This is a genomic window from Pseudoneobacillus rhizosphaerae (assembly GCF_917563885.1).
GTDB classification, from domain to species: domain Bacteria; phylum Bacillota; class Bacilli; order Bacillales; family Cytobacillaceae; genus Pseudoneobacillus; species Pseudoneobacillus rhizosphaerae.
The window spans coordinates 57,672-115,342 of the sequence record NZ_CAKJTG010000002.1 but is presented as its reverse complement, the minus strand read 5'-3'; the positions used below and the strand labels follow the sequence as shown (position 1 = coordinate 115,342).

Below are 57,671 nucleotides of genomic sequence, written 5' to 3'. Positions count from 1 at the left end.
CTTATTCTTCTCCGGTGTACGTCCGGCTATCAACGCTGGTCTTTCTGTATCCCGTGTAGGTGGATCTGCACAGATTAAAGCAATGAAGAAGGTATCTGGTACATTACGTCTTGACCTTGCTTCTTACCGTGAGCTTGAAGCATTCGCTCAGTTCGGTTCTGACCTTGATAAAGCAACACAAGCAAAACTTAACCGTGGAGCTCGTACAGTTGAAGTATTAAAGCAGGATCTAAACAAGCCACTTAAGGTAGAAAAGCAAGTTGCGATTCTATATGCATTAACACGTGGATTCCTTGATGATATTCCATTACAAGATATCCGTCGTTTTGAAGCTGAGTTCTTAACATGGTTAGACCACAACCAAAAAGCGTTGTTAGACCATATTGTAAGTACAAAAGATCTTCCGAAAGACGAAGATATGGCAGCTGCTATTAACGGCTTTAAAAAGACGTTTGCAGTTAGTGAGTAATTTACATTTACAAGTCTAACAAATTCGAGCGCTGTTAAAGGCGCTCGGTACTGACATTTTTGGATAAGGGTGGTGAGAACCTATGGCATCATTACGCGATATAAAATCACGGATTGTTTCAACGAAAAAGACAAGCCAAATTACAAAAGCGATGGAAATGGTATCCGCTTCTAAATGGAACCGTGGAGTTATGAATGCAAAATCATTCGTCCCTTACATGGAAAAAATTCAAGAAGTAACTGCTTCAATTGCGCTTGGTAGTAAGGATGTAAACCATCCGATGCTTGTTAGTCGTCCTGTGAAGAAAACTGGATATATCGTAATTACTTCTGATCGTGGTTTAGCTGGAGCATACAACAGTAACGTGTTGCGCCAAGTTTACCAAACGATTCAGCAACGTCATAAATCAAATGATGAATATGCTATCATTGCGATTGGTCGTGTAGCACGTGACTTCTTCCTTAAACGAGGAGCGTCCGTTGTCCTTGATATTGTCGGTGTAGCGGATCAACCAAGCTTTACGGACATTAAGGATATTGCTAGCAAGGCTGTTAATATGTTTGCAGACGGAACATTTGATGAATTATATATGTACTACAGTCATTACGTCAGTGCGATTCAACAGGATGTGACCGAGAAGAAGCTTCTTCCTTTAACGGATATTGCAGCTTCCTCTTCGAAATTAACATCTTATGAATTTGAACCATCTGCGGAAGAGATCTTAGAAGTTCTCTTGCCACAGTATGCGGAAAGCTTAATTTATGGTGCTTTACTAGATAGTAAAGCGTCTGAACATGCTGCCCGTATGACGGCAATGAAAAATGCAACAGACAACGCGAAAGAGTTAATTAATAACCTTAGCCTTGTTTACAACCGTGCACGTCAAGCAGCGATTACGCAAGAAATTACGGAAATCGTTGGTGGAGCATCGGCTTTAGAGTAGGACGAAATTGGGTTTTTCGCATGGCGGAAGCTTGGTGCGTTTGCTCTGAAATGCTCGTACATGGTGCGTTGGCGCGAAGCGTTTTTATAAAAAAAATCTTCAGGCAGAGGGACCAAAGCGGTTCCTTCTCGCCTTTTTCGTAAGTAGTACGTTAGGAGGGAAAACGATGAACAAAGGACGCGTTCTTCAAGTTATGGGTCCGGTTATTGACGTAAAGTTCGAAAGCGGTCAATTACCAGATATCTATAACGCATTAGTAATTAATCATAAAGCGCGTAACGAATCAGAAGTTGACATCAACTTAACTCTTGAAGTAGCCCTTCATTTAGGTGATGATACAGTTCGTACTGTTGCGATGTCTTCTACTGATGGTGTTACTCGTGGAATTGAAGCACTTGACACAGGTAAACCAATTTCTGTTCCTGTAGGAAATGTGACACTTGGTCGTGTATTCAACGTATTAGGTGAAACGATTGACTTAGCAGAAGAAATTCCTGCTACAGAACGTCGCGATTCTATCCACAGAGATGCTCCAACATTTGATCAACTTTCTACTGAGGTTGAAATTCTTGAAACGGGTATTAAAGTAGTAGACTTACTTGCTCCATACATCAAAGGTGGAAAAATTGGTCTATTCGGTGGTGCCGGTGTAGGTAAAACGGTTTTAATCCAGGAATTAATCAATAACATCGCACAACAACATAGCGGTATTTCTGTATTCGCTGGTGTTGGTGAGCGTACTCGTGAAGGAAATGACCTTTACCATGAGATGACGGATTCTGGCGTTATCAAGCAAACAGCGATGGTATTCGGACAAATGAACGAGCCACCAGGAGCACGTATGCGTGTTGCTCTAACTGGTCTTACTATGGCTGAATATTTCCGTGATGAGCAAGGACAAGACGTTCTTTTCTTCATGGATAACATCTTCCGTTTCACGCAAGCAGGTTCGGAGGTTTCTGCCCTATTAGGTCGTATGCCTTCAGCGGTAGGTTACCAACCAACTCTTGCTACTGAAATGGGTAAATTACAAGAGCGTATCACTTCTACTAACGTAGGTTCTGTTACATCTATCCAAGCGATTTACGTTCCTGCCGATGACTATACGGATCCGGCTCCGGCAACAACATTCGCTCACTTAGATGCAACAACAAACCTTGAGCGTAAGCTTTCTGAGATGGGTATCTACCCTGCGGTGGATCCACTTGCTTCGACTTCTCGTGCATTGTCACCTGATATCGTTGGTGAAGAGCACTATAAAGTGTCTCGTCAAGTTCAGCAAACGTTACAACGTTATAGAGAATTACAAGATATCATCGCAATCCTTGGTATGGATGAACTTGGTGATGAAGATAAACTTGTTGTACACCGTGCGCGTCGTGTTCAGTTCTACCTATCTCAAAACTTCCACGTTGCTGAGCAGTTTACTGGTCAAAAAGGTTCTTACGTACCAGTTAAAGAAACGGTTAAAGGCTTCAAGGAAATTCTTGATGGTAAATACGATCACCTTCCAGAAGATGCATTCCGTCTAGTTGGACGCATTGAAGAAGTGATTGAAAAAGCTAAATCGATGGGTGTAGAGGTTTAATTACGGACCAGGAGGGTAAAAAATGAAGACGATTAATGTCAGTGTTGTTACTCCTGATGGCCCGGTGTATGAATCCGATGTGGAAATGGTCAGCACAAAGGCTCTAAGCGGCGAGCTTGGAATCTTACCTGGACACATTCCCATGGTTGCACCGTTACAAGTTGGTGTCGTTCGTTTAAAAAATGGCAGTCAGCAAGATTTGGTTGCGGTTAGTGGCGGTTTCTTAGAAGTTCGCCCTGATAAAGTGACCATTTTAGCGCAGTCTGCTGAAAAATCTAGCGATATTGATGCTGAGCGTGCTTTACGTGCCAAAGAACGTGCCGAGCAACGCTTGCGTGAAGCTCAGGCAGCAAACGTTGACTTTAAACGTGCTGAACTTGCTCTTCAACGTGCAATCAATCGCCTTTCCATTGTGGAGAAGAGACATTTTTAATATGATTAGTGAAACACCCTTAGCTGTAGTGGCTGGGGGTGTTTTTTTGAATGAAAAGACTGTGAAATTGGAAATAGATCTTACTAAAAAGAGGTAATTTTCATTAAAATATGGTGAGCTTTGCGCAATTTTTGTTAAAAAGTCTATTGGTCGGTGATATATAGGGAATCCCGGTGATAAGGTTCAAAAAGTCAGTGATATATCTGGGAAATCGGTGATAAGTTTCGAAAGGACGGTGATATATCGTGAAACTCGGTGATAAGTTCTGAAAAGTCGGTGATATATCGTGAAACTCGGTGATAAGTTCTGAAAAGTCGGTGATATATCGGAAAACTCGGTGATAAGTTCTGAAAAGTCGGTGATATATCGGAACACTCGGTGATAAGTCTCCAAAGTCGGTGAAATCTTCTGAAAGATTTTATTGTATGTATGAGGAAATATTATATTCTTACTAGAAAAAAGATTGAACGTTAGTAAAAGATAAGTAATTGAAACTAAATTAGCGAATTTTTCTTAAAAAGATGTCATATTTTTTTCGCGGAATGAAAAAATCCTCCGAAAATCGGGTGTACGATAACAAAAGAACCCAGTTTGTGCCCGTGAACCTCAAAAGACTTAAAATGGTCATCATAAGTCACGCCTCCTCTACCTGAGATCACCCCGCTGATATTCTATGGTTCGTAAAGATTTTGTCACAAATTACCCAGTTTTTTTAAAAAATATGTTAAAGTTGATAAACCTCACTGACAGTTTGGGTGATTTGTTTTTAAATGGAAAGTGCACGGTGTAAATGGGATGGGATATAGAATTGGTGGAAATGAGCGAGTGGGGCTCGTTGGTTTTTTTCATAAATATTACCTTTGTTTTTCAACGAAGGTAAATTCCAATATATGTTCAAGCCTTGTCGACACGTAAATGTAACAATGATATAATTGTATTCGGTTACAATTATAATAGTAGAAATTTTACAACATTGGAGGGGATGACATGGAGCTTTTGAATCTCTATCAGAATAACTATCTGATTGTGTTTGTGTTCCTATGTCTCGGGGTTATTCTACCTGTGGTGGCGCTTTTTTTAGGTAAGCTTTTACGCCCCTATAAGCCGAGTGAGGCAAAGTACACCACATATGAAAGCGGTATTGAACCATTCCATGATTCTCGGGTACAGTTTAATGTCCGCTATTATATTTTTGCCCTAATGTTTGTTATTTTCGATGTAGAAACAGTGTTTTTATATCCGTGGGCAGTGGCGTACGATAATCTTGGTATTTTTGCACTTATTGAAATGACAATTTTTGTATTCATGCTCATCATTGGTCTTGTTTATGCATGGAAGAAGAAGGTGTTAAAATGGATTTAAAATTAGATAACATTTCGCCAGGTGAATTGGAAGAACTCAAGCGTAGTGTTTTTATGACGACATTAGAGCAGGTCAAAGCGTGGGCTAGTAGTAATTCGATTTGGCCGATGACTTTTGGTCTTGCTTGTTGTGCGATTGAGATGATGGGTACTGGTGGAGCGCATTATGACTTGGACCGTTTCGGAACCATTTTCAGAAACTCGCCGCGACAATCCGATTGTATGATTGTATCTGGTACAGTTACGAAAAAAATGGCGCCAGTTCTCCGTCGTTTGTATGATCAAATGCCGGAACCAAAATGGGTTATTGCCATGGGTTCATGTGCGACTGCAGGTGGACCATACGTGAAATCTTATTCAGTTGTTAAAGGCGTGGACCAAATTGTACCGGTAGATGTATATATACCAGGCTGTCCTCCGAATCCAGCTGCTTTAATTTATGGAATCAATAAGTTAAGGGAAAAGATTCGTTACGAGGCTAAAACTGGGAAGAAGGTGATCTAATCCATGAGTGGAGAAAAAGATTTAGATCAGTTGAAAAAGGAAGCTGCCGCGAAAGCAAAGGCTGCAGCATTAGCCAAATTGCAAGCAAAACAACAAGGTCAAGTTGCGACCGAAGCACCAAAGGCTCCTGTTGAGCCACCAAAAACAGAAGTAACCACACCTGAACCAACTGCTGCTCCTGCAGACGAAAAGGCGAAAGCTGCCGCTGCGGCGAAAGCAAAAGCTGCTGCTGCCGCAAAAGCAAAGGCCGCTGCACTGGCGAAACAACAGAATGCGGGAGCTAGTGAAACAGTGAATGCAAACGTTTCTTCTGAAGAAGTACCAACAGCAAGCGAACCAGCAGGTGCTGATGAAAAGGCGAAGGCTGCTGCCGCTGCGAAAGCTAAAGCCGCTGCTGCTGCAAAAGCAAAGGCCGCTGCACTCGCAAAGCAACAGGGTACTGAAGGAAGCGAACCAGCAGGAGACGATGAAAAAGCAAAAGCGATTGCCGCTGCGAAAGCAAAAGCTGCTGCTGCTGCCAAAGCTAAGTTAGCCGCACAAGGTGGAAATGCTGCTCCAGCAGGAGACGATGAAAAAGCAAAAGCGATTGCCGCTGCGAAAGCAAAAGCTGCCGCTGCTGCCAAAGCTAAGTTAGCTGCACAGGGAGGCGACGCTGCTCCAGCTGGAGACGACGAAAAAGCGAAAGCCATCGCTGCTGCTAAGGCAAAAGCTGCTGCCGCTGTTGCTGCTAAGGCAAAAGCTGCTGGAGCTGATGCAGGCGCAACAGCCGTTGAAGCAACACCAGCAAAACCTTCACCAAACCAGCAGTATTTAGATAAATATGTCAAAGTGATTGAAGAGCATTTAGGATCAGAAGTATTAGAAGAATCCTATATTAACAAACTATCAAAAGATGTCCCAACGCTTGTTGTAAAGAAGGATACATACTTTAAAATTGCAGAGTTTTTAAAGTATAATGAGCAATTAGGATTTGATTATTTATCAGAAATCCATGGGTCCGATTTTGAAACCCATATGGAAGTTTATGTTCATTTATTCTCATTTAAAAACCGCCAGTCTGTTGCCTTAAAGGTAAAAATTGATCGTGATCAACCGGTTATTCACTCGATAATGCCATTGTGGGCTGGTGCGGATTGGGCTGAATGTGAAGCCTATGATCTATTAGGCATCCAGTTTGAAGGGCATCCGAACCTACACCGAATTATGTTAGGGGAAGAGTGGGTAGGTTACCCTCTACGCAAAGACTATGAGCAGTATGATGTGGAGGTGTAGAGAACGTGATACGTACTGAAGAAATGTTACTAAACATGGGACCTCAGCATCCAAGTACACACGGTGTTTTTCGAATCATTTTAAAAATTGACGGAGAAACCATTATCGAGGCAAAACCAGTTATTGGCTACTTGCATCGAGGTACAGAAAAGCTCGCTGAAGACCTACAATACACACAAATTATCCCATACACAGACCGTTTGGATTACATTTCGGCGATGACGAATAATTATGTCCTCTGCCATGCAGTCGAAACGATGATGGGCTTGGAAATTCCAGATCGTGCCGAGTATTTACGTGTTATCGCGATGGAGCTTGGCCGAATTGTTAGTCACCTTGTCAGTTGGGGAACGTACTTGCTTGACTTAGGAGCGACAACGCCGTTTTTATACGCCTTCCGTGAACGCGAAGCAATTATCAACTTGATCAATGAGCTATGTGGTGCACGTTTAACGTTTAACTACATGCGTGTCGGTGGCGTCAAGTGGGATGCTCCAGAAGGCTGGATTGAAAAGGTAAGAGACTTTATTCCTTATATGAGAGAACAGTTAGCAGGTTATCATGATCTTGTATCAGGGAATGAAATTTTCCTTAGCCGTGTTAAAGGTGTCGGGAAATATACGAAGGAAGAAGCCATTCAATATTCATTGAGCGGACCAACCCTTCGTTGTACAGGAGTTAAATGGGATCTACGCAAGGATGAGCCGTATTCCATCTACAATCGTTTTGACTTTGATGTCGTAACTAGGGAAACAGGCGATTGCTTAAGCCGTTACGAAGTCCGTCTGGAAGAAATCGAACAATCGCTCCGTATTGTCGAGCAAGCAGTGGAGCAATTCCCGGCTGAAGGTGAAATTTTAGCGAAGGTGCCAAAAATAATTAAAGCGCCTAAAGGTGAAGCATTCGTAAGAATTGAATCTCCACGTGGAGAAATCGGATGTTATATTGCAAGTGATGGCAAAAAGGAACCGTATCGCTTAAAGTTCAGAAGACCATCATTCTATAACCTTCAAATTCTTCCTAAACTTTTAAAGGGCGAAAATATTGCAAACTTGATAGCCATTTTAGGGGCAATTGATATTGTCCTTGGGGAGGTTGACGGCTAATGATGGAAGAATTGCTACATAGTAGTCCAGGACTCGTAAACTTTGGAATTTTCTTTTTATTAGGAACGGTTTTATTACTAGTTGTTTTAGGATTCGTAACATACGCGATTCTAGCAGAACGTAAAGTATTAGGCTTCATGCAAAACCGTATGGGTCCAAACCAATTAGGTGGGAAATGGGGTTTATTACAAACAGCCGCTGACGTACTGAAGCTTTTATTAAAAGAGGATACCATTCCGAAATTAGCGGATAAGCCCTTATTTATAATTGCTCCAGTTATTGCCTTTGCACCATCGTTTATGGTATTAGCAACCATACCATTTACCGATAAATTGCAATTTGCGGATATCGGCGTTGGTTTATTGTATTATATTGCCATTTCAGGTTTAACAACAATTGGTGCTGTCACGGCTGGTTGGGCTTCAAACAATAAGTATGCCCTTTTAGGGGGTATGCGTGCTGCGGCGCAAATGATTTCTTATGAGATCCCGCTTGTTATGTCAGTATTAGGAATTATTTTACTGTCAGGAAGCTTGAACTTAAATGATATCGTTGCAGCACAAGCTGACACGGCTTGGTTTATCTTTTTGCAACCAGTTGCTTTTTTCGTATTTTTAATTGCGGCAACGGCTGAATTAACCCGTGTGCCATTTGACTTAGTGGAAGCTGAATCAGAACTGATTGCCGGATTCCATGTCGAATATTCTGGTTTCCGCTGGGCGTTTTTCATGCTTTCGGAGTATGTATATTTGTTTGCAATGTCCGCATTAGTGACCATCTTATTCTTTGGTGGCTGGTTACCGTTACCATTCTTAGGTTTCATTCCAGGAGCCATTTGGTTTGCCTTGAAATTTAGTATGGTTGTGTTTATATTCATTTGGTTCCGTGCAACCTTCCCGCGTTTACGTGCCGATCATTTAATGGAGTTCGGTTGGAAGGTGCTAGTGCCAATCGCCTTAGCGAACATTTTCTTAACAGCGTTAGGGAAAGAATTATTTGAATATTTCTTTTAAAAAATAAAGCGTGGGACAGCTGGCCATATGCCTGCTGACCGCAAATTGTCCAGCTCCAGCGGCTAGCCCCTCGAGGTCATAAGCCACTCCTCACCGGAAGGTAAAGAACACCTTCCACTGATGCTCGTCTTATGCTTGTCGGGGCTGAACGAGCCACTTCCGCTTTTCGATATCAAATCTTCTTTTTTCAAAAAAAGGGGTGAAATTACATGTTAGGTTTATTTAAAGGTTTGAAGTATACCCTGAATCAGTTGACGAAGGAAAAGGTAACGTATGATTATCCGAATAAACCGCTTCCGTTGCCGGATCGCTTCCGTGGGATTCAGAAGTTTTATCCGGAGAAGTGTATTGTTTGTAATCAATGTGCGAATATTTGTCCGACGGATTGTATTCAGTTGACAGGGAAGAAGCATCCAGATCCGACGAAGAAGGGGAAAATCATCGATACGTATGATATCAACTTCGAAATCTGCATTCTTTGTGACCTTTGTACGGAGGTTTGTCCGACGGAGGCGATTATTATGACGAATAACTTTGAGCTTGCTGAGTATAGTCGTGATATGTTGTTTAAGAATTTAGAGTGGTTAGATGAAAATGATGAAAACATTAGGCAGGTGAATAAGGCATGATGTCTGGAGAGTTTATAGCATTCATGGGCATCGCTTTAGTAGCGGTGATCGGCGGCGTGCTTTTATTAAATCTTTCCAATGTCATGCATATGATGGTTGCGCTTGTGTTCACATTTGTCAGTATTGCAGGAATTTATGTCCTGCTTTCAGCTGAATTTGTGGCTGCAGTCCAGATTTTGATTTATGCTGGGGCGATTACCATTATCATGCTATTTGGAATTATGTTAACGCGTCACGAGGATACAAGTGAAGCACCAGGAAGCAGTTGGAGAAAGTTTGCCGTATTTTTAGGCGTACTGGGCTTCGCAGCGGTGCTCTACTTTGGAATTTACAATCTAGATTTACCACAAATGGAAAACACACTTCATGAGAAAAATACGATGCAAATTGGGGAAGCTTTATATTCCAAGTTTGTAATTCCGTTTGAATTAACGTCGGTGCTATTATTAGTTGCTCTGATTGGCTCGATTATGTTAGCCAAGAAGGATGATGAGAAGGAGGGGGATAAGGAATGAGTGGAGTTCCAGCTTCAGCCTTTCTATCCTTGGCGTTAATTTTATTTTGTATCGGACTTTACGGTGCTTTGACAAAACGCAACACCGTAATTGTGTTGGTTTCGATTGAATTGATGCTAAATGCGGTTAATATTAACTTGGTTACATTTAGTAAGTATGGCATGATGCCAAATATTACGGGCCAGGTCTTTGCTTTATTTGCGATGTCGGTAGCAGCCGCCGAGGCAGCTGTTGGGTTAGCGATATTATTCGCACTTTATCGCAATAAGAAGTCAGTTAATATTGACGAGATGGATGCTATGAAAAATTAAGAGAAACTCTAGTAGACGCGTTTAGATTTTGCGCGTTCAATAAAGGGGAATGTGATAGTGATGGAAAATGCATGGATCATACCGCTTTTCCCGCTTTTATCGTTCTTGTTCCTTCTTCTATTTGGAAAACGGTTTAAAGAATCAAGCGCTTATGTAGGTATGCTACTGACGTTTGCTTCTTTAGTCTATTCCTTGTTGGTATTGTTTGAGCGATTCTCGTCACCTACCTACAAGCAAGAGGGCGTTTGGCTCACAATAGGAGATGTTCAATTAACAGCGGGCTTTGAAGTGAATCAATTAAATGCATTAATGCTGGTAATTGTGTCGCTCGTAAGTTTTCTCGTACATACATATTCCAAAGGGTATATGCACGGCGAAGAGCGCTTTCCAGTTTTTTACGCTTACCTAGGATTATTTACGTTTGCGATGCTTGGCCTCGTTCTTTCGCCAAACTTACTGCAAACATACTTCTTCTGGGAGCTTGTTGGTGTCGGTTCCTTCTTATTAATAGGCTTCTATTTTTATAAGGATGAAGCGAAGGCCGCAGCGAAAAAAGCGTTTATTATGACACGTATCGGAGATGTCGGCTTGTTAATCGGAATGATTTTATTATTCTGGCAGGTTGGTAGCTTTGAATATGATGCCATTTTTGCTGCAGTAGCAGCAGGTGAAGTTGCCCAAGGCATGATTACCTTAACAGCAATTTTAATTTTTATCGGGGCGGTTGGTAAATCCGGTCAGTTCCCGTTACACACTTGGTTACCGGACGCGATGGAAGGTCCGACACCAGTTTCTGCTTTAATCCATGCAGCAACAATGGTTGCAGCAGGGGTTTACTTAGTTGCGGCGTTATTCCCGCTATTTACAGCGAGTGATGTGGCGTTAACGACGATTGCGGTCATCGGTGCGATTACAGCCATTTTTGCAGCAAGTATCGGTTTAGTACAAACGGACATCAAGCGGGTCTTGGCGTATTCAACCGTCAGTCAGCTTGGTTACATGATGTTAGCACTAGGTTCTGCTGGTTATGTTGCCGGTGTGTTCCACTTAATGACACATGCATTCTTTAAAGCATTGCTATTCTTAGCTGCTGGTAGTGTGATTCATGCGGTTCATACGCAAAACATTGAAGAAATGGGCGGATTATGGAAAAAGCTTCGCGTCACTGGGCCGTTATTTTTAATCGGAACATTAGCGATTAGTGGAGTACCATTATTCTCAGGTTTCTTTTCCAAAGATGAAATTTTAATTGCCGCTTGGGAAGGTGGCCATCCAATACTGTTCTTGTTAGCAGTCATTGCGGCTTTCTTTACAGCATTTTATATGTTCCGATTATTCTTCATGGTGTTTACGGGCAAGTCTCGTAGTGAAATGAAGAATGTCCACGAATCACCAAGTTTAATGACCTTACCAATGATCGTCCTAGCTGTATTGGCGGTTGTGTCTGGTTATGTGAACACACCTTGGTTCGGTACTTTCCTTGGAGACTGGTTAGTGGAAGGAAATGAAGCGTTAGGCCATGGTCATGTTGAAGGTCCAGCGTGGATTATGATTGTAGCGACAGTTGTTTCGTTAGCAGGGATTTATCTTTCTTGGTTAATCTACGGAAAGAAATCACTTTCTCGAAATTGGCTTGGAGCTCAAACACTTTATAAAGTCTTGTATAACAAATATTATATTGACGAGTTTTATTCGATGACGATTGTAAAAGTAACGAAAGGCTTCAGTCATTTCCTTCGTTATATTGATACGTATTTAGTAGAAGGAATTGTGCTAGGTGTAACGGCGTTTGTTCAGACTCTTGGTCGTCTTGGCGCGAAGCTTCAAACAGGTCAGGTGCAAACGTATAGTGCGGTTGCCTTTATTGGACTAGCGATTCTTATGGTCATCTTTGCATTGACAGGAGGGTACTTATAAAATGGATCTTTCATACGTTCTAACCTTATTAGTATTCTTCCCTGTTTTAGGTATGGTCGTGTTAGCGTTTATTCCTAACACACAGGAAAAAACAATTAAGCTAGTGGGCTTTTTAGCAACATTACCAACGTTATTATTGTCACTGGCTGTTTACTTCCATTATCTAGCTGGAAAAAGCTTAGAGGATTTCTCGGTAATGAAGCATTGGATTCAATTTGGCGGCTTCGGAGAAATGGATAAAAACTTCTTTGCGGTACATTACGAATTAGGTCTAGATGGCTTTTCAATGATTATGGTGTTATTAACCTCGATCATTGCAACGCTTGCTGCAGTGGCGTCTATTCATATTAAAAAAGAATGGAAAGGCTACTTTATGCTGTTCTTACTTTTAGAAGTAGGGATGCTTGGAGTATTTGCTGCTGAAAACTTAATTCTATTCTTTATATTCTTTGAGATTACGTTAATCCCAATGTTCTTCTTAATCGGAAAATGGGGTTATTTTGAAAAAGAAAGAGCAGCTTATAGCTTCTTAATCTATAACGGATTAGGTTCTGCGGTTCTATTAATTGTGATTATGGTGTTATTCGCTCGCACTGGAACATCAAATATTGATGTACTGGCGCAAATCGTGAATAATCCAGATCAACAAATGATGGCGCCAATCTCAGATACAATGAAATTTGGCTTACTTTTTGCCTTACTTGTAGCCTTTGGCGTTAAGCTACCTATTTTCCCATTGCATACATGGATGCTACGCGTTCACGTTCAAGCACCACCATCGATTGTAATGCTGCACTCTGGTATTCTTTTAAAAATTGGTGCCTTCGGTTTAATCCGATTTGGGATGGGAATTTTTCCAGAACAATTTAAAACATTAGGACTGTTGCTAGCTATTTTAGGAGTTATCAACCTTTTATATGGTGCATTTTTAGCATTTGTTCAGAAGGATTTCAAAATGGTGTTAGCGTACTCGTCGATTTCTCACATGGGAATCGTGTTAATCGGACTTGGTGCGATGAACGAGGCAGGAATTCAAGGAGCGATTTTCCAAGTCGTTTCTCACGGTTTAATTTCCGCTTTATTGTTCTTCCTTGTTAGTGTGTTCTATGAGCGCACAGATACAACATTATTAGAGAACCTTGGTGGAATCGCAAAAGGAATGCCGATTGCGGCTGGATTTTTACTAGCTGGCGCAATGGCTTCACTTGGTTTGCCAGGTATGTCTGGATTTGTCAGTGAATTTATGGCGTTCTTAGGATTATTTGAAGAGATGCCATGGGTTGCCGCGGTTGGAGCGATTGGGATTATTATGACAGCCGTCTATTTATTACGTGCCGTATTAGGGATTACATTCGGAAAATCACACCGCGAGTTTACTGGGATTACAGATTTGAGAAAAGTAGAATGGGTACCAGTTATCACGTTAATGGCATTGATTGTATTAATTGGTGTCTATCCAAGTGTGTTAAGCGAACCGCTTAAAACGACATTAGATGCAATTATGCTAGGGTTAGGAGGGTGATGAAGGATGGAGCTTGAGCAATTACTAGACTTTAAATGGAGCATCATGACACCTGAGTTCATCATCCTAGGTGTAGCGACATTATTATCAATATTAGATTTATTTATGCCAAAGTCGATGGATCGTAAAATTCTAGGTTGGATTGGGGTTGCAGGGATTGCAGCAGCGACAGTTTCGCTTGCAGGTTTCATTGACGAGCCTGTAACATCCATCCTGTTTGATACCTTCCGACTGGATTCTTTTGCGAAAGCATTTAAATTTATTCTCTTAATCGGCTCGCTATTTGTTTTATTATTGGCGATTAGCTTTGAGAAAAAAGATGGCTTGGCAGAATTTGCAGGAGAATTTTATTACTTATTTTTAACAGCGTTGCTTGGAGCAATGTTTATGGCTTCTTCAGGTGACTTAATCACGTTATTTATTGGTTTAGAATTATTAACAATTTCTTCTTGGGTTTTAGTAGGAGTTACGAAGCGCAACAAGAAGTCGAACGAATCTGCGATGAAATATGTGATCAACGGTGGAATTTCAACCGCAATCACGCTATTCGGATTAAGTTATATTTACGGTTTAACAGGAACAACGAATATTAAAGATATGTCAGGTACGTTAATGACCATGGGAGGTTCGCAGAATCAGCTTTATTTACTAGCGATTGCGTTTTTCATGACATTAGTGGGACTTTCCTTCAAGCTTGCAACAGCGCCTTTCCATATGTGGGCACCGGATGTATATGAAGGAGCACCAACACCTGTAACAGCTTTCCTAAGCATTGTTTCTAAAACAGCTGGATTTGTGATTATTGTCCGGATTTTTGTATCCATATTCGGCTCTGTGCCAGCAACTGGAGCACAAGATGCGTTACCGATGTTGTTACATTTACAAGATTATATCGGCTTCTTAGCAGGAGCAACGATGATAATCGGAAATGTCATCGCGTTGCGCCAGCGCAATATTAAAAGAATGTTTGCTTACTCAAGTATTGCCCATGCAGGTTATATTTTAGTAGCATTCACAAGCATGAGCTATTTCACTTTTGATGCTATTTGGTTTTACTTATTAGCGTATTTGTTCATGAACGTTGGAGCATTCGCGATTATCCAATTAGTTGGCGCAAAAGCGGGCTCAGACGATATCAGTGCGTATGCAGGTCTTTACCGTCGCGCTCCGATTTTAGCCGTGACATTTGCGGTGTTAATTCTTTCATTAGCAGGGATTCCTGGAACAGCAGGCTTCATCGGAAAATTAAACATTTTCATGGGTGCCTTTGCAACAGAACCAGCTCATTACGTGTTAGCATCGATCTTGATTGCAACTTCAGTAGTTTCTTATTTCTATTATTTTGGCATCATGACACAAATGTTCTTCCGTCCAGCTGCTGATGATAGCAAATTTAACATCCCAGTGGCGTTATTGGTTGTTTTAATCGGAAGTGTCGTTGGAACGATTGCATTAGGTATCTTACCTAACATCGCATTTGACTTCTTACACGATAATTTTATGCAGTTTAAGGACTTTTTACAGTAATCGTTTTTGGCTTTAATGGGAGAAATGGAAGGTCTATTCAAAGGGGATATATATAAATATGCTGGGTACGGTTCTGGCATATTAAATAGTTTTTGGTTTTGGGAAGGAAGGAGATAGGGGCTCCTTCCTTTTTTTATGTGATAAAATAATGATTATATAAGAGAGAGTGGAGGCTGGGTTAACAATATTATGATACCTTCAATAGTAGGATCAAATTCATTAATGAGCATTTTCATAAATTTAATTTGTATTGCACTTTCGTGGTGGGCACTCCAAGCCATCCGTCTAGACAAGCTACTAAAACCAAACAAAATCAATCAGTCAAGAGTACTATACATACTACTATCCATCGCACTCGGATCATTAGTAAGCAACTTCTTACTAGACTACCTACTCTGGTCACGCCAGCTACCCCTTATCCTGGAGATAGTAGTGTTGGTTTAGTGCTTTAAAGGGATGGGGGACAGTCCCCGAGTGTTGTACCGCGTTAAAGCAGTGGGGGACAGTCCCCGAGTGTTGTACCGCGTTAAAGCAGTGAGGGACAGTCCCCGAGTGCTGTGCAGCGTTAAAGCAGTGAGGGACAGTCCCCGAGTGTTGTACCGCGTTAAAGCAGTGAGGGACTGTCCCCGAGTGCTGTGCAGCTTTAAAGCGTTGGGGATTTTTAGAATTCGGTTAGTCTTAGTTGGATGGCTTCTTGGATGGATTGGTTTGTGATGTTATTTTCGTTTGCAAGATCTGATATGGTTCGTGCTACTCTTAATATTTTTATTTGAGCTCGGGTGCTTAGATGATGATTCATGGCGAATTTTTGTAAATCTCTTTCTTGTTTTTTGCTAATGGGGGAAGTTTCAAGAAGCCTTTCGCTCGAAATGTAGGAGTTGAGTGCATGGTGTCCATAGCGCTGGAATTGTCTTTCACGCGCCTTTATGACGCGTTTTTTAATGCTATTAGAACTTTCTTGGGTTTTCGTCCTTTCTTTTTCTAAATCAACAGATTTCATTTGTAGAAAAATATCTAATCGGTCCAAGATGGGGCCAGAAATTTTCCGCCGATAAGCAAGGATTTGTTTCGGTGTACACAAACAAAACTGATTTAATGAATTTCTATAGCCACATGGGCAGGGATTTAATGCTGCTATTAATATAAATCTAGCTGGATAAGAAACAGTGGAGAGTGCTCGACTAATCGTTACTTTCCCACTTTCTAACGGCTGCCTTAACATATCTAACGCTTTTTTTGTGAACTCTGCCATTTCATCTAGAAATAAAACACCATTATGTGCTAAGGATATTTCTCCAGGTTTTGGATTTGATCCTCCCCCAATTAGTGACACCGCAGAGGATGAATGATGTGGCTGCCTAAATGGTGGTGTAGTTAAAGCAGGTTCTGCCGATACAGCTGCTAATTGATAAAGGCTTAATACCTCAAGCCTTTGTTCTGGGGTAAGTGGAGGGAGAATGGTAGAGAAATTTTCAGCTAATAAACTTTTTCCACAACCAGGTGGTCCAAACATTAAGACATTATGACCACCTGCAGCTGCAATTTCTAACGCTCGCTTTGTATTAACGTGACCTATAATAGAAGAAAAATCTAATTGTTGTCTGTTTTCGGTAAGAAATCCTTCATTATTATTGGATAAAGGTAATATTGGTCTCTGGTCTATTTTTTCTCCAGAAAGAATTTGAATGGTTTCTTCAAAGTTTGATACAAAAATAATTTCGACACCATTTAGTTCAAAGCCAGCCAAGCTTGGATGGGAAGGGCAAATGATCTTTTTTATGCCAAGTTGTTTAGCCGCCAAGAGAGCAGGTAGAATTCCTTCAATTGGTTGGATTGTGCCGTCAAGCGATAAAGCACCTAAATAGGCAGTATCAATTGGAGGGTTTATGGGGTACAGCCCTAATTCAATTACAATACCAATCGCCATGGCTAAATCAAAAAACGGGCCATTCTTTTTTTGCTCAGATGGAGAAAGGTTTACGAAGATTTTCTTTTCATGTAAGTTTGAATTTTTAAGTGAAAATAATGTTGCCATCACTCTTTGTTTCGATTCCTTAACAGACAGGTCTGGCAAACCAACAATTGTAAATGATCCTAAACCATTGATTGCCTTCACTTCTACATGAACAATATACCCAGTCATTCCACGCAAGCCGATACTTTTCATGACTACCGACATGGGATTTCCTCCTTTTTAGGATTTGGAGCAAACAAAAACGCAAGGTAATTTTCTAACTGTGGCTCTTGAAATTGAGAAAGTATTTTTACTGAGGTTACTAAAGGATTGGATAGGGAGGAAAAGTAGGAAGTATAACTACTCCATGGATAATCTTCTAGCTTTGTAACGATGTTAGCTTCAAGAGGATTTAGATGAATATACCTATTTGCATTAAGGAAATAGCTGCGATCTTCTATCATTTTTGCGTCATAGCGCCCTTGAAAAACATGCCCATTCACCTCATAACGATTATTAAAATACATGGCATACTTAGTATTAATATATCTCATGATGTCTGTGAGTGGATTTTTGTGAGTTTCAATGAGGAGATGAACGTGATTACACATAAGACAGTAGGCATGGAGTGAAAAAGGGTATAATTCTTTCGATTCTGCGATGAGTGTTAAGTATTTTTGATGGTCCTTTCGATCATCGAAAATAGTTGCTTGTTTATTACCTCTACATGTGACATGGTACATTGCACCAGGAAACCAAGCTCGATGTTTTCTTGGCATAAAAAAACCTCCTTAAATTCTATTCACTCCAAATATTCGACCACCAAAACAAAATCCCTTCAAAAAAAACAAAAAATAGGACTTCATACATGTTTCCTAAACCAACTCATTTAAGTAATATGTATAAGGGAATAAATTAATTGTCCATCCGCTTTACCACATCACCGTGAGTGGGGACAGTCCCTCGGTGCTTTAAAGCTGTACCGTGAGTGGGGACAGTCCCCCAGCCCTTTAAAGCGGTAAAGTTTTTGTCATAAAGTGACGAGAATTCCCATGTATGCTCTCTCTATCCTTGGAAAGAATGGTAGTAAGGGGAGAGTGATTAGAGATGAAGAGAACGGTTGTTTTGTTAGTGATTTTAGGTGTTGTTGGTTTTGTTTTTTTGCAATTTGGGAATAGAACGATTATTGCGAGTATGGGCGATAAGGAAAATAGTAGTAATGAGCTTATGACAATCGCTTCGGTTCTGGATAAGGAACAGGTTTCTATTCAAGAATGGGCTGTTCATTCTCGTGAACATCTTGCTTCTTTTACAAATAACGAAGACGTGCAACGATACCAAGCAAAGCTAATGAAAGATTTCCCTAATTGGGACTGGACTATTCATCAGGACAATGGTAAATGGGAGGCCATTGCCACACAAACTTCCAACGAAATAAATGAAACCATTCAAATTATGGCTACCCTCACAAATGAACAATTTCATTCGTATCTCGTATATGAGGTAAAAGGAACAAAATGGAACGAGCAGACGAGTGTCTTTTTTCAGAATAAATGGAATACGAGATTATCCGCCATATTTCGCGGAAATCCAACAAGTTTCTCTTGTATGAAGGCAGATATCAGTGATAAGATTGATACGTCTTTGAGCGAAACAGAAGTAAATCACTGGCTAAAAGCCTTCGAAGCTAAAGAGATAGAATCACTTCATGAATCTGCGTTTGTTTCCATTTCGGCCTCTTCGCCATTATTTGCTGAGACTATTCAAACAAAAGATTACAAAATGAATTTACAGTTAGCTATGAGATCAAACGGATTGGGCGCTAAGACTACCCTTGTAGTTGGCACACCAATCATCACGATTGAATATTAATATAGAGAAATTGGACGCGGAGGGGAATACACTTGGAAAAAATCATTGTCCGCGGCGGACAGCGTTTAAACGGTACAGTCAAGGTTGAAGGAGCAAAGAACGCCGTTTTACCTGTTCTGGCTGCAACATTATTAGCAAGTGAAGGGAAAAGCATAATTAAAAACGTGCCGACTCTCTCCGATGTATATACGATCAATGAAGTATTAAGATACCTAAACGCCAATGTGGAGTTTAATAATAATCAAGTTGTTGTAGATGCATCCAAAGAGTTAAAAGTAGAAGCACCATTTGAATATGTACGTAAAATGAGAGCTTCTGTACTAGTTATGGGTTCTTTATTAGCGCGAAATGGTCGTGCTCGTGTTGCTTTACCAGGAGGTTGTGCGATTGGATCTCGTCCGATTGATCAACATTTAAAAGGTTTTGAGGCAATGGGCGCTACAGTCAAGGTTGGTAACGGATTTATTGAGGCAGAAGCCACAAATGGTCGATTACACGGGGCGAAAATTTATTTAGATTTTCCAAGTGTAGGAGCCACAGAAAATATTATGATGGCGGCTAGCCTCGCAAAAGGAACGACCATCCTTGAAAACGTTGCGAAAGAACCGGAAATTGTTGACTTAGCCAATTTCCTAAATAGCATGGGTGCAAATGTCCGTGGTGCTGGTACTGGAACCATTCGTATTGAAGGCGTTGATCGTTTATATGGAGTCGAGCATGACATTATTCCTGACCGTATAGAAGCAGGAACCTTTATGGTCGCTGCTGCGATTACACAAGGAAATGTATTAGTTCAAGGAGCTGTCCCAGAGCATCTTTCTTCTTTAATTGCAAAAATGGAAGAAATGGGCGTTATGATTATCGACGAGGAAGATGGTATACGTGTGATCGGACCTGAAAAACTAAAGGCCGTTGACATTAAGACGATGCCTCATCCAGGTTTCCCAACAGATATGCAATCTCAAATGATGGCACTTTTATTACGTGCTCAAGGTACAAGTATGATTACAGAAACTGTATTTGAAAATCGCTTCATGCACGTGGAAGAATTCCGTCGTATGAATGCCGATATTAAAATTGAAGGTCGTTCTGTCATTTTATCTGGACCTGCTGACCTACAAGGAGCAGAAGTGTCTGCAACCGATTTACGTGCTGCAGCATCATTAGTTCTTACAGGATTAGTTGCAGATGGCGTGACACGCGTGACCGAGTTGAAACATCTAGACCGTGGATATGTAAACTTCCATGAAAAATTAGCTAGCATTGGAGCCGATATCGAACGCGTCAAAGATTACGATGCAATCAATATCGATGCTGATCAAAAAATCATTTCCGACTTAAACGCTTAATAGTAATTAGAAGAATGCTCTGCCAACTAACGTGGGCAGGGCTTTTTTGTGGGTTGATTTTCTCTTAGGTGACTTTAACGCAGTAAAGGGGTGGGGGACTGTCCCTCACTCCTTTACTGCGTTAAAGTCACGAAATTTGGCTACTTTTTTGAAAACTTATCATAAATGCTTGTTTACCTCCATAAAAATGAAAAGAGAGCTAGCCTAGTGGCTATTTGTTATTACTTCAAATGGAGGATCGATATCATGAAAAACTTCAAACCTTTCTTCGTCCTAGCAGCAGTCCTATTTACGATCACTTTATTGATTCCAGCGCTACTTGTTTTACCGTTTTCTGATGGTAAGGCAAGTGGGGAATTAGGAGAAAATCTGCATTCTTCTGGTCCTGAATCGGTTCCAGTAGATAGTAGCCAGCTTGAATCTTCCGTTGAAGTAGCTGTCTATCGTATGTCCAAAAAACAAATTGATGAAATACCACTTGAGCGTTATGTGGTGGGAGTGGTAGCTTCGGAAATGCCAGCTGATTTCGAATTAGAGGCATTAAAAGCACAGGCTTTAACAGCAAGAACTTATATTGTTAGACAATTGACGAGTAGTAATCAGTTGGGCATTCCTCAAGGGGCCAATGTCACCGATACGGAAACGCATCAAGTATATAAAAGTGAAGAGGACTTAAAGAAAATTTGGAAACCAAAGGATTATGAGTGGAAGTTGAGAAAAGTCCAAGAGGCAGTTATCGCAACGAAAGGGCAAATATTAACGTATGATGGAACACCTATTGATTCAACATTTTTCTCAACGAGCAATGGCTATACGGAAAACTCTGAGGATTACTGGTCGAATAGTTACCCGTATTTGCGCAGTGTAGAAAGTCCATGGGATGTGACGGAATCACCAAAATTCAATAATCAAGTCATTATGACGGTTTCTGAGTTTGAAGGAAAACTCGGGGTTAAAATAACGGGAAATGAAATTGGTGTCATTACGGAAAGAACGGAAGGAAATCGTGTAGCTAAGGTGAATATCAACGGTAAAACATTAAGTGGTAAGGATATTCGTGAAAAGCTAGATCTAAAATCATCGGATTTCTCATGGATTAAGAAAGGTAATCAAATTATCATCAGCACAAAGGGCAACGGCCACGGAGTTGGTATGAGCCAATACGGCGCAAACGGCATGGCGAAAGAAGGCAAATCCTACGACCAAATCGTCAAGCATTATTACCAGGGAGTTACAATAAGTCCGGCTGAAAAACATTTAACGACTATTACGGCGAAGAAATAAATGCTTTAACGCGAAAAACGCGCGGCGGGACAGTCCCCCGGCGCGTTTCTGCGTTAAAGCAGGTGGGGACAGTCCGCACCTACTTTAACGTGGTGAAGTGCTAAGCCTTTTTCGGATGATGTAGTATGCGATGGTTACTCCTGTGATGTCTTTGACAAGGTCTATGAGGGTGGCTGAGCGGTAGGGGACGAAGGATTGATGTAGTTCGTCGGTGAATCCGTACAAGGCCGCTATGACCGCAAATAAGAGATTAGTGGTTGGTGTCAATTTTTTATTATAATAAGCAGCCAAAACAAATAGAAGGTACAGAATCGCGAATTCGACTAGATGTAGGGATTCCTTGATAAAGCGATCAACGGATGAATTAGGTAGCTCCACATAAGCATTATGCGGTTGGCTAGACATTTTCCAAATTAACATCATATATAGCAGCGGTAAAACCCATAAAATCCTTCGTAAAAGCTTCAAACCAAAAACCTCCAACTTTTTTTAAAAATCATGCATAAAAGAAAAACATTTGTCGAAAAATAAGTGTAAAAAAATTTTTAGATAATTGTATATAATCACCAAAATGCGTTAAGACTGATTGCTGAGGTGATGGAAAATGAGAGAGGAAGAAAAAAAACGTACTTCTCAAGAATCTAGTTTTAAGCGCTTTTTCAAAAAGCGTTGGGCATTTCCAGCAATTTATATCGCAAGTGCAGCCATTATTTTAACAGCAGTTCTTTGGTACCAAACGAGCAACACAAATGTTGCAAAGGACAACAAGTATGATTATAACGCAACTGACATTGCAGGTAAAAATAATAACCCTCCTGCGATTGAGGTTAACAGCGCGTTAGAAAACATCAAGTGGCCATTGGCAAATTTCGAAACGGCATCGATCCAAAAACCATTTTACGATGTAAATGGCTCAGATGCTGAACAGGAAGCGGCTTTAGTCGAATACGGTAATTCCTACCAACCTAATACGGGCGTAGATATCACACTTGGTAATGGCGAGACTTTCGATGTTCTTGCAGCTCTAAGTGGTACCGTAATCAAGGTGTCAGCGGAAGATACTATTTTAGGAAATGCTATTGTCATTCAGCATGATAACAATGTTGTCACTCAATATCAATCTGTAAAAGATATTAAAGTTGTAGAAGGTGACAAAGTTAAACAAGGACAACCTATTGCCAAGGCTGGGCAAAGTTTGTTAAATGAAGAAGCTGGAGTACATGTTCACTTTGAAATTCGCAAAGATAGCACCCCTGTCAACCCAATTTCATTCTTCGATAAGCCAGTAAGTTCAGTAATGGTAGAAACACCTGCTGCTAAAGAAGACAAGGCTGTTGAAGAGCAAACAAGTCCAGAAGGAACAACTGAAACGGACGATTCTGTTGATACCAACAAGAATGCTGAAGGTACAGGTACTCCTGAAGAGGACAAAAAAGATGAAGGCGACAAGACTGATAAAAAAGCAGACGAAAACGCTGACAGTATTAAGTCCAAAACGAATCCTTCTTAATCATTGAACGAAACGATACAAAGAGTGAGTGCAAATTTATAGGCACTTGCTCTTTTTTTGTTTGTTTGGGGGGGTTGTGCTGTGAGAAGTGGTTGCGTGCTTGAAACCTGATGGTTGAGAGGGAGTTAATGTGCTTGTGTTGCGAACGCGAAAGCTGGTTAAAAGGGGGAGGACGTGTTCGTGAGAAGGTCTCGCGAACGCGAAACATGTTCAAAAGGGAGAAGAAGTGTCCGCGAGAAGGTCTCGCGAACGCGAAACATGTTCAAAAGGGAGAAGAAGTGTTCGCGAGCAGGTCTCGCGAACGCGAAAGCTGGTTAAAAGGGGGAGGACGTGTTCGTGAGAAGGTCTCGCGAACGCGAAAGCTGGTTAAAAGGGGGAGGACGTGTTCGTGAGAAGGTCTCGCGAACGCGAAACCTGTTCAAAGGGGAGAAGAAGTGTCCGCGAGAAGGTCTCGCGAACGCGAAACCTCCCCAAAAGAGGGAAGAAGTGTCCGCGAGAGGGTCTCGCGTGCCCGAAACCCTCCCCAAAAGAGCAAATCGGTAACGCAAGCGCCCCTCCAGCATGCCCCAAGATCCTCGCAAACCCAAAAACCCCCAAAAAAAGAGCAATCAAATCCCTTTTCAAAATTTTTAGACAACAATAACCCCCATTTGGTATAATTATTTCGAGAAACGAAGAGAAAAAAGGGGGAACTCAAATATGCCTTATTATACATATCCTTATGCTTCACAACGCACGGCGACGGTTGCGCGCAACGGAATGGTTGCCACCTCACAGCCTCTAGCGGCTCAAGCTGGCTTAGATATTTTAAAGAAGGGTGGAAATGCTATTGACGCTGCCATCGCCACAGCGGCCTGTCTGACGGTCGTAGAGCCGACCTCCAATGGAATCGGTGGGGATGCTTTTGCGCTTGTTTGGACGAAGGACAAGCAGCTACATGGTTTAAACGCAAGTGGACCGGCGCCAAAGAGCATTTCGATTGAAAAATTAAAGAACCAAGGGCACGAGAAAATGCCAGTTACCGGCTGGATCCCAGTTACAGTACCAGGTGTGCCTGCCGCATGGGCAGCACTTTCTGAACGCTTCGGCCGCCTACCTTTAACCGAAGTCCTAAAGCCAGCGATTGAGTACGCTCGAAATGGCTATCCACTCTCGCCGACGTTAAGCAAATATTGGAAGCGTGCCTATACAGCTTACAAGCAACGTCTTCAAGGTCCAGAATTCGAAGAATGGTTCCGTGTTTTTGCACCAAACGGTAAAGCACCGGAAATAGGTGAAATCTGGAGCTCGGAGGATCATGCGAACACTTTACAGGAAATCGCAGAAACAAAGGCGGAGAGCTTCTATCGTGGCAACCTTGCTGAAAAAATCGCGGCAGCGTCTACGTCGGCTGGCGGATTTTTACAAAAAGAAGATCTTGAAAGCTATCAACCAGAGTGGGTCGACCCGATTTCGGTTAACTACAAAGGCTATGACATTTGGGAAATTCCTCCGAATGGGCAAGGGCTTGTGGCGTTGATGGCATTAAATATTTTAAAAAATGATCAGTTTACGCATCGGGAAGATGTTCGCACGGTCCATCTTCAGCTTGAAGCGATGAAGCAAGCGTTCACGGACGGCAAGGAATACATTACCGATCCAAACATGATGAAAACGCGTGTGGCCGATCTTTTATCAGAAGAGTACGGCAAACAATGTCGTGACCAAATTGGCGAAACTGCTCGCGTACCTGAGCCAGGCTCCCTTCCTAAGGGTGGAACGGTTTATTTATCGACAGCTGACGGTGAAGGCAACATGGTTTCTTTTATCCAAAGTAATTATATGGGCTTCGGGTCAGGGATTGTGGTGCCAGGTACGGGGATTGGCATGCAAAACCGTGGGCATGATTTCTCGCTGGATCCTGAACACCAAAATGCGCTTCAGCCAGGAAAGAAGACGTACCACACGATTATTCCTGGGTTCATGACGAAGGACGGTCAGGCAGTAGGGCCATTTGGGGTTATGGGTGGCTATATGCAGCCGCAAGGACATTTCCAAGTAGCGATGAATATGATAGATTTCGGCTTAAATCCACAGGCCGCTTTAGATGCACCAAGATGGCAATGGATTGAAGGGAAGAAGATAGAAGTGGAGCATTCGTTCCCAAATCACATTATCGGGCAGCTTGTTCAAAAAGGACATCAAATCTCGGTATCCCATGATTCTGGTGGGTTTGGTAGAGGTCAAGTGATTATGCGTAATCCTGAAACAGGCGTATTAATTGGGGGTACGGAACACCGGACGGATGGTAGTATTGCTTGCTACTAGTTTGGAATTACTTTTTTAAAAAAGATGAAAGTCAGTCCAAAGCGGCTGGCTTTTGTCAAAGAGAGGACTAATAACGATGAAAAAACTATTACTAACTGGCTTTGAGCCGTTTTTAGGATTTCCGATCAATCCTACTGAAGCGATTGTGAAAGAACTAGATGGTCAGGAAATAGGGGGCTACCGTGTCCACGGCTTGCTACTACCAGTAGATTACGAGACTGCAGGACCAAAAATTTTACAAGAGATAGCTGATGTTCAGCCTGATGCGGTGATTGCCTTGGGGTTAGCGGCAGGTCGCACCTCTATCACGCCAGAACGAATCGCAATCAATTGTCGCGATGGTGAGGCGGATAATAATGGAAGAGCTCTTCAGGACGCTCCGGTTGTAGAAAATGGACCAGATGGTTATTTTTCAACTCTACCGATTCGGAAAATGGTAGAGGTATTAAACGAATTAGGCTACCCAGCTCGAATTTCGAATAGCGCTGGAACCTACTTATGCAACAATATCATGTATACCGTTTTGCATGCAGCGGGAGACATTAAAAATGCAGGCTTTGTCCATATACCTGCATCCCACGAGCTAGCAGCAGCCTCAAAGAGAGAAATGGCGAGCTGGTCTCAGAGAGATCTAACAGCTGCTATTGTAAAAATAATAGGGACACTAGAATAATAGATATATCCAAAAGAAGCAGTCCTTTTAAAAGGGCTGCTTCTTTAAAACTATTTCCTATAAATAAAATATTTCCCGAGAAATTTGTCGATTTAAAGCGCTTTAACGCATCAACGCACCGGGGGACAGTCCCCCAGTGCTTTAACGTATTAACGCACCCGGGGACTGTCCCTCAATGCGTTAGTGCGTTAATCCGTTTAAGCTGCAAGTTTATTTTTTATTTTACTTCAAATTCTACTTTTGTTTTCGCGTCTGGCCAGTTGCTGTCTATTAGCCAGATTTCTAGTTCGTATTTGCCCGGTTTTAGGTTGAGGAATTCGCCAGTGTAGGTTAGTTCTTCGCCTTGTTTTAATATGGTTTCTTTGTAGAGCATGATCCACCTTTTGTTATCCGTATATTGCTCGATTTTCTTGCCGTCCTTTTTCAGGATGTAGTCAAATTGGCTAGCGCTTATGTTGACGATTTGCTCTTTTTCTGTTTGGTTTTTTACGGTAAAGGTCCAGCGGTAATCATCTTCCGTGTTGGCTTTGACAGCTAATTTAGGTTCCATGCTACCCTCCCAGATTCCTTTATTGGAATCGACGTACTTAGAAAGCTCATAAAGGCTGTAAACAAGATGGGATCGGGTTGCCATTTTTCGATAATCTTCCTCACCGCTTAAGAAATTTTCTGTTAAAACGGCAGCCATATACCCTTGTGCCCAGTTGCTAGCAGGGAGCCAAATAGATGCGTATTCATCGACATTAAGTTCCGCTGCTTTGACCAATACTTGGGCCACTTCTTCAATGGTCATCTTTTTATTTGGATGGAATTTTCTATTGTTGTCAGTGTCCATCCAACCTTGTAAAGTAACTGCTAGTATTTCATCCTTTGCCCAATGCTTCGTGGTGTCCGTTAACGGGGCAATTTTGACAAGCGGCTTTTCGAGCTTAAAAAGACGATACAGGCTAACTGCAAGTTCAGCGCGAGTTAGCTCTTTGTCAAAATGCGCCAAACCGTCGGGCTTTCCTTTTAAAACCCCTTTTTTCTTTAAAAACGAATACTTATCCTCTAAGGACAATTTTTGATTAGTAATTTCAAACTGACTAATTTCTTTGGTTGAATGATTCCCATCTACACTAGCAAGAGTAGAGGTGGGAACGAGTAAAACAAAAGCTGAAAATAAAATTAACCATTTTTTCATCTTACTTCACCTCCGTATTTTCAACTTAATAGACGAGGTCGTTTGGAAATGGTTACAACTTGTTGTGGGAAAATATTCAACAATTTTCGTGAAGGGATTTTTTGAAGTCTTTTAAAATTTGAATCCCTTTGTTCCATGATTAATAGCATTGGTTATGGCTACCTTTTTTCAATCGCCATACGCAAGTTCGAGAGGATACCGAGAAGCAATACAAACGAACAAACCATTTTTTCAAAAGGTGTTCCTAACAATTGTTGTATATACCCAATCGACCAAAGAACAACAAAAAACCACAATACAACGGTAGTTCCTCTTTTGAATTTATTTAATAAATTTCCACCAACTAATAGAGTAAAAACTCCTCCAATAATAGAGATTATGATATTGATAATAGAAATGGGTAACTGAGTAGCGAAAGATTCCGACCGTCCACCATTAACCCATGTTAATGGAATAATGCCGCTAATAATAAGAATATGGATTAAGATGGTCAAGGAGTAAAAGCATATTCCCATTAAGATAGCCGTTATTAATTTAATTCTTCTAAGTTTTTCTAACATTTTTCACCTCATTTCTTCCGTTATCAATTTATTTAACCTTGTAATGTTCTATACCATTATCTTTTGCGGAATCGCCAGGTTGCTCTTTTTAAAATCAATCTGTATTCAGTTCATTGATAGTAAGATGACGAAAAAGGTACCATTTTTTCTTATACTAAAAAAAGAAGTGCCAGTTCCCCGAGATATGTCGGACTGGCACTTCTTTTTTATTTTAGTAAAAAGCTAATTAAAGCCCCATTTTTAAAAGTAATAAACACTTCTTGACCAATTAATTGCTGAAGTTTGGCAGCCGCTCCTTTGGCCACTTTCAATGGAACAGGATGATTTTGTACGGTAAACTCAACTGTCCGGCTATCTGCAGCACCAACAACCACTGCAGCCTCAAATCGCTTTTGACCGGGAATAAAAAGCTTCTGGCCGACAAGTACTTCCTCTACAGCCAATTGATTTACCTTTTTTAAGGTAGAAAAAGGCACATCAAACCGCTTTGAAATACTCCATAATGTATCACCTGCAGCTACTGTGTAGAACTCGGTGATTCCCATTTCCGCTTGTGGAGTGTGAATTGGCAGGTGTGCATTCTCCGGAACAGTGAGAGTTTGCCCAATCTTAATGGTATTGGACTTAAGTCCATTGTGTTTTTTTAATTCTTCCACACTTATATGGTGTCGCTTCGCGATGGAATGTAAAGTATCGCTCTTCATTACCTCATAAGTACCTTTTTCTGAAAAAGCAATCTTTAGCTTTTGCCCGATGTAAATGTGGTTATTTTTCAAACCGTTTTCTTTTACTAAATGGTCGATGCTAATTTGATAGTGTTTAGAAATTGAATAAACCGTTTCTCCCTTTTTCACGATATGATCAGTCTGAGGAGTAGGTCGGTTTGGAATGATTAGCTTTTGCCCGGTTTTAATCTTATCTTCCTTTAGTGAATTAACCGCCTTGATTTCATCCACACTAGAATTGAATTTTTTGGAAAGTCCATAAAGCGTGTCGTTTTGTTGCACCGTATACTTTTCTTCAAACGCTCGTGCTTTAATTTTGTCTCCACTCCAATAAACAGCGGTTACCAGAACGATTGTGAAAACCGCAGCAAATAAAGCTGCAAATAATCGTCTCCTAAAAGTGTGCGTCCGGCGATCTTTAATTCTCTCTTTACGTGGCCGTGTCACCAGTAGACCCATGAAAATATCCCCCAATTATATATGTATATTTCAATCAATACAAAATTCGACAAACAAAGTCTATTTATGTCATAAGAAGAAAAATTTTCTCATTAATTTAGCGCACCACCGTGATGGGGGACAGTCCCCCGGCGCTTTAAAGCGGGAATTGATTGGGGGACAGTCCCCCAGTGCTTTAATGCGGGAACTTGCCGGGGGACTGTCCCTCATCACTTTACTGCGTTAAAGGAAATCACCTATTTCTCCTTTGTTTTTGTCCAATTTTCAAAAAACTTTGGTTTATCCTTGTCCCTATTGTGTTTTTCTTGCATATAAATCGAACCAAGCTAATAAGATGTTACAAACCTTACAATGAGAGGTTTGAGGTGAGGGGTCGTTTGTAGAGAGCGGACATTTAGTTGAGGATATGATTATACATGGCAAAATCGGGAATGTGGTGATGTTGGCCACATCTGGCGCATGCGCAAATTGGTGGTTTTTTTTTCAAAAAAAGCATGTGGAAAAGGCAGTAGGACGTCGAAGCGAAAAGCGAGTCTCATTTCACACTTCTTAAGATCCGAAATTAGGGAGGGCGAGAGTGTGCACGATTACATCAAAGAGAGAACTATCAAGATTGGAAAGTATATCGTGGAGACGAAAAAAACAGTTCGCACGATTGCGAAGGAGTTTGGCGTATCCAAAAGTACAGTCCATAAAGATTTAACGGAAAGGCTTCCTGAAATTAATCCCGAACTTGCAAATGAAGTAAAGGAAATTCTAGATTATCATAAATCGATTCGGCATTTACGTGGTGGCGAAGCGACGAAACTAAAGTATCGTCGAGAAGAGAAGGAAGAGGTCAAATAATTGAAATTTTCCTTTAAAACCACTTTTTAGACAAATTTCAACAATATTTATCAAATGATTATGGTATTCCTCCTGATTATGATAAAATATTCAATTAGAGTAATCACTGGTTCGTCTAGACTAATTAACCATTTTTAATGGTGCATATATTTTTAACATCTTTGTCGGAAACTATCGTTAAAGTTAATGTTTTCGAGAAATCTTTGCGCTACTAGACAACCCGTTCCAAGGAGGAAAGAAAGACAATGTTTGCTAGGGATATCGGTATTGATTTAGGAACTGCGAACGTGCTGATCCATGTAAAGGGTCGTGGAATCGTATTAAACGAGCCATCCGTTGTGGCAATTGATAAAAATACAAATAGAGTGCTAGCTGTTGGAGAAGAGGCTCGCCGCATGGTGGGACGTACTCCGGGTAACATCGTTGTCTATCGTCCATTAAAGGATGGCGTTATCGCTGACTTTGATGTAACCGAAGCGATGTTAAAGCATTTTATTAACAAATTGAATGTGAAAGGCTTTCTATCTAAGCCGCGCATTTTGATCTGTTGTCCAACAAATATTACAAGCGTCGAGCAAAAGGCGATTAAAGAAGCGGCTGAAAAAAGCGGTGGGAAAAAGATTTATTTAGAAGAAGAGCCAAAGGTTGCGGCTATTGGTGCTGGGATGGAGATTTTCCAACCGAGCGGAAATATGGTCGTGGACATTGGAGGAGGGACAACGGATATTGCGGTCCTATCAATGGGCGATATCGTAACGTCCTCCTCCATCAAAATGGCTGGCGACAAGTTCGATATGGAAATATTGAATTACATTAAGCGTGAATACAAGCTTTTAATTGGTGAAAGAACATCTGAGGATATTAAAATGAAAATCGCAACTGTATTCCCAGGCGGGCGTAACGAGGAAATGGATATTCGTGGCCGTGACATGGTTAGTGGCCTTCCTCGTACACTCACTGTTCGTTCAGCAGAAATTGAACAAGCCCTTCATGAATCCGTTGCGGTTATTGTACAAGCTGCGAAAAGTGTTCTTGAACGGACTCCACCAGAATTATCAGCGGACATTATTGACCGTGGCGTGATTTTAACAGGTGGGGGAGCATTGCTGCATGGCATTGATCAGCTTCTATCTGATGAATTAAGAGTTCCTGTGTTGATTGCAGAAAATCCAATGGACTGTGTAGCAATTGGAACGGGGATCATGCTAGATAACATCGACCGATTGCCGAATAGACGATTGGGATAAAAAAGAAAGGATGGCGCTTAACATGAGTGCCATCTTTTTTATTTTTGTAGAAGGTGGTAGAGTGCTTCTGTTAAAAATGCAAAATTTATGGAGGAAATGTAAAAAGTCGGAATTAAATGTGAGTTGGTCGGAATTTTTTAGAAAAAGAAGAGTCGGAATAAACGATGAATAAGTCGGAATTAATTTAAACCAGGATATTTAATATTAAAAAAGAGGTAACAATTTGGTGAAAAGGATGAACCAGCGTCCTTTTTTACAAAAATTGACGAGTTTCGGCAAAAAGTTGATGTGGAATGTGGAATTATTTCTTATAATAGATTATGTATGTGTTCGTTAAACGAACATTTTTTAAAATAAAGATGGATATCCTAAATACACTAGGTTTCGAAGTGGACGGATTTTTTAAAAGGAGTTACGAAACAATGACATTAGATCAAAAACAGGTGAGGACCCGCGAGGAACTGAAAAAAGTACGCGCACAGGAAAAGCAGATTGAGACGATGCGCGATAGACGGAAAAAAATTCGCGTCCGTCTTATACCGGTTTGGGTAAAAGTCGCCATTGTTATCTTCCTCACTATCGCTAGTATGCTAGTTGGAACCGTTGTCGGCTACGGTGTTATCGGAAACGGTAAGCCATCAGAGGCGCTTCAAAAGGGAACGTGGACGCATATTATGGATATTATTAATAAAAAGTAAAGAAGGGCTGGAGCACCCACCCTTCTTTTTTATGCTCAGAATTGCCTCCTTAGTGGTCCAGCTTCTACTTACATGCTTGCTAATTTTACTATCATTTTAGTACAATAAAATAAACCCTACTATTAGGAGGAGGTACTAAAATGCTAGACATTAATCAAATAAAAGAAATTATCCCTCATCGATATCCATTTTTGTTAGTTGATAAAATTTTAGAGGTTGAGGAAGGGCAAAGAGCAGTTGGAATCAAGAACGTTACCGCAAATGAAGAGTTTTTCAATGGTCACTTTCCAGATTACCCTGTTATGCCAGGTGTTTTAGTCGTCGAGGCATTGGCTCAGGTTGGTGCTGTTGCCATGCTAATGAAAGAAGAAAACAAAGGACGCCTAGCTTTCTTCACCGGCATCGACAACTGCCGCATACGTGGACAAGTTAAACCAGGCGATCAACTACGCCTTGAAGTCGAAATGACAAGAGTCCGCAGCTCCATGGGCAAAGGAAAAGGAATCGCCACCGTCGACGGCGAAATCGTCTGCGAAACAGAAATCATGTTCGCTTTAAAATAGCACCGCAGTAAAGCATGTGGGGACAGTCCCCACATGCTTTACCGCTTTAAAGTCTCGAGGGACAGTCCCTCAGTAATTTACCGCATTAACGTATTAGGGTGTGGTGATGTTTTATTGCATCTGAAACTGTTGTTGGAGTTCCTTTTTTTCGTCGGCCGAAAGGATTTGCTCTGCTAACGGAAATAATACTTTTTCTTCTTTAGCGAAGTGTTGCGTTAAGGTTGCATGAGCTTGGACGGCGTAGACGGTTATGGCTTGAGCATCGTGTTCACTCAAAGTCGCCCCCGCTCGAACCGCTTCGGTTAAAAAGTCCTGTAGGTGTTGCTCGGCCTTTTCATGTTCAAATTCCATATTTTCGATTGTTCTGTCATTTTCTCCAAGACACCGGGCCATCATAGGGAACAACCCCTCATCCTCACGTTTGGAATGAGCCTTCAGCTTTTTCGTGAATGCCGAAACCTGATTGTACAATTTCGAAAATAGTAAAACCACAGTAGGACCCGAATCCGATTCTATCTCTTCAGATATTTCATAAAAAAGATTCATATCTGCCCGAAGAGACACATGCTCATCCTTTAATTGTTGTAGCGGAGTACATAATTCAACCTTTGGAGCTTCCATCGTCAATCCCTCCATTATTCCCTCACCATCCATCTCCAGAATCATACTTCCCTGATGGTTTATAAATTCTTCCTAAAGCATACGCCAAAAGTGCTGATTATTTTGTGATGACAATCACAGAAAACCAATAGGCTCAAGACTATTGAATAGGTCATGAACCAATAAAAGTAAAGGTGAAAATCAACACTATTTTTTTTATATCAGTAACATCTTTTTAAAAAAATTTTTAAAATAATGCAATATAGAAAGAGTTTTGGGCATTATAACAACAGACCGTTGGTTAAGTAAGTTTTTAGGAATAATCATTTCAATTTTGAAAGGGGCTTAAAAGATGAGTAAAAAGCTTTTGACGTTGATGGGTGGAACACTTATTTCTGGTATGATGTTAGTTGGGTGTGGGGTAAATGATAATAATAATCAAAATCCACCACCTGAAGATGTTGATGTCCATGATGATTTAAATAATAATGGCGATAGAGTTGATGATGACGATAACGATATCGAAAGAGATTTAGACATGGATAATGATAATGACTTAAATAATAATCGTACTAACGGGATGAACGGAACAAACGGAACTACTGGAACTGATATGAACGGTACGAATGGAACGGGCACCAACGGAACAAATGGCATCAACGGCACCAACGGTACTACAGGTAACGGAATGAATGGTACAACTGGTAACGGCACAGGAACAAATGGAAATACAGATTTACTTGATGAGAATAAAAAAAATAATGGTAAATAAATTTTAGTGATATGAGCTGGGTTAGAATCCCACTACATATTGTCTTAATGCACTGAAATCTTTCAGTGCATTTTTATTTTTCATAAGGTGCAAGAAATTCTCATTTTGGGGAAACATAACTGCAGACCCATGTATCAGGTCCAATTTTAATAATAGAAGGGAGCTTTTCTATGAGCAAAAGGCTATTAACTTTAATTGGTGGTTTCGCTTTAGCTGCAATGCTGCTAGGTGGATGTGCAACAAATAATAATCAGAATCCGCCTCCAGAGGATGTTAAAAATGGGGTAGTAGACCACAACGATTTGAATAATAATGATAATAATATTGGCAATGACATAGAAGATCAAATAACAAACGACACTTACCCAGAAAGTGAAGATATTAATACAGATCACGACAAGGATCCAGCAAAGGACAATAATACTCCTCAGGAAGATGTAATTGAGGACGATATTGATGTAAGAGATAAAGATAATAAGGATGAATAATGTTTTTATTAAGGACAGGTGTGAAAACCTGTCCTTTTGCTAATGGAAAGCTTAAAAATAGTAATATGTTAGTTGAAAAGTTACTAATATTGCTTAACTTTTTTGTATCTTGTCTATTATTTGTGGTAACATGATTGACAGGGTAGAGATAAAGTTTGGGAGGTTACTTTTACAACAATGTTTAAAGATCTTTCACCAGGCATTAAAATAAGCATTACGCGCTCAATCACAACAGCGTTTGAACAATATATGAACCGTATTGACTGGAACGAATCGAAAATGGATTTGTCGGCCTTTATTGCGGATTGGCGTGATTACATTCAAAATCAAGCTTCTTGGTTTGATAAGTTAGAATCAGATATAAAAAATAATCCCCTTTTCCATGAGGAATTGGCGGCAAAAATTAATGAAACAATCGAAAAAATCCTATCCGAGGAACCGACAGAGGCTCAAATGGATGAAATTGATGCCTTGCAAAAGGAAGTTCGGGAAGAATACGACTATTCCTGCAAAACTGAAGCCAAATATGTAATTGAAAAACTAAAAAAAAAGCAGAGCAATTAATGCCTGCTTCTGAAATAGATCTAAAGCTTGCAGCGATGCTCTATTTTCAGATTTTTGAGGTAGAATTTCCGGAACGGAATTACAATCAGCAGGATATTGAATACATTATTCAAGAGCTTATTAGTCATCCTGATAAAAATGTATTTAATAGTAGTGTGCTTCATTAAAAACTCCGAATGGGGGCAGTTGACATGTGGATTTGTCAACTGCTCCCATTTGGAGTTTTATTTTTTTACCTCATCAAGTAAAGGCTTAGTTTTCATTTTTTCTTTAAATTCCACCATTAACGCATTACCGTCAAGGCCTTTTTGGAGTAAATGGTCAAGTAGAGTCTCGGCATAATTATTTCTTTGCCGCTTTAGCTTGCCTTCAAATAAAACGCTTGTATGACTTCCCAATTGTTTAACCGAGCAAACCCTTGTCACGAAAGTAGCAGGGTCATTATCCTTTTTTGTAATGATAGCTTTTACAAAGAGGTCCTGTTTACTAGCATAGGCTTTTTGAAAAAAGGCAAGATGAGAATGGTCAGCCGTATAAGCCTCAAGCAGCCAGCTGTTTTGATCATCTTCTCTGTTAATAATCAACCCGTCCTCTAAAACAACATCCACCAAAGTAGCATCCTCAACAATTTGTAACGAAATCAACTTAAAGGTCTTCACACAAATCCACCCCTTCGCAATCGTTGCTTTGCCGACATTATAACACACCACCAAAACGAAAACGAAATGAATTCACCCATAAAAACCAACAATAGCTTTAATGCACTAAAGTGATGGGGGACAGTCCCCGGTTGCTTTAACGCTGTAAAGTACCTGGGGACTGTCCCCGATTGCTTTAAAGGGGTAAAGTCTTGTTGGCGAGTTATAGCGACTTGTGTTTGTCGAAAAAATTTTGTCGTTTTTGCTAATTTTTTGTATTTTTGAATTATTGGGGTTGGTTTTTGGTCTCGATATGGAAAATAGTGCTATTTCTGGGCAAAAAACACGTTCAAAAGTGTTTTTTGTTGATTTTACGTGTGGAAATGAAACGGATATGATAGAAACATCAAATGGAGAGGAGATAGGGAATGATTAATCAAGTAACGCTTGTGGGACGTTTAACGAAGGATCCTGAGTTAAGGATCACGCCTGAAGGAACACCAGTTGTAAATTTAACGTTGGCCGTCAACCGCCAGTTTAAGAATCAGAATGGAGATTATGAGACTGATTTTGTACATTGCACGATTTGGAGAAAAACAGCCGAAAATACAGCGAATTATTGTCGCAAAGGATCGGTCCTTGGGGTTACAGGTAAAATTCACACTCGGAATTATCAAAACCAAGATGGAAAAAAGGTTTATGTAACAGAGGTTGTAGCGGAGAATGTTCAATTTTTAAGTCGTCGACCGGCGAATGATGAGCAGCAATCTTCTGTTAATCCACGCCCCTCGGCACAAACACAACCCCCAACTGACCGAAGGGATTGGGAACCGTCCAATACTAATATGAACTCTTCGTCGCAGAGTATGAACATTCCACCTAAAGAAAAGGAGGATGCCAATGCCGCAGTTACAGCAAGAGGAATCTTCTAGTAGATTAGAAAATCTTTTAGGAAGTTTAATTAAGATGGTTGGAAAAACGAATGAGAGGGTGGATAGTCTCGATAAACGAATTAATCAAATGGAGTGGGCGATGCGTGAAACCCATATGCTAACACAGGAAAAGGGTGGCAAGAGTTTATACGCCTACATTAGTCCGAAGAAAAATTAGTAAGCAACTCATGACTCTCCCCATATAAAGAAAAAACCATCCCCAAAGTATCCCCAAACCTCGGCAACTATTGCGAAGAGCTAGTCTGGATAATCAGCGGCTCAAAAATAGACTGCCTCTTTTTTTAAAAGGTTTTCTCTATAGTCTTGTTTCTAAATGTAAATACTGTTTGTTTCTTATAATCTCTAGTAGGCGATACCTACACGTGATTTTATATAATCGCTTGTTTTTATCAGGCTAAATGCAAATTCTGCAGTATCTGGTACGGATATTTCAACTCCATCCTCAGGCAAAAAATTCCGTTCAATTCGATATTTTCCTACCCTTTCTCCATCCGGCAAGTAAGTAGGACAGACAATCGTCCAATCGAGGGCTGATTGTTTAAGCGTAGTGTAAACTATATGATGTTCTTGCGCTGCACGAGTTGACTTACGTTTTGATTCACTTGACTGATAACGGAGTACAGTTGGCGTAGTTCTACTTTGTAAGATCCCCGCAGTTCCTATCGTAATAATTCGTTGTATACCTTCGTTTTCCATTGCTTTGATAATTAGCTGCATACTTTCTGATAGAGTGTTTGTGCCATCAGTATTTAGTGCACTAATAACTACATCAATCCCATGCATGGCACGTACGATATCAGCTTTATTTAAAACATTCCCTTGAATAATGGTTAGATTTTCACTATGTATTTGAATCTTCTCTGGAGTGCGAACTAATACAGTAACATGATGTCTATCATGAAGGGCATAAGTTACTAGTTGACTTCCAACTCGTCCAGTTGCACCTAAAATTAAAATATTCATAAGAATGAGCCTCCTTTTTAAATAATTTTATTTTACTTTAAGCTTTTGCTAAATTAGGCCCTTTTTATGAAAAGTTAGATTATATTTCACAAAAACGAAACCACATAAATAAAGTAACGCGGTGAAGTAACCGGGGACAGTCCCCGGCTACTTCACCGCGTTAACGTGTTGTCCTTTTATGATAGGTAGACCAAGTTCCGTAGGTCTTCGGTGGATAGTTCGGTGATCCAGTTTTCGCTTTGGATGACTTGGTCGTTTAGCATTTGCTTTTTTTCTAGCATACTGTCGATTTTTTCCTCCAACGTTCCAGTGCTGATCAACTTATGAACATGGACGAAACGTTCTTGGCCAATCCGGTAGGCACGGTCGGTGGCTTGATTTTCGACGGCTGGATTCCACCAACGGTCATAGTGGACCACGTGGTTAGCCGCGGTTAAATTCAGCCCGGTTCCGCCAGCCTTCAGTGACAGCAAGAACACTGGAAACTCGCGGTCCTGGAAGCGTTGAATCATCTCATCACGCTTCGCTTTCGGAACACTTCCATTTAAAAACGGAATATCGATTCCATATTTCTTCCCAATCAGCTCACGTATCATTTCACCCATTTCAATGTACTGGGTAAAAATCAAGCAGCTTTCCTCACGTTCTAGTACATTCTCAATAATCTCCGCAAGCTTCTCCATTTTCGCCGAACGGTCCAGCACGTCCTTAGCTGGCTTCTCCTTCAAATAGAGTGCAGGGTGATTACAAAGCTGCTTCAGTCGGCCAAGCATTTGCAGGACCAGCCCTTTGCGCGCAATTCCCGATACACTTTCAATCTCCGCAAACGTATCCTTAATCAGCTGCTCATAGAGCGAAGCCTGCTCGGCGGTTAACGGACAATACTCTTTTTGCTCGAGTTTATCTGGCAAATTCAAGGCAACGTCCTCGTCCTTTTTCGTTCGGCGCAATAAGAATGGGCGAATGAGACCTTGCAGCTCCCGAATCTTCTGCTTTTCATCATCCTTTTCAATCGGAATAATGAAACGCTTCTGGAACTGACCAAGGCTACCCAAATAGCCATGATTCGTAAAATCAAAAATCGACCACAGTTCGGCTAAGCGGTTTTCCATCGGCGTCCCCGTTAAGGCAATATGATGATGCCCTTTCAGCTTCCGGACAGCCCGCGACTGCTTCGTCTGTGCATTTTTAATATTCTGCGCCTCGTCAATCGCGATCGAACTCCACGTCAACGAGCCAAACTCAGCTTCATCTAAATGCGTCAGCCCATAAGAGGTCAACACGATATCGTTTGCCAAAGCCTTTTCCCGAAACGCCTCTTCCTTCAAACGATTCGAGCCATAATGCAAATACACATTCAAGGAAGGGGCAAAGCGCTCGAGCTCCTTTTGCCAGTTGCCAAGGACAGACGTCGGACAGATAATCAAAGCTGCTCCAGTCTCAACAGGGCCACCCTTTTCCGCAGCACCAATATTAGCCGCTCGACCCTTCGAGGCTGCAGAAACCTCCAGCTCTTTTACCGTCAACAAATACGAAATCAACTGAATCGTTTTCCCTAGCCCCATATCGTCGGCCAAGCAAGCCCCAAATCCATATTTTCGTAAAAATAACAGCCAGCTCATCCCGGTTTGCTGATATGGCCGCAATTCCGCATTCAAACTGTCTGGCACAGGCTCAATCGGGAGCTCCTTCAACTCAGTCAGCTGATGAAGCATCGTTTTCCACTGGCGGTTCAATTCAATTTGAATTTTAGCAAACGCTTTTGGATTTTCACCTTCTCCGTCTTCCTCGGGCTCGACCATTTCCTGCTCAATCAAGTCGCGCACGTGCAAGCCTTCTTTTTCTGCTTTTTTCATTAGATCTTGAATTTGTCTAATAAAAGCAGGGTCCAGCTTCACCCAACGCCCGCGAATGTAAACGAGGCGCCTTTTTTCAGATACGAGCTTTTGAAATTCGTCCTCGGATAGGTCAACACCGTTCATCGAAAAGCGCCAGTCAAAATCGAGCATCGCCTGTAAGCCAACGAAGGAAGGACGGTGGCTTGACGCGTTACCCTTCACGCGAGCCTTCACCTTCAGATTGGCCGTACGCATTGCTTCCCACCAAGCAGGTAGGAGAATCTCGACACCAAGGCTTAACAGCGTTTCGCTCGCTTCGGTTAAAAAGAACCACGCCTCTTCTTCGGATAGGTAGCGTTTTAGTTCGGGTACTCGGTTTGTTGCATTTTTTAGCGTAAAATCGCTAGCTGCTGGAGTCCCTGGGGCTGCCTCATTGTGTGCTGCATCCCTTAGCCCTTCTTCGCTGAGCGACGTTTCAACAAGGTCGATTTCCTCAAATCCTTCTTCCCCAAAACCACCAAACCCCTGCAACCAAGGAAAAATTCTTACCCAACGTGCCTCAGTTGCTTTAATAGATTCGACGTACTTACTCCATTTTGACGGAAGGGCATTCGCCTCAAACGTTAATTCAGGGTTCACTTTGTCACGCAAGAAAACCTCCAATGTCCAGTTTGGATCAGACATTGATGGGGCATCTGCCTCGGGATGCGCAAAGGATTCCTCGACAGCCGCACTATATTCCGGCTCATCCAATCGTAGCCCGATCGTAAACGGTATATCGCTATCCTTCAAGCCAATCCACGTAAGCCACGTGTCCTCGTCGAAAAAGGCCGACAGTACACCAGCAGGGAAGCTTTGTTTTTGTAAAAGTTCAAGCTTGTCACCAAGCCAGGTTTTCATTTCTTTATTTTGATTGAGGTGGGCATTTAAGGCATCGTGAAACCAATCTGCGACGAAGCCGCGGACAGCTTCTTCCTCCCAAAAAGAGACATCAAATTCATCCTGCACACGTTTTGGGAGCTGCCAGCGAAATTCGCCTGCCTCTAGCGCTTCAAAATTAGGAAGCCAATCCTTCTCCGTAATTGCTTCGTGAAGGGCAGGGGCAACAGCCAAGCAGAGCTCCGCCTGGTCATCCCACTCCCACTCAATGAACGGATTGAATTTTTCATGGGCAAAAAGGGTCGTTAGCTGCCAGGCATCCAAAATAACAGCCTCATTTTTCACTTCTAAAAAAGCACCGTAAAAGCTTTCACGATGTTGTCCGAAAAGGAGATTGCGCCAGTCGGAAACGGGACAAGGGACCTGTCCCTCCGTCCCAGTGATGGAAAAGTGTGCGTTGGCCCATTTTTCCACATAGATTTTCAAAGATTTTGTTCTAATCATGGATTAGCTTACCCCTTTTGCATTCTTCTTGAAAGGCGCGAAGACGCTTTGTTTTGTCGACGAGCAGCTCGAAAAATTCGTCCCATTCGGGCAGTCGCTTCAATTTTTTATAGAGTGTGCGCAGCTTTTTGAGCTGGCGGACCGCCTCGCGATAGCTTTGGCGATTTTTGAGATCGACTTGCTGTTGGATCGATTGATGGTATAGGACGACGAGTGTTTCTGGGCTTGAGGCCGCGAGTACGCTGATTCGTTCCTTGCCGATCCACGCTAAATCGACGCCGATATAGGCTTGGAGGGCACACCAGCGCTCGAAATCCCCAGCTTCAAACAGGAATGTATCATAAGCAGCGTAGCTATAGGGCAATAAATAGTTTAACGCGCGTTCGTACAGATCGTTTTGGTTCATTTCCCTGCAGTAAGGGAGAATCGATTGAATGACCGCTCGGGCAAAATGGCGCCTTTGCTGGTCAGAACGGTAGTCTTTTAAATGTACTTTTGAAAAGTCAATGAATTGCTCGACATACGGCTTTATCCGTGACCAGTCGCGTTTAGCTGATAAGAGCTCCAGCCAATAGTGGAGGAAAGGCATGGACGTTGGGCCGAGCTGCTTCACTTTTTCCATTGCTTCGTTATCTCGATTTAATAGGAAATATTGATGGATTTCGGCAATGATTAGTTCAAATTCGGTGCTACCGGCGATGTTCGCCAGTTCTTCCTCGCGCCAGTTCTTCTTTTTAAAAAGATGCGTCCAAAGCAGTCGGTAAAGCATCAGCCTTTCAACGGGAAAGGTGTTGGCATTCTCAAGAAGCTGGCTTGAATCATGACGCATGCTTGCTAAAAATTCGTCAAACGCAAAGGGCATCGTCTGGATTCCTAGCTTTTGAATGAATTCCTCCGCGTCTTCAATCAGTTCGTCGAGAAGCGGAGTGAAGTAGCGGCTTGCATCAGGATGCTCGAGTTCCTGCGTTAGCTGGATAATTTTTTGAAAAGAAAAGACGGTCGCGATAAGCTCGTAAAGCAATTTCCACTCGGTTTCGAGCGGGGCTGATGCGCGTAACCGCCTGCGATATACGTGAAAAAGTTCATTTAGCACGTACGGATTTGGAATTTTATTCGGGGTGAGGATGGTTTGAAAGCTTTCATCAAACGCCTCAATCCAGCGGTTATAGCTCTGCTCAAGCTTGCCGCTCGTCTTTAGAAGGTCCTTGGCACGCTGTACCCCCAGATTGGTTGCCGACGTTTTCGTTTTGAACGGCTCTCGCCATTGCTCGATCCACTCGGAAACACTGGACATTTTGGCGTACGCAGCAAAAAAGACCGCAAGTCGGTGACGGCAAATCCCGAAATTCGGGCAACCACAATCACTCGTATCAAAAAAGGTTAAATCAAGGCGCACTTTAACAGGCGTCACATCCTGCACGGTCGCGTACACTTGATCACTTTCAAATTTCAGTTGATTCACAAGCCCTTGGCGATACAATAGCATCCCCTTTTGGACAAGCTTGGCATCCTCTTCACTATCAGGTTGAAGGCGGGTGCGCATTTCCTCCGCTAAAAATTTCAACCCCTGCTCCACATTCATAGGCAAAGACCCCATCATGTCAGGTCCACACTCCTTGTAAAGCGCCGTACAGCCAGCCTCGACGAAAGTCACAGCTAGCCGCAAACGCATTTCTCGAAAAAAACCATATTCTTTTATTATACCCAAAATATTGAGTGATGGTGTACTTTGGGATTGAATTTGTCTGATTAGACTAAAAATGGAGACTGAGCTGGCGGCAGGGACTAGCCCAAAAAAGGTGACTTTCTATTTGAAATAGGGGCTTAGGCAATTAAAATACACACATCGAACGCAGGAACCAACCCAAAAAGAGCTGATTTTCTATTGAAAATGGCGTTAGGCGATTAAATTAGGATTTTAGGCGATTAGATGCCTGTTTTAGGCGATTAAAACACACTTTTAAGCGATTAAATAATCAAATTAGGCGATTAAATTGATGTGAAGACCAAGAAAAAAACTACATTTCGGATCAACATCGCTCTCTTGGTTTTCCTCAACAAACAAATTGGCCAATGTCTTGCTTATGCAGCGGTCGTAGTTATTAAAAGTATAGGGGATATTCCCTAGCACTTCAAAGCGGTAAAGCGATGAGGGACTGTCCCTCATCGCTTTATTGCGTTAAAGCATGCCTCCCTTCTTCTGGCGTTATGTATTTAGTTACAGGGGGTTGTGGATTTCCTTATTTTTCAAATTTTCTATTGCTAATTACCTGTGTAAAAATATTACAATGCTTCCGGTATATTACTTTTGGAATATTTTGTCGAATTATGTATACAGGATGAAATGGAGCATAGTAAACTTTACTTAACATTTAAAATCCGAAAGGGCAAACCTAGGGAAATTTAGGGACGCAAAACTAGAGGGGCTAAGGTTGCGAATAGGGAAGGCTGTTAGAAGAAGGCCAGAAATGTCAGTAGAAATCTAGGAATTGCTAGATAATCATCTGGGATTTTTTCCAAAACGTAATGATGCCAGCCAGTTGCCGAAGATCGACCGGTTATTTGCTAGTCTTCGGACAAGCTTTTATTGGGTTTTAACTTGTTAACACAATTTGAAAGCCAAGGAGAGGACTAGTTTTGAAGAAGGTAATTTTATCAATAGTGTTAGCACTAACAGTAAGTGCTGGTACTCCTGTATTTGCTGAGGAGTCAGGGACGGCTGTAACTGCTGAACAAGAAACAGCAGGCACGACTCCAGATAGTTTTTTGTATACATTTGATTTATTAATGGAAGATATCAAGCTTCTTGTAACGTTTAATCCTGAGAAGGAAGCGGAATTGCTTCTTCAGTTTGCCAAGGAACGCCTGGCAGAGGCTACTTTGATGAAGCAGGATGAAAAGGTAGCATTTGTTGAAAAAGCGGTGACTGAATATTTAGCTCTTCTAAAACAAGTGGAAGAAAAGGTTACGGAAGTAATTATGGATGAAGAAGTACAAGAAGAGGTTAAAAAAGAGCTTACAGATTCATTGGAAAATACGGCTGAGGCGACTGAACCGGTTGTGGATCAGCTCCCACCCGAACAGCAAGCTAAGGTAGAAGCGACAATTGATCAGGCTTACTTAGTGGCTCAATCAGTGGCTGGGTTTGATGTGGAAGTAGTTAAGACATTAAGAGAGCAAGAATATGGTTACGGTCAAATTGCAAAAATTATTGCGTTAGCCAATATCAGTGGGAAATCGATTGAAGTGGTTACGAGCTTACTAGAGAAAGAGGCCGATTTTGGACAAGTGATGAAGGAACTTAATGTAAACATTCATCAGGTAAAGCAGCAAATTGTAGCGCAAAAAATGGGCAAAGTCGAAACGGACTTAGAGGTAGCCAAAGCTAATGGTGATGGAAAGGCTGCAGCAAAGCTAGAGAAAAAACTAGAAATCTTGAATAAGAAAAATAACAAATTGGTCGCGAAGGCTGGTAATCCGGAGCCTGGCAAGGATGAAGAGGGAGTAACAGTCGGAGAAACAACTGAGCCAGTAGTTGAGGAACAACCACAAGCTGAGGCTGTCACAGAAGAGGCTGCTAGTACGGATTCAGCAGTGAGCAAAGAGTCAGACCCTGCAGTAGCCACCGTGGTCGCTTCTGCAATAGTAAAAAAGAACAATTCCAAGGAAGTAACTAAAAAAGAAACAAAACTGAAAGAAAGTAAACAAGCTGTAGCTAAGGAAGAACAAAAACAAGCGGCTAAAGCGGTAGAAAAGAAAGAAGAAGCCAATGCGAAAAAGAAGGCAGAAAAACAAGCTGCTGAAGCTGTAAAAAAGGAAGATAAGGCTAAACAAGAAAAGGCAAAACAAGAAAAGAAGAACAAAGAGAAAACTAGCGTTAAAGATCCTGTTGACCAAGAAACTGAGGTAGTCATAACGGAAGAAGAAGTAGAAGATGAAGCGAAAACGGAGGAATCCATACAAGAGGAAAAGAAAGGCAACGATAAAGGCAAAGGTAATAAGGGTGAGAACAAAGGTAAAGGCGGTAAATAAAGAAAAGGGATGGTGCAAGATTGCACCATCCCTTTTATGCTTTAAAGTGCTGAGGGACAGTCCCCCATCACTTTAAAGCGGCAAAGCGACTATCTTTACAATCTTGGATCGATTTCGCTTTCCTGGCTTTCCTCAAACAGCAAATTGGCTACAGTTTGTTTAAACGCAACGTTTTCGGGTCCAATTTCGTCGAGGTGGGTCCTCAGCATTTCCATTCCTAACCGGTATTCAGCCAAGGAGGCTTTGATTTTCCGCTTAATGTTCTTTTGCTTGATGAGCTTTTCATATTTATGCGGAAAGCGGTAGTCATAGCCATAGACGAGTGTCAGGTATTGTGAGTTTCGCACCTTCATAAACGGAATAACCCCGCCAGCCAGCGTTGGAACCTCTGGCTTAATAACGACACCTTCCATACCGCGTTCGGTTGTTATTTTTTCAAAAAATTGTTTGGCAGCCCGATAGGAATCTGGCAATGTTAAGTTCACTACCAAAAACTCGTCCTCACTAATCAACGAGAACAATTCGGATGTACGCATTGTGGTCGTAGGAATTTCCTCATCACCATTGGCATATACAATTTTCAAAATTGAAAATGGCTTGTATTCAAGCTCACTTTCCTTTCCATAAAGCTCAAGCTGCTGCAGGTAGACGCTAGCCGCCTGTTCCTGCTCGTCTAAGCTAGGCAATGTTTCGAGAATGCCCTTCAAATCCTTGAAATTATTGTAGTCCGCGAGGCCGAAGTTTTTGACGAGCTCTTTTTTAGGATATTTCGACTTCAGCTCTTCGAATCGACTCGCCTCGTACCGGGCACCGAGCTCCTGTAATTTTTCCTCAAAACCAAACTCCTTCAAAAAGCTAATCTCTGTCTCAAGCGATTTTCCAATCACCTCAAATTGCTTCTCAATCAAACCTTTACCAAGCGCCATCCACGGTAACAGCTCACCATCAAAGATAATCATGCTAATTTCTTTTTCATCCATATACGGCGAGAATTTTTCCATTAGACGCGCAAATACTTCCGTCAAATCGACGTGGGTGATTTTGTAGCCGTTTCGGCTCGTAGCATAACAGTGTTCCAGCTCGCGAGCCAAATACAAATTACAACGCGAGCCCATGTACTTCGGCTGTAGCACGACCTCAGCAACACCATTTTCCTTGAAAAAATCAAGCCCCTTCGCCAAGCTTTCGAGCTCTCTCGTCCTAAAATCTTTGTCAGCCGGGCTAATCGTTCCAGAGATGAAATTAATTTTGTTTCGGAGGACGTAGTTCAACCGTCTTTCGTCAGCGTCACTTAGTTCAACGAGCTTAATTTCGTTCCCCTTGTTGCGAGCAAACGCTAGCTGAAGTGAGTCATCCCCAGGACGTGCGGTACGAATATTTTTAAAGAAAGGCTTAAACCCACCAAGCGCTACACTCGTTAACGATCCACCGGACACACAGCCGGTATCGATGCCGATTTTATTTTTCAAGCGAATGACGTCACGGGTGGCGACATGGCCGAACACGTGATACGGGTAGTTAGAGCCACTTTCACTTTCTAAAAAGTGTAGCTGCTCCTCGAGGTTGCTGCCGAACTCGGTCGCGAATCGGCGCTGATTCCGGCGCGAAATCGTGTCGAGTTTCCCAATATATCGATTGTGGCAAGGTGCGTGAGTTAGAAAGAAGCCACTATTCTCCTTACCGATAAAGCGATAGAAATCCTTCGATAAGCCGACAAGAGCTTGGAATTTGTCTCGCAGTCCAGCGTCCGCCGCCAACACAGGAATCGAATCAAAAAAGTTTTCCAGCAGGTGGGGATCAACATCATGAATTTCACCCTTTAAATACTTCGAAACAAAGTTTTCATGATTTCCTTTTACAAAATAGAAGAATTCTCGATTTTCAAAAAGAAATTCCACGGTTGCAGCAGTGTTTTTTCCTTTATCAATAAAGTCGCCAATGAGCACGAACTTTTTATCGCGACTTTTTGCAGTCGGAGTGATTTTTCCATCAACCACCTCAAAGCCATGGGAGGTAATCAACTCTTGAAGCTCGTCCAGGCTTTCATGCACGTCCCCGACGATAATATAGTAATGGTCATGAGGGAGGAGATGCGTGATATATTCCTCACGATTTGCAACAACAATCTCGTAGTCAGCGGGCTGCAGGAAGTTTTTCTCACGAACACGGTGGATATCGTCGTAATCGCTTCGTCGTAGCTGCGGCAGGACGTCACGGCGTAGCCGATTAACATGGTTGGCAATCACCTTTTTACTACGTTCGGAAGCATAATAATCCCTAATATTTCGGTAATCAAACACAATCGCTTCAAGGCGGTAATGCTGATCTTGGGCAATCTGAATCACTTTTTTACGAAAATCCTCGGCAAGGCCCGTCGTGTCGACAATGACAAAATCGGCATTAATCGGAAAACTCGTGACAGCCTGAAGCTTGTGGAATAGCAGGTCAAACGCCTGCCCCGACGCCTCCATCATCATCGTAGCGTATTTATCGTAAGGGTGACCAAGCAGTTCTTGGCGAATTTCGTCGCTAGAGAGGTATTGGACGTTGGCGATGTAATTTTTCTCCGCATTTTCGTGTCGCAGCTGCGGGATGAGAATATTTTTAGCAAAAGTTGATTTGCCACACTCGGTTGGTCCAATGAGCATGTAAATCGTATGCTGTTTCGTTTGGATGTTCATCGTGCCGTTTCCTCCTTTCTTGAAATAATCACACCTTGCGTGGTATGAATCCCATTCACCTTGTCACCAATTCCTTGGTAAAAAAGATCCCAGCCATCCGACGGAATGATAGCTTCAAGCCAAGCCTTGAATTCGGCCTCGTTCATCTCCCATTTATGGTCATCATGGCGAAGGTCGATTTGGTAAAACTGGTTGAAGTCGCGGTTTGGCGTCGTTAGGAAGAGCTTATGGACGTTCAGCTTTTGGATGGTTTTAGTGAGTAGTTCCGCTGCTTCCTCCTCACTCATATGCTCGACAACTTCTGTTAGGAGCACATCCACTTGTTCCTCCAATTCATTATCTAAAAAGTGATCCAGTGAATCGTAGAGAATGATATTATCCAGTTCTTGGCGAGCGACCTTTTGCTTCACTTTTGCCCGCGCACCTTCGTCAATGTCGATAGCATGGACGAAGAGGGGGGCGATTTTTTTACTATAAGGAATTGTGTACGCACCCTCGCCGCAGCCGATATCGATGATAGGTAGATTAAAGGACAAGTGGTTCGTAATCCAATCCTTTCGCTGCGTCGCGGTGTTGCCAAAGGCAAAGTCGATTTCGTATTTCGTCGTTTCCTCAAGCGACCCTTTGAAGCGGCGGAACTTATCTTTTTTCGTCAAGACGTTACGGGCAAAAAGGTATCGAATGAAAAACGGAGCGTCGATAACGTTTAAGTTGCGAATATACTTTTCAATCAAGTCATCGGTCATGTCAAAATAAGTGCTATTCATGAGCGATAGGAACAGGAATAACGTATTACTATAGTTTAGTAGCTCGTAAATCGTTTTTTGCGTTTGGATCGTGATGCGATAGTTTTGGTGGGCAAGCTCCTCCCATTCGAGCTCGTAATCAGGAAAATGATGACGGAAAAAGGCAAGATAGCGCTTGTTCTCAATTTGAACGAGATTGACTGTAATTGAATGCTCGAACCCTCCGATATCTTCAGGGTGTAGCTTTTTAGAGGCACTACCAAAATAATCAGCAACCACATTTAACGGGAAAAGCGGCGTGTTGTACCGCGACACATTCAAATACTCAAACTGCTCCTCCTTTTCCTTCGGGTAGGAAACCTCGTTATCCGCATCCTTGAAGTAAACATTGTATGTATGATCATCCGAAAACCAACCAAACGCCTTCCCCTTACGAACACTCTTCAACAGCATCCCCGAAAGAGGATTCTTTTGAACCACAAACGAAAACTGCGGATTTAACGACCGCAACTGAAAAATAGCCATGCACACACCCCTCCAATAAACAAATTTTCACTTCACATAGTATATCCTGAATTGCGGCTAAACACCCAAAATATGGGATGTGAAAACTGGTGGATGAAAGTTTAATAGGTTTAAAAGTAGATGGTGCCAAACCGGCGCCATCTATTTTTAAACCTAATGGGAAATTTCTACAGATAGTACTATTTCCCTATACTAATTTGTTACAATTCTGTTAACATTATCTATGGAAACTAGCAATCTTTAAATCTTTTAATAGAAAGAGGTAGATTCAGTGTTTAGTAAGCATGGTAAGAAATTAATTAGTGTCGCATTATCTTCAGCATTAGCGTTAGGAGCTTTTGCCGCACCATTTAGCACAACTTTTGTAAAGGCAGAAACAGCCAATATTCAAGTTCAGCTCTTAGGAGTAAATGACTTACATGGTCAATTAGATTACAAGGAATCTATCGATTTAGATAAAGATGGGACGAAAGAAACACCTGTAGGCGGAATTGCTTACTTAGCTTCCTACTTAAAAGAAACAGAAAAAACAAATCCAAATACATTAATCGTTCACTCTGGGGACATGGTTGGCGGAAGTCCACTTATCTCTGCATCCTTCCAAGATGAGCCGACAATTGAAATTTTAGAAGCAATGGGCTTTGATGTTGGTACACTAGGAAACCACGAGTTTGACGAAGGTATCGCTGAACTTCGCCGTATGGTTAAAGGTGGCGAGCATGCAAAAGGAACGGCTGGATATGACGGAATTGACTTCCCAATGATTGCAGCGAACGTATATGACAAAGCGGATGGAAAGTTAATCCTAGAACCTTACGCAATCAAAGAAATCGGTGGCGCGAAAATTGGTTTCATCGGGGTAACAACGCAAGAAACACCATCGATGATCGTTCAAACGGGTAACGAAAACCTACAAATCACAGATGAAGTAGAAGCAATCAATAAATATACAAAAGAACTTCAAGCTAAAGGAATACAAGCGATTGTTGTTTTAGCTCATAACCCAACTTGGCAGGATAACAACAACTCAGATTTCGATGCAGGCGCAATCGCTGAAAAAGTAGACGACGCAGTTGACGTTATTTTTGCTGCTCACAACCACGTTGAGATTGATAAAGTAGTAGATAACAAGTTAATCGTTCAAGCACAATCGTATGCAAAGGCATTCTCTGAAGTAGATTTAGAAATCGACCCAACTACTGGCGATATCGTGAAAAAAGAAGCGACAGTACATCAAGTATTCCAAAATGTGCACCAACCAGATGCAACGGTGGCAGCAATTTTAAAGAAATACGAAGATAAAGTACAAGTAATCAAAGCTGAAGTAGTCGGTGAAGCGAAAGTGGAAATGGCTGGTAAGTACCCTGCACGCGGTGCATCAGGGGACCACGGAATCGGAAACCTAATTGCTGACGGTATGAAAGCAGCAATGAACGCTGACTTCGCGATGATGAACGGCGGTGGTGTTCGTGCAGCATTGGATGCAGGCCCAATCACATTTGGTGACTTATTCACGATCCAACCATTTGGTAACACCATTGTAAAAACTTCTTTAACTGGTGCTGAAATCAGACAAGTGTTAAATAACCAAATCACGGCTAAAGGTCTTGATTTCCAAATTGCTGGATTCAAGTACACTTGGAACGGTAAATCAAATAAAATCGTCGACATCATGCTTCCAGACGGAACGAAGATTGACGAAACAAAAGAATACACGGTGGTTGTTAACAACTACATGTTCGGAAACGCTCAATATGAAATCGGCAAATTAGCGGACAACAAGTTCGAGCAAGGTCCAGAAGATTTAGAAGCAACTGTTAAATTTGTAAAATCATTAACAGGTCCAATTGAGTACAAATCAGAAGGTCGTATTTCTGAAGTAATTCCAACTTTCACGCCATTCGTGGACGTTCCTGAAACTCACTGGGCATATGGATTTGTCACAGATTTACGTGAAAGAGAAGCCATAAACGGTACAACAGCGACAACATTCTCACCACAAAGTGGCTTAACTCGTGCACAATTTGCTTCACTAATCGTTCGTTCTTTAGGTTTAAAAACAACGGAAGTAGCTCCATTTGCAGATATCGCAAAAGCTGCTCCTGCAACTCAAGCTGAAATTGCAGCAGCATTTAAGAGTGGTATCATCATTGGAACTTCTGAAACAACATTCGAGCCAAACAAGCCAATCACTCGTGCACAAATGGCTACAATGATGATTAGAGCTTACAATGTGAAAAAAGGTGTAGACTACAAAGCAACAGCTGCTGCTGGGTTCACTGATATTTCTGGTTTAGATGCAGAGGTTCAGAACGCGATTTCTGCGGCGAAAGAGCTTGGCTTTATCCAAGGCTATGGCGATGTCTTTAAGCCAGGCCAAGGGGCAACTAGAGCTCAAGGCGCTAAGTTATTATCTTTAGTTTTAAAATAAGCGTTGATTAAGAACTGGATGGTGCTTTGGGGCACCTCCAGTTTTTTGTTATTTTTAAAAAAATAGAGTGGAAGTTTCACATTTCGACATCACTTTCTAAAATTTGCAATAAAAAATCGTTTATTCTACAATCATTTTAGCTAAATGGTTCATACTATGAAAAAGGTAGGACGTGTTATTTTTTGAAAAAAAGAGCACAGAGTTTACTTTCGAAAAAGTGACAAATGATACGAAAACGTTACAATTAGATAAAATGCTATGACCATCGGGCTTTTTTCGATATAATAGCAGTTGGATTTTGTATTTAGATTGTTAATGAAAAGGGCATCGTGAGGACACCTTCTTCGCAAAGTTGCCCCAAGGATAGAAAAGGAGACAAATTTTATGTCGAAAAAGCTTTGTGTAATTGGACTTGGTTATATTGGTCTTCCGACAGCTGTTATGTTTGCAAACCACGGCTTGAAAGTGCACGGAATGGATGTTAATGAAAAAGCTGTCAGCATGATTGCCAATAAACAGCTACATATAGAAGAAAATGGACTACAAGAACGCCTCATTCAAGCAATTGATAGCGGCAACTTAACCGTATCAACAAGCCCGGAAAAGGCGGACGTTTTTATCATTGCCGTTCCATCACCAATTAATCCGGATAAAACAGCTAACCTGGAATACGTTCGTTCTGCAACAAGATCAATCGTACCTTTCGTGGAAAAAGGAAACCTAGTGATTCTTGAATCAACGGTTCCTCCGCGTACAGTGGAGGATATTATGATTCCTGTGTTAAAAGAAACAGGTCTGGAGCTAGGCAAAGACCTATTCATCTCTCACTCACCTGAGCGCGTGATTCCAGGTCGAGTGTTCGTTGAGCTTGTTCAAAACGACCGCATCGTTGGTGGGATTAACGAAGAATCAAGCCGCCTAACGGTTGAACTTTATAAAACATTTGTTCAAGGTGAAATCCATGTGACCGACGCAACGACTGCTGAAATGGTTAAGGTTATCGAAAACACGTACCGTGACGTTAACATTGCGTTTGCGAACGAACTAGCGAAAATCTCTGAAAAAATCGGCGTCAACGTTTGGGAAGCCATCAAGCTTGCGAACCACCATCCGCGCGTAAATATTCATTTACCAGGACCTGGTGTGGGTGGACACTGTATTGCGGTTGACCCTTGGTTTATGGTTGAATTACAGCCGAATCTTGCTAAAATGATTCATTTAGCTCGTACAACCAATGACAGCATGCCAGAATACACAGCGCAAAAGGCGAAGAATATCCTTGATGCAAAAGGCATTCAGCATCCAAGAGTGGCTGCATTCGGACTTGCTTTCAAAGCAAACATCGACGACATGCGCGAAAGCCCATCAATGGAAGTCATTCATCATATAAAGGAACGTGGACTTGATCTTTCAGCTTACGATCCGCATATTAAGGAAAATAAGTTCGAGCAACAAACGCAATCACTTGACGAAGCGGTTACACATTCAGATTTAATTATCGTTTTAACCGAGCACCAATCGTTCAAGGATTTAGACCCAGCAACCTTTGCTGATAAAATGAGAACAAAGCTCGTGTTGGACGCTAAGAATTGCTTAAACCGTCAGCTTTGGGAGCAAGCGGGATTTGAAGTATTTACACTTGGTGATTCTAAGAATAACTAAAAGTTTGCGTAAAAACTGGATGGTGTCTGCTGCACCCTCCAGTTTTTACTAAAAAGGCAACGTTGTTTTGGAGATAGATGCCCGTTTTAGGAGATTTAGCGTAAAAAGGGTAACTAAACAGGCTATAGATGCCCGTTTTAGGAGATTTAGCGTAAAAAGGGTAACTAAACAGGCTATAGATGCCCGTTTTAGGAGATTTAGCGTAAAAAGGGTAACTAAACAGGCTATAGATGCCCGTTTTTAGAGATTTAGCATAGAAAAGGGTAACCTATTCAAATATAAAAACATTTTACATAGCCAATAAAAAAGGTGATGACACATGAAAGAGACAATTCTAGGTGTCGATGTGTCAACGGATAATTATGATTCGTTGACGTCGAAGCTACTTAAAAAGATAGACAATCGTGAGAAGGCATTTATTGTGGCGATTAATCCAGAGAAGATTATTAAAGCGCAGGATGATCCGTCGCTAATGAAGCTACTCAACTCAGCCGACTTTCAAATCCCTGACGGAATTGGCGTCATTCTCGCCTCAAAATTTAAAGGCGGCCAAATTCGTGAGCGGGTAACGGGAATTGATATGATGCTTAAACTATGTGAAACAGCCGCGAAGCATCAGAAGAAAATCTTCCTTTACGGCGGAAAACCAGGGCGTGCGGATGAAGCGAAGGTGAAGCTCAAAGAAATGTATCCAGGAATTCAGATTGCTGGGACGTTGCATGGGTATGAGAAGGACCAGCAGGTGGTTCATGAGGCGATCAACCAATCGCAGGCAGATATTATTTTTGTGGCGATGGGCAGTCCAGCTCAAGAAAATTGGATTATTGCCAATAAGGAAACGTTGCATCCTTCAGTGTACCAAGGTGTGGGCGGCTCATTTGATGTGATTTCTGGTAAAATTGAGCGTGCCCCAGAATCATTCCAAAAGCTTGGTCTTGAGTGGTTGTATCGCTTGATGAAAGAGCCTTGGCGAATCAAGCGACAAGCGGTTTTACCGTTGTTTTTGATTAGAGCGATTACGTCGAAAAAATAAAAGATGAGCATGGAAAATAGGTCTATTAACACCTGCCAACAGTTCCATAAAATTCTTGTATCATTTCAATAAAATCTAATTGTGATATATGACTATTAATGGTAATATAGATTTGTAACAGAAATATTTCCTTCTGCTTTTGTATAGAATCTCGGTTGGTAGCCCAGTAGAAAAACACCTGTCTAGTTTTAGATAGGTGTTTTTTCTGTGTGTGTGCAGTTTGTTTTGATAACGATAAAAAAGGTCAATGCTCACAAAACCAATCTTATTGTGTTCGCAAAACTTCCTAATCCATGTCCCCCCTTCTAAACCTTTCCAAAATAATAAGCACCTCACAATATGCAAGGCGCTCCCATATTACTTCTGCTCAGTAGGCTTCGGAGGATATACTTTCCATTTAGAAAGATCCATTGCTTCTTTTGTAATCATTTCTTTTGGGAATATAAAGGTCCAAGGCTTACTTGCATTGGATTTTACTCCAAAATCTTGAAGTTCGAAGATTCCTTGGGCAACGATTAGGCCGTTGGCATCTTCAACAAATAATGGAACTTGTTGAATGTTTATATCAAAGTTGTTACCATTGCGAATTAAAACGGTGGTTCGAAGACTACCATCTTCAGCAAATTTAACTTGAATTCCAGTAAAGTTTACTTCACCCACTTTTGGTGGTGGAAGAGTTTCTTCTACAAGCTTCTTTAGGCTATCCTTTTCTTCGTGAGGAAGATTAAGTTCCCACGATTCGGCTAAATCCAATTGATGTGGAGGTCTAATTTCAAAAGCAAGCTTCCAGTCTTCAGTTGGAACTTCTTTTGTAAACATATCGGATTGGTCAAAAATAAACATCCAAGGCGTGCTTGTGTTACCTGGTAGTTCACCAAGGAAACTTAAGTCAAATGTTTTTTGGCCAAGTTTTTCCCCATTTGGTCCGATTAGTGTGAGTGGCATATGAGTAAAGCGGATGCCTGCTGCAACGGAATTGCGTACGAAAGCAATAACGTGCCACTCTGGACCTTCTTGCTTCAATTCGATGCCAGCTAAAGCGATCTGATTCGGCTTTAATGGTGGAAGCTCGTTATGTAGGAATTGAAAATAATAACGATCCTCCTGACTAATTGTCATATCTGGAGTATAGTATAATTCCGTCGTTACAGATTGTACAGTTGAAGCTTCTGCCGCGTTATCACCTAATAACGTTTTCGAATCAATAACACTATCAGAACCTTGCTTCTTATTATTCTTTTTCTTAAAAAAAGATAACATTTCTCTCAAAACCTCCCTAATTCTTCTCTATACCTTACCGCGTTAAAGCAGTGGGGGACAGTCCCCGGTTGCGTTAATACGTTAATGTGGTGGGGGACTGTCCCCAAGTGCTTTGCTGTGCTAAAGTGTGAGTTTAATTATGCTTGTTTCTTTGGCGATGTCTCGTTCTATACGTTCGTACATGATGGTGAAGAGTTCTAGGCCTTCGCGCTCGTATTGGCGCATAGGGTCTTCACCACCATAGTTGCGTAAGCCCATGCCTTCTTTAAGACGCTCCATCGCTTCAATGTGTTCAAGCCAGTGAAGGTCGATGTAATTGATGAGCAATCGTTTATAGCTCAGCTGGTAGTTTTCATCTTCACGGTCTTCACGAAGTGTCGATAAATAATCCTGAAGCACTGGCTCAACAAATTCGCGTAACTCTTCTTTTGAATTTAATATGGTTGGGAAAGTAACGTCGCGGTCTGCTAAAACCTCCACAAGTTGCTTCTCAATAGCTTTTAGATCCCAATCTTCCGCGATAATCTCTTCACTGCAATACTCGTCAAATAATCGGTTGACATGACTGACAATCATTGGCTCCAAGATTGGTAGCATATCGTTTTCTTCTAGGACACGATTACGTAATTCATAAATGATTTTGCGTTGCTGATTGATAACATTATCGAGCTTTAAGTTGTACTCTCGCTGTGAATAGCTAGCGCCTTCGCAAATACGTTGCGTCCGTTCGACGAATTCCTTCGCCTTTTTATGCTCAACCAAACCGGTTTCTTGATCAGCCGTTTCACCAACAACTCGAACAAGCTTTTCAAGCTCTTCCTGAGCAAAGCGCTTGAACATTTCATCCTCTAGCGATATGAAGAAACGAGAACGACCAGGGTCACCTTGACGGCCAGAACGTCCTTTTAACTGATTATCGATTCGGCGTGATTCATGACGCTCCGTACCAATGACATACAATCCGCCAAGCTCAGCAACCCCGTTACCTAAACGGATATCGGTTCCACGCCCAGCCATATTGGTTGCAATCGTAATATGCCCTTTTTGACCAGCACGAGTAATTAAGTCAATCTCCTGCTCAATACTTTTCGCATTCAACAGTTCAAAGGATAAGCCTTCTTTTTCTAAAAATTTAGCAACCTGTTCCGATTGTAAAATGGAAGTCGTCCCAATAAGCATTGGTTGTCCGGTTTCACTAACACGCTTCGCTTCGACGGCAACAGCACGATACTTCTGATCAATTGTCATATAAATCATATCGCTTAAGTCTTCGCGAAGTACTGGACGATTCGTTGGTATTGGAATAACATCCATGCCATAAAGCTCCTGAAATTCCTTCTCCTCTGTTTTGGCCGTTCCTGTCATCCCAGACAACAATGGATATAAACGGAAGTAGTTCTGAATCGTAACGGAAGCTTGTGTCTTATTCTCCTCGCTAACCTCGAGACCTTCCTTCGCTTCAATCGCTTGATGTAGACCATTGCTAAGTGTTCGGCCTTCCATCGGTCGACCGGTGAACATATCAATTAACGCTACTTTACCGTCTTTAATGATATAATCGACGTCGCGTTTGAACATCACGCGGGCACGTAAGGCTTGAATGACATAATGATAAAGCGTTTGGTGCTCTAGCTCATACAAGTTTTCAATGCCAAAGCCTTGCTCGATTTTTACGATACCTTCTTCTGTTAAGTTGGTTGTGTTGGATTCAGCATCATGAAGAAAATCTTCATCTAAGATAAAGCTCTTAACAATTCGGGCACATAAATAACTTAATTCTGAGCTCACATCCGTTTTTCCAGCAATAATTAATGGCGTTTTTGCCTCATCAATGAGAACGCTATCCACTTCATCGATAATGGCGTAATGATATGACCGTTGTACTCGTTGACTAGTTGCATACACCATATTGTCGCGCAAATGGTCAAATCCGAATTCAGTGCCGACACCATAAGTGATGTCAGATTGATATGCGTGTTGTTTCGCTACCTCATCCATCATCGGTAAATTTAAGCCAACTGTTAATCCAAGAAACTCATGAATCGGACCAATTTGCTGACGGTCACGGTTCGCTAAATATTCATTAACGGTAATGACATGAACGCCTTTACCTTCTAGAGCACGTAAATATGACGGAAGGGAGGCGACAAGCGTTTTTCCTTCACCAGTAGGCATTTCAGCAATATTTCCTTCGGCCATCACCAATCCACCGATTAACTGAACATCGAAGGGGCGCATGCCGGCTACGCGTTTTGCAGCTTCACGAACAGTCGCAAACGCTTCCACTTGTATATCAAAAACAGTCTTTCCCGACGCTAATTGCTCCTTAAACATCTGTGTTTTTGCGCGAAGTTCCTCATCACTCAATGCTTCAAAAGTAGGTTCAAGCGCATTGATTTTCTCCACAAGCTGATAGTACTTCTTTAGACGTTTACCACTGTCTTTCCCTACTATTTTTTTAAAATAGCTTATCATAAAAGATCTCTCCATTTAATAACAAATTCAGATAAAACTAGTATAGCATTACCTTCGCTATTTTCAATTTTCCTTCTAATAATAAAATAGTATAGCACTGATTCTAAGAGGATTCATCCTATAGCCCAATCTTTTTAATCGTACCATTAATAGTAGAAGAGAAACAAATCTTTACCGCGGTGAAGTGTGTGGGGACAGTCCCGCCACACTTCACCGCGGTAAACCAAAGCGGGACTGTCCCCACGTACTTTAACGCATGTGTGTCTTTTGTAGGAATTTCCAAAATT

General features: G+C 41.6%; 52 protein-coding genes and 1 riboswitch (1 of these 53 only partly in view). Of the genes, 36 read left to right on the top strand and 16 right to left on the bottom strand.

Annotated features, from left to right (window positions below):
* The 15 genes from atpA to nuoN all read left to right on the top strand — a co-directional run.
* On the top strand, positions 1 to 469 hold the 3' portion of the coding sequence (atpA, locus tag LRP83_RS01795) for a F0F1 ATP synthase subunit alpha (protein ID WP_230494956.1). The gene continues 1,040 nt to the left of window position 1, outside the view; 469 of the gene's 1,509 nt are visible here — the last part of the coding sequence; its start codon lies off the left edge, out of view; the stop codon is at positions 467 to 469.
* Between the two features lie 82 nt (positions 470 to 551).
* A complete protein-coding gene (gene atpG, locus LRP83_RS01790) occupies positions 552 to 1,412 on the top strand; it encodes an ATP synthase F1 subunit gamma (RefSeq protein ID WP_230494955.1) in 861 nt (286 codons plus the stop codon).
* Positions 1,413 to 1,578: 166 nt separating this feature from the next.
* Entirely contained in the window at positions 1,579 to 3,000 is a 1,422-nt protein-coding gene (gene atpD / locus LRP83_RS01785; protein ID WP_230494954.1) for a F0F1 ATP synthase subunit beta, read from the top strand.
* Positions 3,001 to 3,022: 22 nt separating this feature from the next.
* A complete protein-coding gene (locus LRP83_RS01780) occupies positions 3,023 to 3,433 on the top strand; it encodes a F0F1 ATP synthase subunit epsilon (protein ID WP_230494953.1) in 411 nt (136 codons plus the stop codon).
* A gap of 987 nt (positions 3,434 to 4,420) precedes the next feature.
* A complete protein-coding gene (locus tag LRP83_RS01775; RefSeq protein ID WP_230494952.1) occupies positions 4,421 to 4,795 on the top strand; it encodes an NADH-quinone oxidoreductase subunit A in 375 nt (124 codons plus the stop codon).
* Positions 4,786 to 5,298 carry a NuoB/complex I 20 kDa subunit family protein gene (locus LRP83_RS01770; protein ID WP_230494951.1) on the top strand — a complete coding sequence of 171 codons (513 nt, stop codon included), beginning with the start codon at positions 4,786 to 4,788 and terminating at the stop codon, positions 5,296 to 5,298. Before LRP83_RS01775 ends, LRP83_RS01770 begins: the two co-directional genes overlap by 10 nt.
* 3 nt (positions 5,299 to 5,301) lie before the next feature.
* Positions 5,302 to 6,570, top strand: a complete 1,269-nt coding sequence (locus LRP83_RS01765) for an NADH-quinone oxidoreductase subunit C (RefSeq protein ID WP_230494950.1) — start codon at positions 5,302 to 5,304, stop codon at positions 6,568 to 6,570.
* A 5-nt stretch (positions 6,571 to 6,575) separates the two neighbouring features.
* Entirely contained in the window at positions 6,576 to 7,676 is a 1,101-nt protein-coding gene (locus LRP83_RS01760) for an NADH-quinone oxidoreductase subunit D (protein ID WP_230494949.1), read from the top strand.
* A complete protein-coding gene (gene nuoH, locus LRP83_RS01755; RefSeq protein ID WP_230494948.1) occupies positions 7,676 to 8,689 on the top strand; it encodes an NADH-quinone oxidoreductase subunit NuoH in 1,014 nt (337 codons plus the stop codon). Before LRP83_RS01760 ends, nuoH begins: the two co-directional genes overlap by 1 nt.
* A gap of 209 nt (positions 8,690 to 8,898) precedes the next feature.
* Positions 8,899 to 9,318, top strand: coding sequence for an NADH-quinone oxidoreductase subunit NuoI (gene nuoI / locus LRP83_RS01750; RefSeq protein ID WP_230494947.1), 420 nt, complete (start codon positions 8,899 to 8,901; stop codon positions 9,316 to 9,318).
* The gene (locus LRP83_RS01745; protein WP_230495082.1) at positions 9,318 to 9,833 is read left to right on the top strand and encodes an NADH-quinone oxidoreductase subunit J; all 516 of its coding nucleotides are present in this window, start codon (positions 9,318 to 9,320) and stop codon (positions 9,831 to 9,833) included. The genes nuoI and LRP83_RS01745 overlap by 1 nt, the downstream gene beginning before the upstream one ends.
* Positions 9,830 to 10,144 (top strand): NADH-quinone oxidoreductase subunit NuoK, encoded by a 315-nt coding sequence (gene nuoK / locus LRP83_RS01740; RefSeq protein WP_230494946.1) that lies wholly within the window; start codon positions 9,830 to 9,832, stop codon positions 10,142 to 10,144. Before LRP83_RS01745 ends, nuoK begins: the two co-directional genes overlap by 4 nt.
* Positions 10,145 to 10,201: 57 nt before the next feature.
* Positions 10,202 to 12,061, top strand: coding sequence for an NADH-quinone oxidoreductase subunit L (nuoL, locus tag LRP83_RS01735; RefSeq protein WP_230494945.1), 1,860 nt, complete (start codon positions 10,202 to 10,204; stop codon positions 12,059 to 12,061).
* A gap of 1 nt (position 12,062) precedes the next feature.
* Positions 12,063 to 13,583, top strand: a complete 1,521-nt coding sequence (locus tag LRP83_RS01730; protein WP_230494944.1) for a complex I subunit 4 family protein — start codon at positions 12,063 to 12,065, stop codon at positions 13,581 to 13,583.
* 6 nt (positions 13,584 to 13,589) lie between these two features.
* The gene (nuoN, locus tag LRP83_RS01725; protein ID WP_230494943.1) at positions 13,590 to 15,110 is read left to right on the top strand and encodes an NADH-quinone oxidoreductase subunit NuoN; all 1,521 of its coding nucleotides are present in this window, start codon (positions 13,590 to 13,592) and stop codon (positions 15,108 to 15,110) included.
* Between the two features lie 81 nt (positions 15,111 to 15,191).
* Here nuoN and LRP83_RS23400 read toward each other — a convergent pair whose 3' ends face one another.
* Positions 15,192 to 15,296 (bottom strand): hypothetical protein, encoded by a 105-nt coding sequence (locus tag LRP83_RS23400; protein WP_494337128.1) that lies wholly within the window; start codon positions 15,294 to 15,296, stop codon positions 15,192 to 15,194.
* 3 nt (positions 15,297 to 15,299) lie between these two features.
* Between LRP83_RS23400 and LRP83_RS01720 the strand changes: the two genes are divergently transcribed.
* The gene (locus LRP83_RS01720; RefSeq protein ID WP_230494942.1) at positions 15,300 to 15,554 is read left to right on the top strand and encodes a DUF1146 family protein; all 255 of its coding nucleotides are present in this window, start codon (positions 15,300 to 15,302) and stop codon (positions 15,552 to 15,554) included.
* Positions 15,555 to 15,771: 217 nt separating this feature from the next.
* On the opposite strand, the gene LRP83_RS01715 is transcribed toward LRP83_RS01720, so the two are convergent.
* Both LRP83_RS01715 and LRP83_RS01710 read right to left on the bottom strand, forming a co-directional pair.
* Positions 15,772 to 17,289: a YifB family Mg chelatase-like AAA ATPase gene (locus tag LRP83_RS01715; RefSeq protein ID WP_230494941.1), complete on the bottom strand. Its 1,518-nt coding sequence runs from the start codon at positions 17,287 to 17,289 to the stop codon at positions 15,772 to 15,774.
* Complete coding sequence (locus tag LRP83_RS01710; protein ID WP_230494940.1) at positions 17,280 to 17,843, bottom strand: REP-associated tyrosine transposase; 564 nt, start codon at positions 17,841 to 17,843, stop codon at positions 17,280 to 17,282. The genes LRP83_RS01715 and LRP83_RS01710 overlap by 10 nt, the downstream gene beginning before the upstream one ends.
* A gap of 328 nt (positions 17,844 to 18,171) precedes the next feature.
* Between LRP83_RS01710 and LRP83_RS01705 the strand changes: the two genes are divergently transcribed.
* The 3 genes from LRP83_RS01705 to spoIID all read left to right on the top strand — a co-directional run bounded on the left by LRP83_RS01705 (position 18,172) and on the right by spoIID (position 21,569).
* Positions 18,172 to 18,936: a YwmB family TATA-box binding protein gene (locus tag LRP83_RS01705; RefSeq protein ID WP_230494939.1), complete on the top strand. Its 765-nt coding sequence runs from the start codon at positions 18,172 to 18,174 to the stop codon at positions 18,934 to 18,936.
* A 32-nt stretch (positions 18,937 to 18,968) separates the two neighbouring features.
* Positions 18,969 to 20,285: a UDP-N-acetylglucosamine 1-carboxyvinyltransferase gene (murA, locus tag LRP83_RS01700; protein WP_230494938.1), complete on the top strand. Its 1,317-nt coding sequence runs from the start codon at positions 18,969 to 18,971 to the stop codon at positions 20,283 to 20,285.
* Positions 20,286 to 20,531: 246 nt separating this feature from the next.
* Positions 20,532 to 21,569: a stage II sporulation protein D gene (gene spoIID / locus LRP83_RS01695; protein ID WP_230494937.1), complete on the top strand. Its 1,038-nt coding sequence runs from the start codon at positions 20,532 to 20,534 to the stop codon at positions 21,567 to 21,569.
* Positions 21,570 to 21,653: 84 nt separating this feature from the next.
* Here the strand turns inward: spoIID and LRP83_RS01690 are convergent, their stop codons facing one another.
* On the bottom strand, positions 21,654 to 22,037 hold the full coding sequence (locus LRP83_RS01690) for a VanZ family protein (RefSeq protein ID WP_230494936.1): 384 nt from the start codon (positions 22,035 to 22,037) through the stop codon (positions 21,654 to 21,656).
* 136 nt (positions 22,038 to 22,173) lie between these two features.
* Between LRP83_RS01690 and spoIIQ the strand changes: the two genes are divergently transcribed.
* The 3 genes from spoIIQ (at position 22,174) to LRP83_RS01675 (ending at position 26,059) form a co-directional block, all read left to right on the top strand.
* Positions 22,174 to 23,079, top strand: coding sequence for a stage II sporulation protein SpoIIQ (gene spoIIQ, locus LRP83_RS01685; protein ID WP_230494935.1), 906 nt, complete (start codon positions 22,174 to 22,176; stop codon positions 23,077 to 23,079).
* A gap of 699 nt (positions 23,080 to 23,778) precedes the next feature.
* Positions 23,779 to 25,386, top strand: a complete 1,608-nt coding sequence (gene ggt, locus LRP83_RS01680; protein WP_230494934.1) for a gamma-glutamyltransferase — start codon at positions 23,779 to 23,781, stop codon at positions 25,384 to 25,386.
* 76 nt (positions 25,387 to 25,462) lie between these two features.
* Positions 25,463 to 26,059 carry a pyroglutamyl-peptidase I gene (locus LRP83_RS01675; RefSeq protein ID WP_230494933.1) on the top strand — a complete coding sequence of 199 codons (597 nt, stop codon included), beginning with the start codon at positions 25,463 to 25,465 and terminating at the stop codon, positions 26,057 to 26,059.
* Positions 26,060 to 26,276: 217 nt separating this feature from the next.
* Here the strand turns inward: LRP83_RS01675 and LRP83_RS01670 are convergent, their stop codons facing one another.
* The 3 genes from LRP83_RS01670 to LRP83_RS01660 form a co-directional block, all read right to left on the bottom strand.
* Positions 26,277 to 27,242, bottom strand: coding sequence for a BsuPI-related putative proteinase inhibitor (locus LRP83_RS01670; RefSeq protein WP_230494932.1), 966 nt, complete (start codon positions 27,240 to 27,242; stop codon positions 26,277 to 26,279).
* Between the two features lie 158 nt (positions 27,243 to 27,400).
* The gene (locus LRP83_RS01665; protein WP_230494931.1) at positions 27,401 to 27,802 is read right to left on the bottom strand and encodes a hypothetical protein; all 402 of its coding nucleotides are present in this window, start codon (positions 27,800 to 27,802) and stop codon (positions 27,401 to 27,403) included.
* A gap of 206 nt (positions 27,803 to 28,008) precedes the next feature.
* Positions 28,009 to 28,986 (bottom strand): LysM peptidoglycan-binding domain-containing protein, encoded by a 978-nt coding sequence (locus LRP83_RS01660; protein WP_230494930.1) that lies wholly within the window; start codon positions 28,984 to 28,986, stop codon positions 28,009 to 28,011.
* A 579-nt stretch (positions 28,987 to 29,565) separates the two neighbouring features.
* Here LRP83_RS01660 and spoIIID point away from each other — a divergent pair.
* The 4 genes from spoIIID to fabZ all read left to right on the top strand — a co-directional run bounded on the left by spoIIID (position 29,566) and on the right by fabZ (position 32,340).
* On the top strand, positions 29,566 to 29,832 hold the full coding sequence (gene spoIIID / locus LRP83_RS01655; protein WP_253073887.1) for a sporulation transcriptional regulator SpoIIID: 267 nt from the start codon (positions 29,566 to 29,568) through the stop codon (positions 29,830 to 29,832).
* A gap of 245 nt (positions 29,833 to 30,077) precedes the next feature.
* Complete coding sequence (locus tag LRP83_RS01650; protein ID WP_230494929.1) at positions 30,078 to 31,079, top strand: rod shape-determining protein; 1,002 nt, start codon at positions 30,078 to 30,080, stop codon at positions 31,077 to 31,079.
* Between the two features lie 320 nt (positions 31,080 to 31,399).
* Positions 31,400 to 31,777 (top strand): DNA-directed RNA polymerase subunit beta, encoded by a 378-nt coding sequence (locus tag LRP83_RS01645; protein WP_230494928.1) that lies wholly within the window; start codon positions 31,400 to 31,402, stop codon positions 31,775 to 31,777.
* A 140-nt stretch (positions 31,778 to 31,917) separates the two neighbouring features.
* The gene (fabZ, locus tag LRP83_RS01640) at positions 31,918 to 32,340 is read left to right on the top strand and encodes a 3-hydroxyacyl-ACP dehydratase FabZ (protein ID WP_230494927.1); all 423 of its coding nucleotides are present in this window, start codon (positions 31,918 to 31,920) and stop codon (positions 32,338 to 32,340) included.
* Between the two features lie 111 nt (positions 32,341 to 32,451).
* Here the strand turns inward: fabZ and LRP83_RS01635 are convergent, their stop codons facing one another.
* Positions 32,452 to 32,961 carry a hemerythrin domain-containing protein gene (locus tag LRP83_RS01635; RefSeq protein ID WP_230494926.1) on the bottom strand — a complete coding sequence of 170 codons (510 nt, stop codon included), beginning with the start codon at positions 32,959 to 32,961 and terminating at the stop codon, positions 32,452 to 32,454.
* A 355-nt stretch (positions 32,962 to 33,316) separates the two neighbouring features.
* On the opposite strand from LRP83_RS01635, the gene LRP83_RS01630 reads away from it, so the two are divergent.
* From LRP83_RS01630 to LRP83_RS01615, 4 genes are all read left to right on the top strand, one after another.
* The gene (locus LRP83_RS01630) at positions 33,317 to 33,712 is read left to right on the top strand and encodes a hypothetical protein (protein WP_230494925.1); all 396 of its coding nucleotides are present in this window, start codon (positions 33,317 to 33,319) and stop codon (positions 33,710 to 33,712) included.
* Positions 33,713 to 33,882: 170 nt separating this feature from the next.
* Complete coding sequence (locus LRP83_RS01625) at positions 33,883 to 34,200, top strand: hypothetical protein (protein ID WP_230494924.1); 318 nt, start codon at positions 33,883 to 33,885, stop codon at positions 34,198 to 34,200.
* A 177-nt stretch (positions 34,201 to 34,377) separates the two neighbouring features.
* Positions 34,378 to 34,764, top strand: coding sequence for a hypothetical protein (locus tag LRP83_RS01620; protein ID WP_230494923.1), 387 nt, complete (start codon positions 34,378 to 34,380; stop codon positions 34,762 to 34,764).
* Entirely contained in the window at positions 34,764 to 34,931 is a 168-nt protein-coding gene (locus LRP83_RS01615; protein WP_230494922.1) for a hypothetical protein, read from the top strand. The genes LRP83_RS01620 and LRP83_RS01615 overlap by 1 nt, the downstream gene beginning before the upstream one ends.
* A gap of 57 nt (positions 34,932 to 34,988) precedes the next feature.
* On the opposite strand, the gene LRP83_RS01610 is transcribed toward LRP83_RS01615, so the two are convergent.
* On the bottom strand, positions 34,989 to 35,423 hold the full coding sequence (locus LRP83_RS01610) for a YwpF-like family protein (RefSeq protein WP_230494921.1): 435 nt from the start codon (positions 35,421 to 35,423) through the stop codon (positions 34,989 to 34,991).
* Between the two features lie 410 nt (positions 35,424 to 35,833).
* On the opposite strand from LRP83_RS01610, the gene LRP83_RS01605 reads away from it, so the two are divergent.
* Positions 35,834 to 36,334 (top strand): single-stranded DNA-binding protein, encoded by a 501-nt coding sequence (locus LRP83_RS01605; RefSeq protein WP_290369480.1) that lies wholly within the window; start codon positions 35,834 to 35,836, stop codon positions 36,332 to 36,334.
* Positions 36,303 to 36,512: a hypothetical protein gene (locus LRP83_RS01600; protein WP_230494919.1), complete on the top strand. Its 210-nt coding sequence runs from the start codon at positions 36,303 to 36,305 to the stop codon at positions 36,510 to 36,512. The genes LRP83_RS01605 and LRP83_RS01600 overlap by 32 nt, the downstream gene beginning before the upstream one ends.
* 185 nt (positions 36,513 to 36,697) lie before the next feature.
* Here the strand turns inward: LRP83_RS01600 and LRP83_RS01595 are convergent, their stop codons facing one another.
* From LRP83_RS01595 to LRP83_RS01585, 3 genes are all read right to left on the bottom strand, one after another.
* A complete protein-coding gene (locus tag LRP83_RS01595; protein WP_230494918.1) occupies positions 36,698 to 37,318 on the bottom strand; it encodes an NAD(P)-dependent oxidoreductase in 621 nt (206 codons plus the stop codon).
* Between the two features lie 176 nt (positions 37,319 to 37,494).
* Positions 37,495 to 40,539, bottom strand: coding sequence for a DEAD/DEAH box helicase (locus LRP83_RS01590; protein ID WP_230494917.1), 3,045 nt, complete (start codon positions 40,537 to 40,539; stop codon positions 37,495 to 37,497).
* Positions 40,532 to 42,121 (bottom strand): SWIM zinc finger family protein, encoded by a 1,590-nt coding sequence (locus tag LRP83_RS01585; RefSeq protein ID WP_230494916.1) that lies wholly within the window; start codon positions 42,119 to 42,121, stop codon positions 40,532 to 40,534. Before LRP83_RS01585 ends, LRP83_RS01590 begins: the two co-directional genes overlap by 8 nt.
* 794 nt (positions 42,122 to 42,915) lie before the next feature.
* Positions 42,916 to 42,979, top strand: a riboswitch (cyclic di-GMP riboswitch).
* A gap of 197 nt (positions 42,980 to 43,176) precedes the next feature.
* Here LRP83_RS01585 and LRP83_RS01580 point away from each other — a divergent pair.
* The gene (locus LRP83_RS01580) at positions 43,177 to 44,571 is read left to right on the top strand and encodes a DUF5667 domain-containing protein (protein ID WP_230494915.1); all 1,395 of its coding nucleotides are present in this window, start codon (positions 43,177 to 43,179) and stop codon (positions 44,569 to 44,571) included.
* Positions 44,572 to 44,666: 95 nt separating this feature from the next.
* On the opposite strand, the gene LRP83_RS01575 is transcribed toward LRP83_RS01580, so the two are convergent.
* Entirely contained in the window at positions 44,667 to 47,252 is a 2,586-nt protein-coding gene (locus LRP83_RS01575; protein WP_230494914.1) for a metallophosphoesterase, read from the bottom strand.
* Positions 47,249 to 48,523: a class I SAM-dependent methyltransferase gene (locus tag LRP83_RS01570; RefSeq protein ID WP_230494913.1), complete on the bottom strand. Its 1,275-nt coding sequence runs from the start codon at positions 48,521 to 48,523 to the stop codon at positions 47,249 to 47,251. The genes LRP83_RS01575 and LRP83_RS01570 overlap by 4 nt, the downstream gene beginning before the upstream one ends.
* Before the next feature lie 271 nt (positions 48,524 to 48,794).
* Between LRP83_RS01570 and LRP83_RS01565 the strand changes: the two genes are divergently transcribed.
* The 3 genes from LRP83_RS01565 to LRP83_RS01555 all read left to right on the top strand — a co-directional run bounded on the left by LRP83_RS01565 (position 48,795) and on the right by LRP83_RS01555 (position 53,649).
* On the top strand, positions 48,795 to 50,954 hold the full coding sequence (locus LRP83_RS01565; RefSeq protein ID WP_230494912.1) for a 5'-nucleotidase C-terminal domain-containing protein: 2,160 nt from the start codon (positions 48,795 to 48,797) through the stop codon (positions 50,952 to 50,954).
* Between the two features lie 384 nt (positions 50,955 to 51,338).
* Positions 51,339 to 52,616: a nucleotide sugar dehydrogenase gene (locus tag LRP83_RS01560; RefSeq protein WP_230494911.1), complete on the top strand. Its 1,278-nt coding sequence runs from the start codon at positions 51,339 to 51,341 to the stop codon at positions 52,614 to 52,616.
* Between the two features lie 319 nt (positions 52,617 to 52,935).
* On the top strand, positions 52,936 to 53,649 hold the full coding sequence (locus tag LRP83_RS01555) for a WecB/TagA/CpsF family glycosyltransferase (RefSeq protein WP_230494910.1): 714 nt from the start codon (positions 52,936 to 52,938) through the stop codon (positions 53,647 to 53,649).
* Between the two features lie 357 nt (positions 53,650 to 54,006).
* Here the strand turns inward: LRP83_RS01555 and LRP83_RS01550 are convergent, their stop codons facing one another.
* Positions 54,007 to 54,909, bottom strand: coding sequence for an accessory Sec system S-layer assembly protein (locus LRP83_RS01550; protein WP_230494909.1), 903 nt, complete (start codon positions 54,907 to 54,909; stop codon positions 54,007 to 54,009).
* A 120-nt stretch (positions 54,910 to 55,029) separates the two neighbouring features.
* Positions 55,030 to 57,384 (bottom strand): accessory Sec system translocase SecA2, encoded by a 2,355-nt coding sequence (gene secA2 / locus LRP83_RS01545; protein ID WP_230494908.1) that lies wholly within the window; start codon positions 57,382 to 57,384, stop codon positions 55,030 to 55,032.
* Positions 57,385 to 57,671: the final 287 nt, after the last annotated feature.

Bases quoted from the DNA above. Each gene is read 5' to 3' on its own strand.
- atpG (WP_230494955.1), top strand. From the start codon at position 552: ATGGCATCATTACGCGATATAAAATCACGGATTGTTTCAACGAAAAAG.
- atpD (WP_230494954.1), top strand. From the start codon at position 1,579: ATGAACAAAGGACGCGTTCTTCAAGTTATGGGTCCGGTTATTGACGTA.
- LRP83_RS01780 (WP_230494953.1), top strand. From the start codon at position 3,023: ATGAAGACGATTAATGTCAGTGTTGTTACTCCTGATGGCCCGGTGTAT.
- LRP83_RS01775 (WP_230494952.1), top strand. From the start codon at position 4,421: ATGGAGCTTTTGAATCTCTATCAGAATAACTATCTGATTGTGTTTGTG.
- LRP83_RS01770 (WP_230494951.1), top strand. From the start codon at position 4,786: ATGGATTTAAAATTAGATAACATTTCGCCAGGTGAATTGGAAGAACTC.
- LRP83_RS01765 (WP_230494950.1), top strand. From the start codon at position 5,302: ATGAGTGGAGAAAAAGATTTAGATCAGTTGAAAAAGGAAGCTGCCGCG.
- nuoH (WP_230494948.1), top strand. From the start codon at position 7,676: ATGATGGAAGAATTGCTACATAGTAGTCCAGGACTCGTAAACTTTGGA.
- nuoI (WP_230494947.1), top strand. From the start codon at position 8,899: ATGTTAGGTTTATTTAAAGGTTTGAAGTATACCCTGAATCAGTTGACG.
- LRP83_RS01745 (WP_230495082.1), top strand. From the start codon at position 9,318: ATGTCTGGAGAGTTTATAGCATTCATGGGCATCGCTTTAGTAGCGGTG.
- nuoK (WP_230494946.1), top strand. From the start codon at position 9,830: ATGAGTGGAGTTCCAGCTTCAGCCTTTCTATCCTTGGCGTTAATTTTA.
- LRP83_RS01730 (WP_230494944.1), top strand. From the start codon at position 12,063: ATGGATCTTTCATACGTTCTAACCTTATTAGTATTCTTCCCTGTTTTA.
- nuoN (WP_230494943.1), top strand. From the start codon at position 13,590: ATGGAGCTTGAGCAATTACTAGACTTTAAATGGAGCATCATGACACCT.
- LRP83_RS01720 (WP_230494942.1), top strand. From the start codon at position 15,300: ATGATACCTTCAATAGTAGGATCAAATTCATTAATGAGCATTTTCATA.
- LRP83_RS01715 (WP_230494941.1), bottom strand. From the start codon at position 17,289: ATGTCGGTAGTCATGAAAAGTATCGGCTTGCGTGGAATGACTGGGTAT.
- LRP83_RS01710 (WP_230494940.1), bottom strand. From the start codon at position 17,843: ATGCCAAGAAAACATCGAGCTTGGTTTCCTGGTGCAATGTACCATGTC.
- LRP83_RS01705 (WP_230494939.1), top strand. From the start codon at position 18,172: ATGAAGAGAACGGTTGTTTTGTTAGTGATTTTAGGTGTTGTTGGTTTT.
- spoIID (WP_230494937.1), top strand. From the start codon at position 20,532: ATGAAAAACTTCAAACCTTTCTTCGTCCTAGCAGCAGTCCTATTTACG.
- spoIIQ (WP_230494935.1), top strand. From the start codon at position 22,174: ATGAGAGAGGAAGAAAAAAAACGTACTTCTCAAGAATCTAGTTTTAAG.
- ggt (WP_230494934.1), top strand. From the start codon at position 23,779: ATGCCTTATTATACATATCCTTATGCTTCACAACGCACGGCGACGGTT.
- LRP83_RS01675 (WP_230494933.1), top strand. From the start codon at position 25,463: ATGAAAAAACTATTACTAACTGGCTTTGAGCCGTTTTTAGGATTTCCG.
- LRP83_RS01670 (WP_230494932.1), bottom strand. From the start codon at position 27,242: ATGAAAAAATGGTTAATTTTATTTTCAGCTTTTGTTTTACTCGTTCCC.
- LRP83_RS01665 (WP_230494931.1), bottom strand. From the start codon at position 27,802: ATGTTAGAAAAACTTAGAAGAATTAAATTAATAACGGCTATCTTAATG.
- LRP83_RS01660 (WP_230494930.1), bottom strand. From the start codon at position 28,986: ATGGGTCTACTGGTGACACGGCCACGTAAAGAGAGAATTAAAGATCGC.
- LRP83_RS01650 (WP_230494929.1), top strand. From the start codon at position 30,078: ATGTTTGCTAGGGATATCGGTATTGATTTAGGAACTGCGAACGTGCTG.
- LRP83_RS01645 (WP_230494928.1), top strand. From the start codon at position 31,400: ATGTATGTGTTCGTTAAACGAACATTTTTTAAAATAAAGATGGATATC.
- fabZ (WP_230494927.1), top strand. From the start codon at position 31,918: ATGCTAGACATTAATCAAATAAAAGAAATTATCCCTCATCGATATCCA.
- LRP83_RS01635 (WP_230494926.1), bottom strand. From the start codon at position 32,961: ATGGAAGCTCCAAAGGTTGAATTATGTACTCCGCTACAACAATTAAAG.
- LRP83_RS01630 (WP_230494925.1), top strand. From the start codon at position 33,317: ATGGGTGGAACACTTATTTCTGGTATGATGTTAGTTGGGTGTGGGGTA.
- LRP83_RS01625 (WP_230494924.1), top strand. From the start codon at position 33,883: ATGAGCAAAAGGCTATTAACTTTAATTGGTGGTTTCGCTTTAGCTGCA.
- LRP83_RS01620 (WP_230494923.1), top strand. From the start codon at position 34,378: ATGTTTAAAGATCTTTCACCAGGCATTAAAATAAGCATTACGCGCTCA.
- LRP83_RS01615 (WP_230494922.1), top strand. From the start codon at position 34,764: ATGCCTGCTTCTGAAATAGATCTAAAGCTTGCAGCGATGCTCTATTTT.
- LRP83_RS01600 (WP_230494919.1), top strand. From the start codon at position 36,303: ATGCCGCAGTTACAGCAAGAGGAATCTTCTAGTAGATTAGAAAATCTT.
- LRP83_RS01595 (WP_230494918.1), bottom strand. From the start codon at position 37,318: ATGAATATTTTAATTTTAGGTGCAACTGGACGAGTTGGAAGTCAACTA.
- LRP83_RS01590 (WP_230494917.1), bottom strand. From the start codon at position 40,539: ATGATTAGAACAAAATCTTTGAAAATCTATGTGGAAAAATGGGCCAAC.
- LRP83_RS01585 (WP_230494916.1), bottom strand. From the start codon at position 42,121: ATGAATGTGGAGCAGGGGTTGAAATTTTTAGCGGAGGAAATGCGCACC.
- LRP83_RS01575 (WP_230494914.1), bottom strand. From the start codon at position 47,252: ATGAACATCCAAACGAAACAGCATACGATTTACATGCTCATTGGACCA.
- LRP83_RS01570 (WP_230494913.1), bottom strand. From the start codon at position 48,523: ATGGCTATTTTTCAGTTGCGGTCGTTAAATCCGCAGTTTTCGTTTGTG.
- LRP83_RS01560 (WP_230494911.1), top strand. From the start codon at position 51,339: ATGTCGAAAAAGCTTTGTGTAATTGGACTTGGTTATATTGGTCTTCCG.
- LRP83_RS01555 (WP_230494910.1), top strand. From the start codon at position 52,936: ATGAAAGAGACAATTCTAGGTGTCGATGTGTCAACGGATAATTATGAT.
- LRP83_RS01550 (WP_230494909.1), bottom strand. From the start codon at position 54,909: ATGTTATCTTTTTTTAAGAAAAAGAATAATAAGAAGCAAGGTTCTGAT.
- secA2 (WP_230494908.1), bottom strand. From the start codon at position 57,384: ATGATAAGCTATTTTAAAAAAATAGTAGGGAAAGACAGTGGTAAACGT.